57 protein-coding genes (2 of these 57 cut by a window edge) are annotated in these 57,671 nt (G+C 44.3%); 48 read left to right on the top strand and 9 right to left on the bottom strand.

What is annotated here, in order from left to right; genetic code table 11:
* From ACHUFI_RS18575 to ACHUFI_RS18390, 38 genes are all read left to right on the top strand, one after another.
* Positions 1–935 carry the 3' portion of a sigma-54-dependent transcriptional regulator gene (locus tag ACHUFI_RS18575; RefSeq protein ID WP_394251832.1) on the top strand. It extends 475 nt beyond the left edge of the window, so only the last 935 of its 1,410 coding nucleotides appear in the window; its start codon lies off the left edge, out of view; the stop codon is at positions 933–935.
* Between the two features lie 134 nt (positions 936–1,069).
* Positions 1,070–1,381, top strand: coding sequence for a flagellar hook-basal body complex protein FliE (fliE, locus tag ACHUFI_RS18570; RefSeq protein WP_394251857.1), 312 nt, complete (start codon positions 1,070–1,072; stop codon positions 1,379–1,381).
* 15 nt (positions 1,382–1,396) lie between these two features.
* Positions 1,397–3,139 carry a flagellar basal-body MS-ring/collar protein FliF gene (gene fliF / locus ACHUFI_RS18565; RefSeq protein ID WP_394251830.1) on the top strand — a complete coding sequence of 581 codons (1,743 nt, stop codon included), beginning with the start codon at positions 1,397–1,399 and terminating at the stop codon, positions 3,137–3,139.
* On the top strand, positions 3,132–4,190 hold the full coding sequence (gene fliG / locus ACHUFI_RS18560) for a flagellar motor switch protein FliG (RefSeq protein ID WP_394251828.1): 1,059 nt from the start codon (positions 3,132–3,134) through the stop codon (positions 4,188–4,190). Before fliF ends, fliG begins: the two co-directional genes overlap by 8 nt.
* An 84-nt stretch (positions 4,191–4,274) precedes the next feature.
* Positions 4,275–5,075 carry a flagellar assembly protein FliH gene (fliH, locus tag ACHUFI_RS18555; RefSeq protein ID WP_394251826.1) on the top strand — a complete coding sequence of 267 codons (801 nt, stop codon included), beginning with the start codon at positions 4,275–4,277 and terminating at the stop codon, positions 5,073–5,075.
* Positions 5,075–6,394 carry a flagellar protein export ATPase FliI gene (gene fliI, locus ACHUFI_RS18550; RefSeq protein WP_394251824.1) on the top strand — a complete coding sequence of 440 codons (1,320 nt, stop codon included), beginning with the start codon at positions 5,075–5,077 and terminating at the stop codon, positions 6,392–6,394. Before fliH ends, fliI begins: the two co-directional genes overlap by 1 nt.
* Before the next feature lie 7 nt (positions 6,395–6,401).
* Entirely contained in the window at positions 6,402–6,839 is a 438-nt protein-coding gene (gene fliJ / locus ACHUFI_RS18545; RefSeq protein ID WP_394251822.1) for a flagellar export protein FliJ, read from the top strand.
* Between the two features lie 195 nt (positions 6,840–7,034).
* Entirely contained in the window at positions 7,035–9,254 is a 2,220-nt protein-coding gene (locus ACHUFI_RS18540; RefSeq protein ID WP_394251820.1) for a flagellar hook-length control protein FliK, read from the top strand.
* A gap of 47 nt (positions 9,255–9,301) precedes the next feature.
* Entirely contained in the window at positions 9,302–9,799 is a 498-nt protein-coding gene (fliL, locus tag ACHUFI_RS18535; protein WP_394251818.1) for a flagellar basal body-associated protein FliL, read from the top strand.
* A gap of 7 nt (positions 9,800–9,806) precedes the next feature.
* On the top strand, positions 9,807–10,853 hold the full coding sequence (fliM, locus tag ACHUFI_RS18530; RefSeq protein WP_394251817.1) for a flagellar motor switch protein FliM: 1,047 nt from the start codon (positions 9,807–9,809) through the stop codon (positions 10,851–10,853).
* Between the two features lie 24 nt (positions 10,854–10,877).
* On the top strand, positions 10,878–11,288 hold the full coding sequence (gene fliN / locus ACHUFI_RS18525; protein WP_137357614.1) for a flagellar motor switch protein FliN: 411 nt from the start codon (positions 10,878–10,880) through the stop codon (positions 11,286–11,288).
* Positions 11,288–11,689, top strand: coding sequence for a flagellar biosynthetic protein FliO (gene fliO, locus ACHUFI_RS18520; protein WP_394251815.1), 402 nt, complete (start codon positions 11,288–11,290; stop codon positions 11,687–11,689). The genes fliN and fliO overlap by 1 nt, the downstream gene beginning before the upstream one ends.
* Before the next feature lie 43 nt (positions 11,690–11,732).
* Positions 11,733–12,554, top strand: a complete 822-nt coding sequence (gene fliP / locus ACHUFI_RS18515) for a flagellar type III secretion system pore protein FliP (RefSeq protein WP_394251855.1) — start codon at positions 11,733–11,735, stop codon at positions 12,552–12,554.
* A gap of 11 nt (positions 12,555–12,565) precedes the next feature.
* Positions 12,566–12,835 carry a flagellar biosynthesis protein FliQ gene (gene fliQ / locus ACHUFI_RS18510; RefSeq protein WP_137357616.1) on the top strand — a complete coding sequence of 90 codons (270 nt, stop codon included), beginning with the start codon at positions 12,566–12,568 and terminating at the stop codon, positions 12,833–12,835.
* 6 nt (positions 12,836–12,841) lie between these two features.
* Positions 12,842–13,624 carry a flagellar biosynthetic protein FliR gene (gene fliR, locus ACHUFI_RS18505; RefSeq protein ID WP_394251812.1) on the top strand — a complete coding sequence of 261 codons (783 nt, stop codon included), beginning with the start codon at positions 12,842–12,844 and terminating at the stop codon, positions 13,622–13,624.
* A gap of 9 nt (positions 13,625–13,633) precedes the next feature.
* Positions 13,634–14,764 carry a flagellar biosynthesis protein FlhB gene (gene flhB, locus ACHUFI_RS18500; protein ID WP_394251810.1) on the top strand — a complete coding sequence of 377 codons (1,131 nt, stop codon included), beginning with the start codon at positions 13,634–13,636 and terminating at the stop codon, positions 14,762–14,764.
* A gap of 115 nt (positions 14,765–14,879) precedes the next feature.
* A complete protein-coding gene (flhA, locus tag ACHUFI_RS18495; protein ID WP_394251808.1) occupies positions 14,880–16,979 on the top strand; it encodes a flagellar biosynthesis protein FlhA in 2,100 nt (699 codons plus the stop codon).
* Between the two features lie 26 nt (positions 16,980–17,005).
* The gene (flhF, locus tag ACHUFI_RS18490; protein ID WP_394251806.1) at positions 17,006–18,493 is read left to right on the top strand and encodes a flagellar biosynthesis protein FlhF; all 1,488 of its coding nucleotides are present in this window, start codon (positions 17,006–17,008) and stop codon (positions 18,491–18,493) included.
* Between the two features lie 12 nt (positions 18,494–18,505).
* Positions 18,506–19,393, top strand: coding sequence for a MinD/ParA family protein (locus tag ACHUFI_RS18485; RefSeq protein WP_394251805.1), 888 nt, complete (start codon positions 18,506–18,508; stop codon positions 19,391–19,393).
* A complete protein-coding gene (locus tag ACHUFI_RS18480; protein ID WP_394251803.1) occupies positions 19,386–20,120 on the top strand; it encodes an RNA polymerase sigma factor FliA in 735 nt (244 codons plus the stop codon). The genes ACHUFI_RS18485 and ACHUFI_RS18480 overlap by 8 nt, the downstream gene beginning before the upstream one ends.
* Before the next feature lie 43 nt (positions 20,121–20,163).
* On the top strand, positions 20,164–20,532 hold the full coding sequence (cheY, locus tag ACHUFI_RS18475) for a chemotaxis response regulator CheY (protein ID WP_137357623.1): 369 nt from the start codon (positions 20,164–20,166) through the stop codon (positions 20,530–20,532).
* A 134-nt stretch (positions 20,533–20,666) separates the two neighbouring features.
* A complete protein-coding gene (locus ACHUFI_RS18470; protein WP_394251801.1) occupies positions 20,667–21,386 on the top strand; it encodes a protein phosphatase CheZ in 720 nt (239 codons plus the stop codon).
* Positions 21,387–21,395: 9 nt separating this feature from the next.
* The gene (locus tag ACHUFI_RS18465; RefSeq protein ID WP_394251799.1) at positions 21,396–23,606 is read left to right on the top strand and encodes a chemotaxis protein CheA; all 2,211 of its coding nucleotides are present in this window, start codon (positions 21,396–21,398) and stop codon (positions 23,604–23,606) included.
* 12 nt (positions 23,607–23,618) lie between these two features.
* The gene (locus tag ACHUFI_RS18460) at positions 23,619–24,728 is read left to right on the top strand and encodes a protein-glutamate methylesterase/protein-glutamine glutaminase (RefSeq protein ID WP_394251797.1); all 1,110 of its coding nucleotides are present in this window, start codon (positions 23,619–23,621) and stop codon (positions 24,726–24,728) included.
* Between the two features lie 9 nt (positions 24,729–24,737).
* Positions 24,738–25,520, top strand: coding sequence for a ParA family protein (locus ACHUFI_RS18455; protein WP_394251795.1), 783 nt, complete (start codon positions 24,738–24,740; stop codon positions 25,518–25,520).
* Complete coding sequence (locus ACHUFI_RS18450; protein WP_394251793.1) at positions 25,507–26,553, top strand: chemotaxis protein CheW; 1,047 nt, start codon at positions 25,507–25,509, stop codon at positions 26,551–26,553. The genes ACHUFI_RS18455 and ACHUFI_RS18450 overlap by 14 nt, the downstream gene beginning before the upstream one ends.
* A gap of 37 nt (positions 26,554–26,590) precedes the next feature.
* Positions 26,591–27,085 (top strand): chemotaxis protein CheW, encoded by a 495-nt coding sequence (locus ACHUFI_RS18445; protein ID WP_137357629.1) that lies wholly within the window; start codon positions 26,591–26,593, stop codon positions 27,083–27,085.
* Complete coding sequence (locus tag ACHUFI_RS18440; RefSeq protein ID WP_394251791.1) at positions 27,085–27,594, top strand: DUF2802 domain-containing protein; 510 nt, start codon at positions 27,085–27,087, stop codon at positions 27,592–27,594. The genes ACHUFI_RS18445 and ACHUFI_RS18440 overlap by 1 nt, the downstream gene beginning before the upstream one ends.
* Positions 27,595–27,857: 263 nt before the next feature.
* A complete protein-coding gene (ccmA, locus tag ACHUFI_RS18435) occupies positions 27,858–28,475 on the top strand; it encodes a cytochrome c biogenesis heme-transporting ATPase CcmA (RefSeq protein ID WP_394251789.1) in 618 nt (205 codons plus the stop codon).
* A 1-nt stretch (position 28,476) separates the two neighbouring features.
* Positions 28,477–29,145: a heme exporter protein CcmB gene (gene ccmB, locus ACHUFI_RS18430; protein WP_394251787.1), complete on the top strand. Its 669-nt coding sequence runs from the start codon at positions 28,477–28,479 to the stop codon at positions 29,143–29,145.
* A gap of 96 nt (positions 29,146–29,241) precedes the next feature.
* Complete coding sequence (locus ACHUFI_RS18425) at positions 29,242–29,985, top strand: heme ABC transporter permease (RefSeq protein WP_394251785.1); 744 nt, start codon at positions 29,242–29,244, stop codon at positions 29,983–29,985.
* A gap of 11 nt (positions 29,986–29,996) precedes the next feature.
* Positions 29,997–30,203, top strand: a complete 207-nt coding sequence (gene ccmD / locus ACHUFI_RS18420) for a heme exporter protein CcmD (protein ID WP_394251783.1) — start codon at positions 29,997–29,999, stop codon at positions 30,201–30,203.
* Positions 30,200–30,685, top strand: a complete 486-nt coding sequence (gene ccmE, locus ACHUFI_RS18415) for a cytochrome c maturation protein CcmE (RefSeq protein WP_394251781.1) — start codon at positions 30,200–30,202, stop codon at positions 30,683–30,685. Before ccmD ends, ccmE begins: the two co-directional genes overlap by 4 nt.
* Positions 30,682–32,658 carry a heme lyase CcmF/NrfE family subunit gene (locus ACHUFI_RS18410; RefSeq protein ID WP_394251779.1) on the top strand — a complete coding sequence of 659 codons (1,977 nt, stop codon included), beginning with the start codon at positions 30,682–30,684 and terminating at the stop codon, positions 32,656–32,658. The genes ccmE and ACHUFI_RS18410 overlap by 4 nt, the downstream gene beginning before the upstream one ends.
* Positions 32,659–33,210: a DsbE family thiol:disulfide interchange protein gene (locus ACHUFI_RS18405; RefSeq protein WP_394251777.1), complete on the top strand. Its 552-nt coding sequence runs from the start codon at positions 32,659–32,661 to the stop codon at positions 33,208–33,210. It abuts the gene before it with no gap.
* Positions 33,210–33,692 carry a cytochrome c-type biogenesis protein gene (locus ACHUFI_RS18400; protein ID WP_394251775.1) on the top strand — a complete coding sequence of 161 codons (483 nt, stop codon included), beginning with the start codon at positions 33,210–33,212 and terminating at the stop codon, positions 33,690–33,692. The genes ACHUFI_RS18405 and ACHUFI_RS18400 overlap by 1 nt, the downstream gene beginning before the upstream one ends.
* Complete coding sequence (ccmI, locus tag ACHUFI_RS18395) at positions 33,692–34,906, top strand: c-type cytochrome biogenesis protein CcmI (protein WP_394251773.1); 1,215 nt, start codon at positions 33,692–33,694, stop codon at positions 34,904–34,906. Before ACHUFI_RS18400 ends, ccmI begins: the two co-directional genes overlap by 1 nt.
* Positions 34,907–35,009: 103 nt before the next feature.
* The gene (locus ACHUFI_RS18390; protein ID WP_394251771.1) at positions 35,010–35,801 is read left to right on the top strand and encodes an MlaA family lipoprotein; all 792 of its coding nucleotides are present in this window, start codon (positions 35,010–35,012) and stop codon (positions 35,799–35,801) included.
* 71 nt (positions 35,802–35,872) lie between these two features.
* On the opposite strand, the gene ACHUFI_RS18385 is transcribed toward ACHUFI_RS18390, so the two are convergent.
* The 4 genes from ACHUFI_RS18385 to ACHUFI_RS18370 all read right to left on the bottom strand — a co-directional run bounded on the left by ACHUFI_RS18385 (position 35,873) and on the right by ACHUFI_RS18370 (position 40,383).
* Complete coding sequence (locus ACHUFI_RS18385; protein WP_394251769.1) at positions 35,873–37,162, bottom strand: outer membrane protein transport protein; 1,290 nt, start codon at positions 37,160–37,162, stop codon at positions 35,873–35,875.
* A gap of 303 nt (positions 37,163–37,465) precedes the next feature.
* The gene (locus tag ACHUFI_RS18380) at positions 37,466–38,812 is read right to left on the bottom strand and encodes an outer membrane protein transport protein (protein WP_394251767.1); all 1,347 of its coding nucleotides are present in this window, start codon (positions 38,810–38,812) and stop codon (positions 37,466–37,468) included.
* Positions 38,813–39,086: 274 nt separating this feature from the next.
* Positions 39,087–39,815, bottom strand: coding sequence for a DUF3379 domain-containing protein (locus ACHUFI_RS18375; RefSeq protein ID WP_394251853.1), 729 nt, complete (start codon positions 39,813–39,815; stop codon positions 39,087–39,089).
* Positions 39,808–40,383: a sigma-70 family RNA polymerase sigma factor gene (locus ACHUFI_RS18370; RefSeq protein WP_394251765.1), complete on the bottom strand. Its 576-nt coding sequence runs from the start codon at positions 40,381–40,383 to the stop codon at positions 39,808–39,810. The genes ACHUFI_RS18375 and ACHUFI_RS18370 overlap by 8 nt, the downstream gene beginning before the upstream one ends.
* A gap of 426 nt (positions 40,384–40,809) precedes the next feature.
* On the opposite strand from ACHUFI_RS18370, the gene fadI reads away from it, so the two are divergent.
* Together fadI and fadJ are read left to right on the top strand one after the other, a co-directional pair.
* The gene (gene fadI / locus ACHUFI_RS18365; RefSeq protein WP_394251763.1) at positions 40,810–42,117 is read left to right on the top strand and encodes an acetyl-CoA C-acyltransferase FadI; all 1,308 of its coding nucleotides are present in this window, start codon (positions 40,810–40,812) and stop codon (positions 42,115–42,117) included.
* Positions 42,117–44,270: a fatty acid oxidation complex subunit alpha FadJ gene (fadJ, locus tag ACHUFI_RS18360; protein WP_394251761.1), complete on the top strand. Its 2,154-nt coding sequence runs from the start codon at positions 42,117–42,119 to the stop codon at positions 44,268–44,270. The genes fadI and fadJ overlap by 1 nt, the downstream gene beginning before the upstream one ends.
* Positions 44,271–44,361: 91 nt before the next feature.
* Here fadJ and ACHUFI_RS18355 read toward each other — a convergent pair whose 3' ends face one another.
* Positions 44,362–47,139 carry an insulinase family protein gene (locus ACHUFI_RS18355; RefSeq protein ID WP_394251759.1) on the bottom strand — a complete coding sequence of 926 codons (2,778 nt, stop codon included), beginning with the start codon at positions 47,137–47,139 and terminating at the stop codon, positions 44,362–44,364.
* A 264-nt stretch (positions 47,140–47,403) separates the two neighbouring features.
* Between ACHUFI_RS18355 and sixA the strand changes: the two genes are divergently transcribed.
* Positions 47,404–47,868 (top strand): phosphohistidine phosphatase SixA, encoded by a 465-nt coding sequence (gene sixA / locus ACHUFI_RS18350; RefSeq protein WP_394251758.1) that lies wholly within the window; start codon positions 47,404–47,406, stop codon positions 47,866–47,868.
* 131 nt (positions 47,869–47,999) lie between these two features.
* Here the strand turns inward: sixA and smrB are convergent, their stop codons facing one another.
* Positions 48,000–48,530: an endonuclease SmrB gene (smrB, locus tag ACHUFI_RS18345; protein ID WP_394251756.1), complete on the bottom strand. Its 531-nt coding sequence runs from the start codon at positions 48,528–48,530 to the stop codon at positions 48,000–48,002.
* A gap of 62 nt (positions 48,531–48,592) precedes the next feature.
* Here smrB and prmB point away from each other — a divergent pair, with 62 nt between their 5' ends.
* Both prmB and aroC read left to right on the top strand, forming a co-directional pair.
* A complete protein-coding gene (prmB, locus tag ACHUFI_RS18340) occupies positions 48,593–49,525 on the top strand; it encodes a 50S ribosomal protein L3 N(5)-glutamine methyltransferase (RefSeq protein ID WP_394251754.1) in 933 nt (310 codons plus the stop codon).
* 201 nt (positions 49,526–49,726) lie between these two features.
* The gene (aroC, locus tag ACHUFI_RS18335; protein WP_394251752.1) at positions 49,727–50,812 is read left to right on the top strand and encodes a chorismate synthase; all 1,086 of its coding nucleotides are present in this window, start codon (positions 49,727–49,729) and stop codon (positions 50,810–50,812) included.
* Positions 50,813–50,836: 24 nt separating this feature from the next.
* On the opposite strand, the gene ACHUFI_RS18330 is transcribed toward aroC, so the two are convergent.
* Positions 50,837–51,781 carry a LysR family transcriptional regulator gene (locus tag ACHUFI_RS18330; RefSeq protein ID WP_394251750.1) on the bottom strand — a complete coding sequence of 315 codons (945 nt, stop codon included), beginning with the start codon at positions 51,779–51,781 and terminating at the stop codon, positions 50,837–50,839.
* A gap of 89 nt (positions 51,782–51,870) precedes the next feature.
* Between ACHUFI_RS18330 and ACHUFI_RS18325 the strand changes: the two genes are divergently transcribed.
* On the top strand, positions 51,871–52,605 hold the full coding sequence (locus tag ACHUFI_RS18325) for an SDR family NAD(P)-dependent oxidoreductase (RefSeq protein WP_394251748.1): 735 nt from the start codon (positions 51,871–51,873) through the stop codon (positions 52,603–52,605).
* Positions 52,606–52,663: 58 nt separating this feature from the next.
* Here the strand turns inward: ACHUFI_RS18325 and ACHUFI_RS18320 are convergent, their stop codons facing one another.
* Positions 52,664–53,287 (bottom strand): trimeric intracellular cation channel family protein, encoded by a 624-nt coding sequence (locus ACHUFI_RS18320; RefSeq protein ID WP_394251746.1) that lies wholly within the window; start codon positions 53,285–53,287, stop codon positions 52,664–52,666.
* Between the two features lie 227 nt (positions 53,288–53,514).
* Between ACHUFI_RS18320 and ACHUFI_RS18315 the strand changes: the two genes are divergently transcribed.
* From ACHUFI_RS18315 to ACHUFI_RS18305, 3 genes are all read left to right on the top strand, one after another.
* On the top strand, positions 53,515–54,045 hold the full coding sequence (locus ACHUFI_RS18315; RefSeq protein WP_394251744.1) for an elongation factor P hydroxylase: 531 nt from the start codon (positions 53,515–53,517) through the stop codon (positions 54,043–54,045).
* A 9-nt stretch (positions 54,046–54,054) separates the two neighbouring features.
* Positions 54,055–54,318, top strand: coding sequence for a YfcL family protein (locus tag ACHUFI_RS18310; RefSeq protein WP_394251742.1), 264 nt, complete (start codon positions 54,055–54,057; stop codon positions 54,316–54,318).
* Between the two features lie 128 nt (positions 54,319–54,446).
* Complete coding sequence (locus tag ACHUFI_RS18305; protein WP_394251740.1) at positions 54,447–54,968, top strand: NADPH-dependent FMN reductase; 522 nt, start codon at positions 54,447–54,449, stop codon at positions 54,966–54,968.
* Positions 54,969–55,038: 70 nt separating this feature from the next.
* Here the strand turns inward: ACHUFI_RS18305 and mnmC are convergent, their stop codons facing one another.
* Positions 55,039–57,099, bottom strand: a complete 2,061-nt coding sequence (gene mnmC, locus ACHUFI_RS18300) for a bifunctional tRNA (5-methylaminomethyl-2-thiouridine)(34)-methyltransferase MnmC2/FAD-dependent 5-carboxymethylaminomethyl-2-thiouridine(34) oxidoreductase MnmC1 (RefSeq protein ID WP_394251738.1) — start codon at positions 57,097–57,099, stop codon at positions 55,039–55,041.
* A gap of 128 nt (positions 57,100–57,227) precedes the next feature.
* On the opposite strand from mnmC, the gene fabB reads away from it, so the two are divergent.
* Positions 57,228–57,671, top strand: partial view of a beta-ketoacyl-ACP synthase I gene (gene fabB, locus ACHUFI_RS18295; protein ID WP_394251736.1) — the beginning only. It continues 768 nt past the right edge of the window; only the first 444 of its 1,212 coding nucleotides appear in the window; its start codon is at positions 57,228–57,230; the stop codon falls past the right edge of the window.

Raw genomic sequence — 57,671 nt, 5'->3', positions numbered from 1 at the left:
GTGGCTCTGGTAAAGAAGTGATGTCTCGTTACATTCATAACGCTTCTAACCGCAAGGATGGGCCTTTCGTTGCGATAAACTGTGCGGCCATTCCCGACAACATGCTTGAAGCGACGCTATTCGGGTATGAGAAGGGGGCGTTCACTGGAGCAATTCAAGCTTGCCCTGGTAAATTTGAACAAGCTCAAGGTGGCACTATCTTATTGGATGAAATCAGTGAGATGGACTTAAACCTCCAGGCTAAGTTACTTCGAGTGCTTCAAGAGCGAGAAGTGGAAAGGTTGGGGAGTCGTAAAAGTATAAAGTTGGATGTGCGTGTACTCGCAACCAGTAACCGCGATCTTAAAGTTTATGTGTCGGAAGGAAACTTTCGAGAGGACTTGTATTACCGCCTAAACGTGTTCCCAATTGTATGGCCGGCATTAAGTGAGAGGCAAGGGGACATCGCACCTCTGGCTAAGCACCTAATCGAGCGCAACTGTACTAAACTTGGTATGCCAGTCCCTTCTATTTCAGATGAGGCATTAGCTAAGTTGATTAGCTACCCTTGGCCGGGGAACGTGAGGGAATTAGATAACGTTGTTCAACGAGCGCTAATTCTTAGCGAACAATCTAACATCACAGGTGATCATATATTACTTGAAGGTGTGGACTGGCAAGATGCTAGTAGCTTGCAGCATGTGGTAGAAAGCGGTGAAGTGGCCGCTCCTACGGTCAAACCTGTTGCGGAAGCCGACGCCATGCCTAAATCTATCTCTGGCAGCGAAGGTCTAGGTAATGAACTGCGTGATCAGGAGTACGCCATCATTTTAGAAACCTTGATTGCGTGTAATGGCAGAAGGAAAGAAATGGCTGAAAAACTTGGAATTAGCCCAAGAACATTACGCTATAAACTAGCGAAAATGCGCGATGCTGGAATCGATATTCCAAATTAGTTTTGAAAAGTTTCATGTATAGTGCTCAAATCTGACGTAATACGATAAAGTTGTCAGTAGTGAATGGCACGCTAATTGCTCCGTCAATAAATAAGCACAAGCAATGGTCATATTTTTGACCTTTGAGGTAGATGATGAGAATAGAAGGTTTACAGGGCGAAATGCAGGCGATGATGGTTGAAGCATCGAATTCTCGCCCTCCTGCAACAGGGCAAGCGGTCGGTGCCGACTTTGGCAATATGCTGACGAAAGCTATCAACAACGTGAACTCTTTGCAGAAAGCTTCTGGTGATCTTCAAACCCGCTTTGACCGCGGAGATGAAAACGTGTCGTTATCAGATGTAATGATTGCGCGAAATAAATCTAGTGTCGCTTTTGAGGCTACCATCCAGATTAGAAATAAATTGGTGGAATCCTACAAAGAGCTGATGAATATGCCAGTTTAAGTTGGGTAGTAATTAGTGGCTGATGATAATCAATCAACGGATTTAGCAGTAGCAGATAGCGACCATTCGATGGTGGCTACCTCTGACCTTGATTCTGAAGGTCAGAATCCGGATCTAGAAGAACGTAGTTCCTCCAAATTTGACATGGCGGTAGGAGATTTAGATCTTCTGCGCCAAGTTGTTCTTGTTCTATCCATTTCAATTTGTGTGGCGTTAATTGTGATGCTGTTTTTCTGGGTTAAAGAGCCAGAAATGCGTCCACTTGGTGCTTATGAAACAGAAGAGTTGATTCCGGTATTAGATTATCTTGACCAACAGAAGATCGAATACAAACTAGATGGTAATACGATTTCGGTACCTTCAAGTGAATATAACAACTTGAAGTTAGATATGGTTCGTGCCGGTGTCAATCAGCAGAAAAATGCTGGTGACGACATCTTAATGCAAGACATGGGTTTTGGTGTCTCGCAAAGGCTCGAGCAAGAACGTCTAAAGTTAAGCCGTGAACGACAATTAGCTAAGGCTATCGAGCAGATGAAGCAAGTGCGTAAAGCTCAGGTTTTATTAGCTTTACCTAAACGCAGTGTGTTTGTTCGACATAACCAAGAAGCATCCGCATCGGTATTCTTAACGCTAAAAACCGGCGCTAACCTCAAGCAACAAGAAATTGATTCCGTTGTTGATATGGTCGCAAGTGCTGTACCGAATATGAAAACTTCGCGAATCACTGTTACTGATCAGCATGGCCGCTTGCTAAGTTCGGGTTCACAGGACCCTATGTCTGCAGCTCGCCGTAAAGAGCACGAGCTGGAGCGCAACCAAGAACAAGCGTTACGTGAGAAAATTGACTCTGTTCTGATCCCTATTCTAGGTTTCGGTAATTATACCGCTCAAGTCGACATTCAGTTAGATTTCAGTGCAGTGGAGCAAACTCGTAAGCGTTTTGACCCAAGCACTGCGGCAACCCGCAGCGAATATACTCTGGAAGACTATAATAACGGTAATGTTGTAGCTGGTGTTCCTGGAGCCTTGAGTAATCAACCCCCAGCCGATGCTTCTATTCCTCAAGATGTGGCTCAAATGAAAGATGGCTCTGTTATGGGGCAAGGCTCCGTTCATAAAGAAGCGACACGTAACTTTGAGCTAGACACGACAATTAGCCACGAGAGAAAGCAGAGCGGTATTGTGAACCGTCAAACGGTGTCTGTTGCCATTAAAGATAGACAGGCGGTTAACCCTGATACTGGTGAAGTGACTCATACTCCATTAAGTGAAAGTGAGATCAGCGCTATCCGCCAAGTTCTGATTGGCACGATTGGTTTTAGTGAGCAGCGCGGTGATTTGCTGAATGTACTGAGTGTCCAATTTGCTCCTCAGGTGACAGACGTAGTCCCTGATGTTCCAATTTGGGAACACCCGAACTTTAACGATTGGGTTCGTTGGTTTGCAAGTGCCCTCGTTATCATTGTTGTCGTTCTTGTTCTTGTAAGACCGGCGATGAAGAAACTACTTAACCCAGCGTCTGATGAAGATGATGACCAGATGTACGGACCGGACGGCTTACCTATTGGTGCTGATGGTGAGACAAGTCTAATTGGTGGTGATATCGAAGGCGGAGAACTCTTTGAATTTGGTTCAAGCATCGATTTACCTAACCTTCATAAAGATGAAGATGTATTGAAGGCGGTGAGAGCATTGGTTGCGAATGAACCAGAGCTCGCAGCGCAAGTTGTGAAGAATTGGATGGCAGATGGCTAACGAAATAGTAGAGCAAGCCGGTGGTGGTGAAGTCGCCGAAGTAAACGATGTTGATATTTCGACGATTTCTGGTGATGAGCGAGCGGCCATTTTATTGCTGAGCTTAAATGAAGAAGACGCCGCTGGTATCATTCGTCATTTAGAGCCAAAGCAAGTTCAAAGAGTGGGTAGCGCTATGGCTCGCGCCAGTGACTTGTCCCAAGAAAAAGTTGGGGCGGTTCATCGCGCCTTTTTGGATGATATTCAAAAATACACCAACATTGGCATGGGCAGTGAAGACTTCATGCGTAATGCGCTTGTTGCCGCTTTGGGCGAAGACAAAGCCAACAATTTGGTTGATCAAATTCTACTGGGAACTGGATCGAAAGGTTTGGATTCCTTGAAGTGGATGGATCCAAGGCAAGTGGCGAGCATCATCATTAATGAGCACCCTCAGATTCAAACCATCGTACTCTCTTATTTAGAAGCGGATCAGTCTGCGGAAATCTTATCTCAATTCCCTGAACGCGTCCGTTTAGATTTGATGATGCGTATTGCTAACCTTGAAGAAGTTCAGCCATCAGCTCTTGCTGAGTTGAACGAAATCATGGAGAAACAGTTTGCGGGTCAAGCTGGTGCTCAAGCGGCGAAAATTGGTGGCCTGAAAGCTGCTGCTGAAATCATGAACTACATGGATAACAATGTTGAAGGCTTGCTAATGGATCAAATCCGCGATCAAGACGAAGACATGGCGACTCAAATCCAAGATCTTATGTTCGTGTTTGAGAACCTTATTGAAGTCGACGACCAAGGCGTTCAGAAACTTCTTCGTGATGTTCCTCAAGATGTTCTGCAGAAAGCTCTTAAAGGTGCTGACGACGGATTGCGTGAGAAGATCTTCAAGAACATGTCTAAACGTGCTGCCGATATGATGCGTGATGATATTGAGGCAATGCCACCAGTCAAGGTTTCTGACGTAGAGGCGGCTCAGAAAGAAATCTTGGGTATCGCGAGGAAAATGGCAGACAGTGGCGAAATTATGCTGTCTGGCGGTGCCGACGAATTCCTATAACTTTGAACTCGTTAAGCCCCAGAAATTGGGGCTTTTTGCATTTTAATACTCTTATTTGTTATCCACACTTTGGTAGGAATTATTATGTCCAGTGAGAGAAAACGCGGTTTCTTAAGACCCGATGAAGATCAAACCGTCGCTGAGCCTCAAAAGTGGGGGCTGCCTGATTACAGCTCGGAAGTAAACAAAAGTGCGAAAGAGACTGCTTTCAATTATGACCCAAGTTGGATGCCCACAGTCGAAGAAGCGATTGAGGACGAAGAGTTAGTTTTAACCGAAGAGCAAATTGAACAAATAAAACAAGGCGCTTACCAGGAAGGTTTACATCAAGGCCAAGAAGCCGGTTTTAAGCAGGGCTTTGAAAAAGGCAAAGAAGAAGGTTATATAGCAGGGCACGCTGAAGGGACTGAAGCCGGTAAGCTTGAAGGCGTGACAGCTGGTCAAGAGTATATCCAACAACAAGTGGCCGTTTTTATGGGTTTAGCTAATCAGTTTGCTCAACCATTAGAATTAATGAATGCTCAAGTTGAAAAGCAACTTGTTGACATGGTTTTGATGTTAGTGAAAGAAGTGGTTCACATCGAAGTGCAAACTAATCCGCAAATTATCCTAGATACCGTTAAAGAATCGGTAGAGTCTCTGCCAATCTCAGGGCATGCAATTACGCTGAAATTACACCCGGAAGATGTTGAAATTATTCGCTCTGCTTATGGTGAAAATGAACTGGACTGCCGCAATTGGACGTTGGTTTCAGAACCTGCGTTAAATCGTGGTGATGTGCAGATCGAGGCTGGTGAGTCGAGTGTAAATTATCGAATGGAAGAACGTGTACGTAGTGTTATTCAAAGCTTTTGTGGCGCAAACCGTCATCAAGGACATGAGTAATGTTAGAGCTAGCTGAACGCTTAGGACAATACAAAACTCAAGGCCTAAAGTCCCGACCAATCGCTTCTGGCCGTTTGGTAAGAGTGGTCGGATTAACACTTGAAGCGACAGGCTGTAAAGCGCCAATAGGTAGCTTATGTCTTGTTGAAACCATGTCAGGTGAAATGGAAGCGGAAGTGGTAGGTTTTTCTGGCGACAACTTGTTTTTGATGCCTAGTGAGCAAATTACCGGTATTTTGCCCGGCGCGAAAGTGACTCCCATGACTGGTGAAAGCGGTATTCCAGTTGGTATGGAACTGCTTGGCCGAGTCATTGACGGTGTAGGCAATCCCATTGATGGTTTAGGTTCATTGTACACTGAGCATCGTGCTTCTTTTAATGCTGAACCAATCAACCCTTTGGCAAGAAAGCCAATTTCTGAACCTCTAGACGTAGGACTTAAAGCGATTAATGGCTTACTTACAGTAGGCAAAGGCCAACGTATCGGGTTGTTTGCCGGTTCTGGTGTGGGTAAGTCCGTAACGCTAGGGATGATGACCCGAGGTACAACCGCGCAAGTTGTTGTTGTGGGGTTAATTGGTGAGCGTGGTCGAGAAGTTAAAGAGTTCATCGAAGAAATCCTTGGTGAAGATGGTCGTAAGCGTTCTGTTGTTGTCGCGGCACCTGCAGACGCCTCACCATTAATGAGATTGAAAGGTTGCCAAACCGCATTAACTGTCGCGGAGTACTTTCGAGATCAAGGGTTGGATGTTCTGCTGTTAATGGATTCTCTGACACGTTTTGCTCAAGCTCAACGTGAAATTGCGTTGTCTGTTGGTGAGCCGCCGGCGACTAAAGGTTATCCGCCTTCAGTGTTTGCCAAGCTTCCAGCGTTGGTTGAACGTGCGGGTAACGGTAGTGATGAGCAAGGTTCAATTACCGCTTTCTTTACCGTACTAACGGAAGGTGACGATCTACAAGACCCGATTGCAGATGCGTCACGTGCGATCCTCGATGGTCACGTGGTGTTATCACGTGAAATGGCCGATGCTGGCCATTACCCAGCCATTGATGTTGAAAAGTCTGTTAGCCGTGTGATGCCACAAATTACCACTGAAGAGCATGTGTTGATGTCGAAAGCGGTGAGACAAGTCCTGTCTATTTGCCGTAAAAACCAAGATCTTGTTTCGATTGGTGCATATAAACCGGGAACCGATCCGGCGATAGACAGTGCGTTTACACTCAAACCTAAGCTTGACGAGTATCTCCAGCAGAAAATGAAAGAGTCGGTGCCTTACGAGATGTGCGTGAATATGCTTAAACACGTACTAGGTGGGTAATTGATTCATGGATAATGCATTAGAGTTTTTGTTAGAGCAGGCAAAAGAAAAAGAAAGCCAAGCGGTATTGGCTTTGAATAAGGCGAATGCAGAACTGCAAGACTACTATCAGCAAGTGTCTCAGATTGAGCAGTATCGTTTGGATTATTGCCAACAGCTTGTTGATAGAGGGAAACAGGGGCTTACAGCCAGTCAATATGGCCATCTAAATCGATTTTTGACACAGTTAGATGAAACGTTGTCGAAACAAAGAGAAGCAGAGCAACACTTTAAAAGCCAAGTTGATAACTGCCAAGACTACTGGATGGAACTGCGTAAGCAGAGAAAATCTTATGAATGGCTTATCGAGAAAAAGCAGACTGAGCAGCAAAAGCTTCAAGACAAACGAGAGCAAAAGCAAATGGATGAGTTCTCTACGCTGCTCTATAGTCGACGACGTAACTAGCGACCTACATCGTTAGTGAGTACTTAGTTCCAATTCTCCAATCTTCGTATATGTCGCCAATCCATCTCCACTCATTGGCTCACTTCTTGCTTGTATACAATCAATAATCGCTTTTATGTCGTAATGCCAAGAAGCGATATAACCAGTTTGCTTTCTTCATGCTTATCGTAAGCAATCAATATAGAGTTCGTTGATATGAATATTAGCCTTCCAACAACATCGTCGACTTCAAAAACCGCCCTAGCATCAGAAGCCGGTGGTTCTGATTTTAAGCTAGGAGAAAGCGGGGAATCTAAAGGCTTTTTGGAAACGTTAACGGATGTGTTTTCTTCAAAGGAAGGTAATCCCGTTGAAGGAAAGGGTGAGACGGAAGTTATTAAGACAGAAAAAGCATCATCAACAGAAGGGAAGTCTTCAAAAGAGTCAACTGAGGTCGAAGAAGGGCAAGTTTCTGAAGCTAAAGCGAAAGTATCGGGTGATGATGTTGAAATTGCGACGGACGATGCGAGTACAGAAGCCGTATTGAAAGCGAAAACTGGAGCGGAGCTTGATGTAGAAAGTGGTTCTAAAACGCAGCTTGAACAAACGGAAGCTAAGAAAGATGTAGGTGCCGTATCGCAAGAACAAGTTCAATCTAATGCCAAAGTGAATTTGGACCATAGCTCTGCTACAGCTGTTGAGAGTAAAGATATTGAGTCTGCTTCTAAAGCGACGGTTGCAATGAATGAAGGAAATAAGCTTCTTGGCCAATTGGACGAAGCCAATAAAACACTGCAACCACAAAATTACAAGCAGATTGAATCAACAGACGGCAAAGCCTTGCCTCAAGCTCAACAAATAGATATGACCGAGGCTGCCACTGTCACTGCCACTGTCACTACCACTGTAACCGGTGACAATAGTGGAGAGATCACTAAGAATAATGGCCAAGCCTCGAGTCAAGTATCTGAAGATGTTCCGGAATCCTTGCAACGATTTATTGAGCCGGAACAAGGTGAGAAACAGGCGCTTGAAGGGGAAGTCGCTATAAATGCCGCAGCTGTTAGTGGAGCAACAGCACAAGCAGTCAGTACTAACCAACTGAAATCAGTAAATAGTAACGAGATTGTGAACACTAAGCTTGTTTCACCTCAAGCTGCGACAGTTGCTTCTGAAGTCAATCGGCCTATGACTGCAGAACAAATCCAACACTTAGTGGCTGAAAGCTCGACGACAGCATCTCCTGAAATAGTGACAGCAGTTGGTGTTGCGGCTGGTGTCGCGACGCAGTCGAATTCGAACGAGCCTTCCATTAGCCAAGTAAGCCCAGAGCAATTAGCAATAGCCGTTCAACAGGTGCAAGCTCAGATCGTTGAAGTAGAGCAAGTTGCCAGTGAAATTCTCATTAAAGAAGCGAGCGGCCAGCCGTTAACTCAGAAAGAGCAACAAACGTTAGCGACAGCAAATACTGAGCTGGTGAAATTGAATGACCAGTTGGAGTTTTTGGTGACGGCCCCTGAATTGAGCAATACAGAATTACCACCGGAAGCCGCAATTGCATGGGGCGCTCAGCCTGTGTCTGATGTGAAGGTGGCGGCGACAGATAACCAACTGGCGACCAAAGCAGCCCAGACTGGTGTTGCTGCTTCAGTACACCAGGTATTAAATCAGCAAGCTCAAGCTGCAACTGCTTCCGATAAAAGCGTTATGCAGAGCGCAACACAAACTTCAGCGAGCCCTTCGGCCGCTACTTTAGACCCAACTTCATTGGCAACAAATCCTTCTATTGCCCCCGTGAGTGTGGGTAAATCTGCTAGCTCTGAAGCTATGCTCAAGGCGGGTGCCGCTGGTGTAGCGGCTGCAAGTTTGTCTCGCGGTCAGTCCAAAGATGACTCAAAAGAAAGCACATTAGCCCAGCAAATATCAGCCGCGTCTGGGCAGCAAGGCGTTTCCACTAGCACACCGACTCGAGCAGAGATCCAGGCAATGCAGCAAGCGCCTTTACAGCTGACCAAAGAGCTTGCTAATGAACAAGTCGCGGAAAAAGTACAAATGATGATGTCTAAAAATTTAAAAAATTTAGACATACGTTTAGACCCGCCTGAACTTGGTCGTATGCAGATTCGCATGACGATGAATAACGATGTTGCCAATGTCCACTTTACCGTTTCTAACCCTCAAGCACGTGAAATAATTGAACAAACCATTCCCCGCTTGAGAGAGATGTTAGCGCAGCAAGGCATGCAGCTTTCAGACTCTTCTGTTCAGCAGCAAGCATCAGGTCAGCAGCGTGATGGTTACAATAGCGCCGGAAATGGTGGCCAAGAAGGAAACAACAGCACAAATGGTGTGCAAGGGGATGAAAACCTTGATTCTGACATCAATCTTGAATTGAATGTCGCATCAAAGCGTGATGGAATTAGTTATTATGCCTAGAATTAAAAGCGCGTAAGTAATTAAAACTAAAATACTTAGAGAAAGTTATGGCAGAAGAACAGCAACCCGAAGAAGCCCCAAAAGGCAAAAGTAAGTTATTGATCATTATTATCGCTGTCGTTGTGTTACTCGCGGCTGGTGGTGGAGCGGCATTTTTCCTGATGGGCTCAGATGATTCGGCGTCAGAAGAAACGGCGGCCGCTGAAGTTGAAATGGCAGTCGCGGAGCCGGTGGCTTATGTGAATATTCCTCAACCTTTCCTGTTTAATGTATCTGGCGACAGTAAAGACCGCCTAGTGCAAATCAAAGCTCAGTTAATGGTTCGTGGTACTCAAAATGAAGACTTAGCGCGATACCATTCACCTTTAGTTGAAAGTACCTTGCTGGCGACATTTGCTTCGGCAACGGTTGATCAACTTCGCTCACCAACAGGGCGAATTGAATTGCGTGAAAAAGCGACGGAAGATATTAAAGCAAGTCTGACTCAAGCGGTTGGTCAGCCTGTGATCGAAAAAGTATTGTTTACTGACTTTGTAATCCAATAGGTAACTTGTGACCGATTTATTAAGCCAAGACGAAATCGATGCGTTGCTTCATGGTGTCGACGACGTAGAAGAGGTAGATGAGGTTGTTGAAGTTGAATCCGAAAATGCGGTTAACTTTGACTTCTCTTCTCAAGACCGAATCGTTCGTGGTCGAATGCCAACGCTCGAGCTTATTAACGAACGTTTCGCGCGTCATATGCGTATCAGTTTGTTTAATATGTTGCGTAAAACAGCAGAGGTTTCGATAAACGGCGTACAAATGATGAAATTTGGTGAATACCAAAATACATTGTATGTACCTACTAGCTTGAATATGGTGCGTTTCAGACCATTAAAAGGCACAGCGTTAATCACAATGGAAGCCCGTTTAGTTTTCATTTTGGTGGAAAACTTTTTCGGCGGTGACGGCCGTTTCCACGCCAAGATCGAAGGTCGTGAATTCACACCGACAGAAAGGCGTATTATTCAGTTATTACTGAAAATCGTATTTGAAGATTACAAAGAAGCTTGGTCTCCGGTAATGGGGGTTGAGTTTGAGTATTTGGATTCAGAAGTGAACCCAAGTATGGCGAATATTGTTAGCCCGACAGAAGTGATTGTGGTGAGCTCGTTCCATATTGAAGTGGATGGTGGCGGTGGTGACTTCCACGTCGTTATGCCTTATTCCATGGTTGAGCCCATACGTGAATTGCTCGATGCTGGTGTGCAATCTGACAAAATGGAAACCGACGTACGTTGGAGCTCAGCGTTACGCGATGAAATTATGGATGTACCAGTTAACTTCCGAGTGAATCTTTTAGAGCGAGATATCTCACTAAGAGACCTAATGGAGTTACGCCCAGGTGACGTTATCCCGATCGAGATGCCGGAAAACGCGACGATGTTTGTAGAAGAACTGCCGACGTACCGCGTGAAAATGGGGCGTTCAGGTGACAAGTTAGCTGTACAAGTCTCAGAAAAAATTGAAAGACCACATGTGGTTAAAACCGATCTAGCTTTCTTAGGCAAAGACATTATGTCTGACTTAGATGGCGATGAAGACACAGAAGAATAATAGAAACAAACTATAGGATTGAGTATGGAACCGAGTGAAGACCAAAAGCTAGCTGACGAATGGGCCGCTGCACTTGGCGAAGATCCCGATGCACCAGCGGTTGATGTCGATGATGTACTTGCGGCACCACTAGATGAGTTAACCGATTCTTCAACGCCAATTTCTGAGGATGAGCGTCGTAAGCTGGATACCATTATGGATATTCCGGTCACGATTTCGATGGAAGTTGGTCGTTCTCAGATTAGCATTCGAAACTTACTTCAGTTGAACCAAGGTTCTGTTGTGGAGCTAGACCGTATCGCGGGAGAATCGCTTGATGTAATGGTTAACGGTACTCTCATCGCTCATGGTGAAGTGGTTGTAGTAAACGACAAGTTTGGTATTCGTCTCACTGATGTAATCAGCCAAACTGAACGTATCAAGAAACTTCGTTAATGAAGCTTCCTGTCATTCTAGTAGGCGTACTATTCACTACATTAGTATTGACGCCTACTGCTTTTGCAGCCGATGCTGCCACACTAGATTTAGCGACTACATTTGGGTCGCTTCTTTTGGTTATCGCTTTTATTTTATTTATAGCATGGCTGCTCAAGCGAATGCAGGTTCCATCTATGGTAAATCAGCAGGGTTTGTCTGTGGTTAGGCAAATTCCTGTCGGTACCAAAGAGCGAATTGCCATTGTTCAAGCTGGTGAAGAACAATTTCTTGTTGGGATCACGCCTCAGTCTATTCAGCTACTTTCTAAATTGGATAAACCTTTAAGCCAAGAGGCGCTTGAAAAAACGTCATTTTCATCTCAGTTAACTCAATTACTCAAAAATGATGCTAAAAAATAATCGCATATTGGTTTTACTCGCTCAAATTGCCCTCATCGCCTCGATGTTGATTTCTGGTGTTTCGTTTGCTCAAGAAGAGATTTCGACGCCTATTCCTGCAACGGCCGTAGGTGCTGAAGGCATCACAGTATCTGCGATGGAAAAAGAGCAGGGAGCGGCACAAACTGTCTCTTCGAGCAGTGTGTCTGGTGGGGGAATTCCTGCTTTCACAATGACTACCAACCCAGATGGTAGCGAAGACTACTCGATTAACCTGCAAATACTGGCTTTGATGACCATGCTAGGCTTCTTGCCTGCAATGGTTATTCTGATGACATCTTTCACCCGAATCGTTGTCGTCATGTCGATCCTGCGTCAGGCGATGGGCTTGCAACAAACACCATCTAACCAAGTCATTATTGGTATCGCGATTTTCCTCACCTTTTTTATTATGTCGCCAGTGATTAACGAGGTGAATGAACAAGCGGTTCAGCCTTATATCAATGAGCAAATTTCGGCGAGACAAGCGTTTGATGTAGCTCAGGAGCCGATACGAGCTTTCATGCTTAAACAAACACGAATTAAGGATTTAGAAACATTTGTTGAAATATCAGGTTCAAATGTGGCAAACCCTGAAGATGTTTCAATGGCGGTGCTGATTCCAGCGTTTATTACATCAGAGTTAAAAACCGCTTTCCAGATAGGTTTCATGCTCTTTTTGCCATTCCTAATCATCGACTTGGTTGTTGCATCAGTCTTGATGGCAATGGGTATGATGATGCTTTCTCCTATGATTGTATCACTGCCATTTAAATTAATGTTGTTCGTACTAGTTGACGGGTGGAACTTGATTCTCTCCACACTCGCCGGCAGTTTTGCCTTGTAGCTGGAGGAATAATGAATCCAGAGATATTCGTCGAACTGTTTAGAGATGCACTTTGGATGGTATTGATCATGGTGTGTGCCATTATCATACCAAGTTTGTTGATAGGCTTAGTGGTCGCCATTTTCCAAGCCGCCACCTCTATTAACGAACAAACGTTGAGTTTCTTACCGCGTTTAATCGTGACGCTACTGGCTTTGATGCTATTTGCTCACTGGATGACTCAAATGATGATGGAGTTTTTCTTCGACATTATTGAGCGACTCCCTCAAGTGCTGTATTAGTCCGCTATGGAGTATCCAACGACAATTGTTCTCGAGTGGTTAGCCAACTATTTTTGGCCTTACACTCGTATATCTGCAATGTTGATGGTAATGACAGTCACGGGAGCTCGATTTGTTTCTCCACGTATTCGATTGTATTTGGGGCTAGCAATTACCTTTGCTGTTATGCCCGCAATTCCAGCCGTTCCTAGCGATATCCAATTGCTGTCACCGCAAGGCTTCTTGATTCTTCTAGAGCAAATCATTATTGGTGTGGCGATGGGGTTTGTAACCCAATTGATGATCCAAACTTTTGTTATGTTGGGGCAGATCTTGGGTATGCAATCAAGTTTAGGTTTTGCGTCGATGGTCGACCCGGCGAATGGTCAAAATACGCCGGTTCTAGGTCAACTTTTTATGTTTTTGGCGACCATGTTCTTCTTGGTGACAGATGGTCATTTGAAGATGCTGCAGTTGGTCGTATTCAGCTTTAAAACTTTGCCTATTGGCAGTGGTTCATTGACGACAGTAGACTTTCGAGAAATCGCATTGTGGCTCGGCATTATGTTTAAAACGGCGTTAGCTATGTCTTTATCCGGGATCATTGCTCTACTCACGATTAACCTATCATTCGGTGTAATGACGCGTGCTGCTCCTCAGCTGAACATATTCTCGCTTGGTTTTGCTTTTGCACTGTTAGTCGGCTTACTGCTTTGTTGGTACATATTAGGCGGTTTATACAGTCACTATGAGCTATTCTGGATGCAAGGAGAGCAACAAATATGTCGCTTAATCCGACTGGATTGTTAGGAGGCTGATTTGGCAGAGTCAGACGGTCAAGAACGCACAGAAGACGCCACGCCCAGACGCTTGCAACAGGCCAAAGAAAAAGGGCAGGTTGCAAGGTCTAAAGAGCTGGCATCGGCATCGGTGCTCATCGTGGGTGCGATAGCATTGATGTGGTTTGGTGAAAGCATGTCTAAAGCCATGTTTGAAACCATGGGGCGTTTATTCTCACTAAGTCGAGAAGAAATATTTGATACCTCCAAGCTGTTTGAGATAGCGGGTGGCGCATTAGCGAATCTATTGTTTCCGCTATTCTTAATTCTACTGACTTTGTTTATTGCCGCGATGATTGGCGCTGCAGGGGTTGGTGGGATTAGTTTTTCAGCTCAAGCTGCTATGCCCAAAGCATCGAAGATGAACCCATTAAGTGGTATAAAGCGCATGTTCGGCTTACAAAGCTGGGTTGAGCTGATTAAGTCGATACTGAAAGTGGCGCTGGTTTCTGGTGTTGCCATCTATTTGATTCAAGCTTCACAAGCAGATCTGATGCAACTCAGTATGGATGTCTACCCTCAAAATATTTTTCATGCGTTAGATATACTTTTAAATTTCATTCTACTGATCAGCTGCTCATTGTTGGTCGTGGTTGCCATTGATATACCATTTCAAATTTGGCAACACGCCGACCAATTGAAGATGACCAAGCAAGAAGTCAAAGACGAATTCAAAGACACTGAAGGTAAACCGGAAGTAAAAGGTCGTATTCGTATGTTGCAACGTGAGGCAGCACAGCGTCGAATGATGGCGGATGTACCTCAAGCCGATGTGATTGTAACGAACCCGGAGCATTTTTCGGTGGCGTTACGATATAAGCAAGATACTGATAAAGCACCTGTAGTGGTGGCGAAGGGCGTTGATCACATGGCGATGAAGATCAGAGAAATCGCTAGGGAGCATGATATTTATATTGTGCCAGCGCCTCCTTTAGCTCGAGCGTTGTACCATACTGCGGAATTAGAGCAAGAAATACCCGATGGGCTATTTACCGCTGTCGCGCAAGTACTTGCGTATGTTTTCCAGTTAAAACAGTATCGAAAACGTGGTGGTCAGAGGCCTAAGCTTCAAGATGAAAACATGACGATACCACCAGAACTGCGTCACTAATAAAATTAATAAAAATCATACATTTAAAGTGACATTAAATTGACGTTAAGAATGGTATAGAGATTGCTTCAACCTCCTTCCATCGCCAAATAATATGAAGATGTAATTAGACACTATGAAATTTTCTCTCCCGTTTGCGGATAAATTACCAGCGATACCAAATAGAGCGATGCCTGCGATCGGTGCTCCTGTTATGGTTCTTTCCACATTGGCGATGGTGGTGCTACCTATTCCAGCATTTTTGTTGGATATGTTTTTTACCTTCAATATTGCTCTGGCGATGGTTGTGCTGTTGGTTACCGTCTATACACGTCGCCCACTGGATTTTGCTGCCTTTCCAACCGTACTTCTTATTGCCACGTTATTGCGTCTTGCACTAAACGTAGCCTCTACCCGTGTGGTTCTTTTGAATGGTCACGAGGGGGGCGATGCTGCTGGTAACGTAATTGAAGCCTTTGGTAATGTCGTTATTGGTGGTAACTACGCCGTTGGTCTAGTGGTGTTTTTGATCTTGATGATCATTAACTTTATGGTTGTGACAAAAGGTGCTGGCCGTATTTCGGAAGTAAGCGCTCGATTTACATTGGATGCCTTACCTGGTAAACAAATGGCGATTGATGCCGACTTAAATGCAGGCCTTATTGATCAAGACCAAGCCCGAACTCGACGTTTTGAAGTGACCAAAGAAGCGGATTTCTATGGTTCGATGGATGGTGCTTCAAAATTCGTTAAAGGTGATGCCATCGCCGGTATTTTGATTCTATTTATCAATATTATTGGTGGATTGAGTATCGGTATGGTCCAGTACGATTTGGACTTTGGGACTGCTATCGAGATCTATACGCTCCTAACGATTGGTGATGGCCTTGTTGCTCAAATCCCATCACTACTGCTATCGATAGCCGCTGCAATGATGGTAACGCGTCAAAACACAGATGAAGACATGGGGCAGCAGCTTGTCTTCCAGATGTTCGACAACCCTAAAGCCTTGATGATTACTGCCGGTATTCTTGGGGTGATGGGTATTGTGCCAGGTATGCCTCATTTCTCATTTCTTTCCCTTGCGGTTATTGCTGGAGCTGGTGCTTACTTCATTGCCAAGAAACAAAAAGAAGCCGAAAAAGAAGCCAGTGTACCCGCCACACAAGAGCAGGCCGGTGAAGCTAGTGCTCAAAAGGAACTATCTTGGGACGATGTTCAACCAGTTGACATTATTGGCTTAGAAGTGGGTTACCGCCTTATTCCCCTAGTGGACAGAGACCAAGGTGGAGAGCTACTTGAACGAGTTAAAGGTGTGCGTAAAAAGCTCTCTCAGGATTTTGGCTTTCTAATCCCAGCGGTGCATATCCGTGACAACCTAGAACTTACGCCCAATAGTTACAGAATTACCTTGATGGGTGTTGCCGTTGGTGAAGCGGAGATTCGTCCAGATCAAGAATTAGCGATTAACCCAGGCCAAGTTTACGGGATGATTGAAGGTGAACCGACAATTGATCCTGCTTTTGGATTAGAAGCGGTATGGATTAAAGAAGACCAAAGAGAGCATGCGCAAGCACTGGGCTATACTGTAGTAGATTCCTCAACGGTTTTAGCGACACATTTGAGCCAACTACTGACTAATAACGCTTCACAGTTAATTGGACATGAAGAAGTTCAAAACCTATTGGAAATGTTGAGTCGCTCAACGCCGAAATTGGTAGAAGGGTTTGTCCCTGATCAGTTGTCTTTGGGCGTTGTGGTGAAAGTTCTGCAGAACTTGTTGAATGAAGCGATACCGATTAGAGATATCCGAACAATAGTTCAAACCTTGTCAGAGTACTCAAGTAAAAGTCAAGAACCTGACATTCTTACAGCCGCGGTTCGGATTTCGTTGAAACGACTAATTGTTCAGGAAATCAATGGGATAGAGCCTGAGTTGCCAGTGATTACTTTAATTCCTGAGCTGGAACAAATCTTGCATCAAACTATGCAGGCGTCTGGTGGTGAGTCGGCAGGTATAGAGCCTGGTTTGGCAGAGCGTTTACAAACCTCGCTTAGCCAAGCAACGCAAGAGCAAGAATTGAAAGGTGAGCCGGCTGTACTGTTAACGTCTGGTGTACTTCGTTCAACATTGGCGAAGTTTGTGAAAAATACAATACCAAGTTTACGAGTGCTGTCTTACCAAGAAATACCAGACGAAAAGCAAATTCGAATAGTGCAAGCTGTTGGTAATTGATCCCCTAGAAAATACGGATTATTGAATTGAAGATTAAACGATTTTTTGCCAAAGACATGAGAACGGCGCTGCTTCAAGTGAAAGAAGAGCTTGGCTCTGAAGCTGTGATTATGTCTAACAAGAAAGTCGCTGGTGGGGTTGAAATTGTTGCAGCTATTGATGGTGAGACAGCAAATTCACCGGCTACGACTCGAGCTCCAAAGCAACAACCGGCTCCGAGCCAATATTCTCAAATGGCAGCGCCGTCAAAAAATGCTTCTCGCCGTCAGCTTGATGAAGACAGAGTGAGCTTGAAAGCGAGTTCTGAAGCCGGGCGTTCAATGACTAAGCGCTTTGCCAATATGCTTAAGCAGTATAGTGCCGGCGCTGAAAATGAATCTGATCATAAAGCTGAGAACGAAGACTCTTTGTCGGCTTTGTTGAATCGCCAAGCCAAGAGTAGTTCACGTTATAACGATGATGATAATCGTCAGTCAACACAATCGGGTTTAGCGAAACTGATCGCGGAAGACAGACGAGTGGAACGGCCTACTCCTCGCCTTGACCCAACACGTTATGATCGCGGGCGTGAAATGGCTCCACAATCAGGCTCTGATAGTGAAATGGAAACGATGCGTGAAGAGATGACGTCTATACGACGCCTTCTTGAGCATCAAGTATCTGGCCTAATGTGGCAGGAAGTTGAGCGAAGAGAACCGCTTAGAGCTATGCTGATAAAAAGGCTTGAACGTATGGGAGTATCCCAAGAGCTCGCGGATCAGATGGCTTGTTATATTCCAGAAGACACAAAGCCGGCTCGAGCTTGGAAAGCGTTACTCGCATTGGTTGCTGACCAAATTACGGTCACCAAGCAAGATATTTTAAAACGTGGTGGAATTGTTGCGTTACTCGGCCCTACGGGCGTGGGTAAAACGACAACAGTCGCGAAACTGGCCGCAAGAGCGGCAATGGAATACGGTTCTGATAATGTCGCACTGGTCACGACAGATACCTATCGTATCGGTGCGCATGAGCAACTGTCCATTTATGGAAGAATTATGGGTTGTCCTGTAAGAGTTGCTAAAGATTCCAGTGAGTTAGCCGATGTAATATATCAGCTAAGGAATCGTCGTCTAATTTTGGTTGATACTGCAGGTATGGGCCAACGCGATGTACGCCTCTCAGAACAACTTGATACGTTGATGCAGGAAAGTGGTTCGGTAATTCACAGTTACTTAGTTTTACCTGCGACGGCTCAAAGAAAAGTATTACAAGAAACGATCGAACACTTTAGACGCATCCCGCTTTCTGGATGCATCATGACTAAACTTGATGAATCGTTGAGTTTAGGTGAATTCATCAGTGTAGTAATTCAAAACGCGTTGCCAGTGGCTTACATTGCAAACGGTCAACGAGTTCCTGAAGATATTGTTATAGCGCAGCCTAAGTATATGATTGCTAAGGCTAATGAGTTGCTAGAAAAGTCGACAGAGAATGAACCTCATTACTGGAACAGTGATTCCGAAGGACTCTAGGCGGCGATAAATATGACTGAAAATATGATACAAGATCAAGCTAGCGGCCTTCGTCGCTTAACGAAGCCTTCACTGACCAAAGTTATCGCAGTAACGGGTGGTAAAGGTGGGGTTGGTAAATCAAACGTCACGCTTGGCTTAGCGATATGCATGGCACGTCAGGGCAAAAAAGTCATGGTACTTGATGCTGACTTAGGCTTAGCAAATGTCGACGTTATGCTTGGAATTCGTTCCAAACGTAACTTAGGCCATGTTCTTGCGGGTGAATGTGAATTAAAAGATGCGATAGTGGAAGGTCCACACGGCATTAAAATCATCCCTGCGACCTCGGGCACGCAAAGTATGACTGAGCTATCTCATGCTCAACATATTGGATTGATTCGAGCATTTGGTTCACTAGAAGATGAAATGGATATCTTGCTAATCGATACGGCAGCAGGTATATCTGATATGGTTGTGAGCTTTTCGCGTGCCGCACAGGATGTCGTTGTGGTGGTTTGTGATGAACCGACCTCTATCACGGATGCATATGCCTTAATCAAGTTATTGAGTAGGGAGCATCAAGTACAACGCTTTAAAGTTGTTGCAAATATGGTCAGAAGCTACCGCGAAGGCCGAGAATTATTTGCAAAGTTGACCTTGGTCACAGAGCGCTTCTTGAATGTGAGCCTTGAACTCGTAGCATGTATTCCGTTAGATGATAAAGTGCGTCAATCAGTTAAAAAGCAAAAGATTGTTGTAGATGCTTTTCCACGCTCTCCAGCAGCCCTTGCAATTAGCTCATTAGCAAATAAAGCGTTAACTTGGCCGATCCCAAAAACGCCAAGTGGACATTTAGAGTTTTTTGTTGAGAGACTTCTTAACCGAAGTGAATTCTTAGAGGAACCGTTTGGTGAATAAAGCGCTTACTTATGACCAACATGCAAATCTCAATAGCCAACAGGCGTTTTTTGAGAAGTATTCGGTGCTGGTTAAACGTATCGCTCATCACTTATTGGGGCGATTACCGCCTAATGTTTTAGTTGATGACTTGATTCAAGCCGGCATGATTGGTTTGATTGAAGCACAGCAAAATTATGATGGTTCAAAAGGCGCAAGTTTCGAAACTTACGCAGGAATTAGAATACGCGGTGCAATGCTTGATGACATTCGCCGTGGAGATTGGGTTCCGAGATCAGTACATAAAAATAATCGAGAGATTAGTAACGCGATTTCAGAACTCGAAGGTTTGTTAAACCGCGACCCGAGCGATGCAGAGGTGGCGAAACACATGGGATTATCATTAGAACAATACCATAGTGCTTTAACAGACATTAATTGCTCAAGGCTAGTCGGTATTGAAGATTTGGGCGTATCGGATGATGCGATTTCACCAAACGAAGATTCGAAAGACAACGCGCCTTTTCAAGGGGTTGCAGATGAATCTTTCCGAGAAGCATTGATCGAATCAATAAAACAGCTTCCAGAGCGTGAAGGACTAGTACTTTCGCTCTATTATGATGAAGAACTAAACTTAAAGGAAATTGGAGAAGTATTGGGTGTCAGCGAATCTCGTGTCAGCCAAATATTGAGCCAATCGATGCAGCGTTTACGCACTAAGCTTAGTGCATGGACACAGAACGACTAATAACACTGATTCTTACTCAGTGGAGGCAATTTTGAACAAAAATATGAAAATTCTCATTGTTGATGACTTCTCAACAATGCGACGTATTGTTAAGAACTTATTACGTGACTTGGGCTTCAACAACACTCAAGAAGCTGATGATGGTTTGACAGCACTACCGATGCTTAAAAAAGGTGAATTCGACTTCGTTGTAACTGACTGGAATATGCCAGGTATGCAAGGTATCGATTTGCTTAAAAACATCCGTGCTGATGCAGAACTAAAACATTTGCCAGTTCTGATGATCACAGCTGAAGCAAAGCGTGAACAGATTATTGAAGCCGCACAGGCTGGCGTAAATGGTTACATTGTTAAACCATTCACTGCCGCAACATTAAAAGAAAAACTAGACAAAATTTTTGAGCGTTTATAAGCACTAAAAACTTTGTCTTCAGGACGCTGCCCTAATTAGTGAGAACTAATGTTTTAAGTAATGGCTTTCTATTTCAGTCAGCCATTCCTTTTCTAAAGTAGCGTTGCGTATATGCGGAGAAAGGCCTAATCAGGATGATTTCATTAGAACAAGCGAAACAATTGGTCCAATTGCTTGAAGCTGAAGAACAACAAGAAGCGGATAATCTTGTACGTAGCATTTATGAGGGTGCGACTAACCCTATGCTGCAAGAGATTGGAACTCTGACACGCGACCTCCATAATTCTTTGACTCAATTCAATCTTGATGATCGTATGAGTGAAATCGCAAATGACGAAATCCCCGATGCAAGGGATCGCCTTCAATATGTCATCGATAAAACTGAGGTAGCGGCAAACAAAACGATGGACGCTGTCGATCGTTGCTTGCCAATAGCGGACAACTTACACGAATGCTTATTGCAGGTAAGGCCGCAATGGAATGAACTGATGCATGGTCGAATCGAGCTAGCTCAATTTAAAGCTCTATGTCACCGCATTGATGGGTTACTTGTCCAAGTAGAAGGGGATAGCACCGAACTACGTGGACAGTTAACAGAAATCTTAATGGCACAAGACTTCCAAGATCTTACTGGTCAGATAATCAGCAAAGTCATCACTTTAGTGAATGAAGTGGAAGGACGCTTGGTTGAAATTCTTACAGCATTTGGTGCTAGTCAGACAGAACAAACCGCCGACAAAGATAAGAAAGCATCCATCGAACCTGAAGGGCCAATCTTGAACCCTGAAGAAAGAACGGATGCAGTGGCATCTCAAGATGAAGTTGACGATTTGTTGTCGAGTCTCGGATTTTAAAGGTAACGTATGAGCTACGAATTAGATGAAGATATTCTTCAGGACTTTTTGGTTGAAGCCGGAGAAATATTAGAGCTTCTATCTGAGCAATTGGTAGAACTAGAAAATAACCCTGACGATAAAGATCTGTTAAACGCGATCTTCCGTGGGTTCCACACTGTTAAAGGTGGTGCAGGATTCTTGGCACTTACTGAGCTAGTGGATACTTGTCACGGTGCAGAAAACGTGTTTGATATTCTTAGAAATGGTCAGCGTAGCGTATCTGCGAGCTTAATGGACACGATGCTCCAAGCGTTAGATACCGTTAACCACCAATTCCAAGCTGTTCAAGATAGAGAGCCTTTAGTTCCTGCAGAGCAAGCGTTGCTTGATGAATTGCATCGCTTGTGTCGACCAGAGTCTGAAGAAGAAGCCGCTCCTGCTGCGCAAGAAGTCGCGCCAGTTATTGAAGAACCGGTTGTTGAAGCACCTGCGCCCTCACCGGAAGTAGAATCCGTAAGCGCTGCATCTGTTGATGAAATCTCGCAAGACGAATTCGAAAAGCTGTTGGATGAACTACACGGTAAAGGCTCTGCGCCATCAGCTGCTGCCGCGCCACAAGCTGCTCCCGTTGCTCCAGCCCCTGCCGCTCCTGCAAGCGGCGACATTACCGATGATGAATTTGAAAAACTACTAGATGAATTACATGGCGCTGGAAACAGCCCGACATCTGATGGTGCAGCAACTCCTCCACCTCCACCCGTTACGCCTCCTCCAACTCCAGTGTCAGCTGTTCCTGGTGGCGATGACTTGATGACGGATGAAGAATTTGAAAAGCTTTTGGATCAACTGCATGGCTCTGGAAACGGACCGTCACCAGAAGAGCTTGAAGCCGCGACTAAACCAGCAGTAGCAAACCCAGCTCCTGAGAAAGCTCCGGAACCAGCAACACCGCCACCTGCACCTAAAGCGGCTCCTGCTGCGCCTAAGGCCCAACCTGCGGCTAAAGCGCCGGCTCCCGCTAAAGCTGAAGCTAAACCACCTGCTGCGAAGAAGCAGCAAGCAGAAGCAACAGTTCGTGTTGATACTTCTACTCTTGATACCATCATGAACATGGTTGGCGAACTAGTATTGGTGCGTAACCGTTTGGTGAGCCTTGGTTTAAATAGTAACGATGAAGAAATGGCTAAGGCAGTGTCTAACTTAGATGTTGTAACTGCTGACTTGCAAGGCGCGGTAATGAAAACGCGAATGCAGCCAATTAAGAAAGTATTTGGTCGTTTCCCTCGAGTGGTACGCGACTTGGCTCGTAGCTTGAAAAAAGACATTGTTTTAGAGATGCGTGGTGAAGAAACGGATCTTGATAAAAACTTAGTTGAAGCGCTTGCCGATCCATTGATTCACTTAGTGAGAAACTCCGTTGACCATGGTATCGAGATGCCAGAAGATCGTGTTCAAGCGGGTAAATCACGTACCGGTAAAGTGATTCTATCTGCATCGCAAGAGGGTGATCATATTGAACTGGCTATCGTAGATGATGGCGGCGGTATGGACCCAGATAAACTTCGTGGTATCGCAGTGAAACGCGGGATCATGGACGAAGATGCTGCGTCACGCTTATCTGACAAAGAATGTTTCAATTTGATCTTTGCACCAGGATTCTCGAGTAAAGAACAGATTTCTGATATTTCTGGCCGTGGTGTGGGCATGGACGTGGTGAAAACCGCGATCAACACTCTAAATGGTTCAATCGATATCGACTCTGAAATGGGTAAAGGTACTAAGATCACAATCAAGGTGCCATTAACGTTAGCGATTCTACCAACATTGATGGTTGGCGTAGCTGGACACCCATTTGCACTGCCACTGGCATCTGTAAATGAGATCTTCCACTTAGATTTAAGTCGCACCAATGTCGTCGATGGACAGTTGACCATTATTGTTCGTGAAAAATCTATCCCGTTGTTCTACTTGCAGAACTGGTTAGCACCACAAGCTGGTCTGGTTGAATTACGTAAAGGCCACGGCCATGTTGTTATTGTGCAACTTGGCAGTCAGCGAGTTGGCTTTGTGGTGGACGCACTAATTGGGCAAGAAGAAGTGGTTATCAAGCCATTAGATAACTTGCTGCAAGGCACCCCTGGTATGGCTGGTGCGACGATTACGAGCGATGGTCACATTGCATTGATTCTAGATGTGCCAGATTTATTGAAGCAGTACGCAGCTGCTTCGAGAATATAATTAAGGATAGATATGGCGATTAAAGTATTAGTTGTTGATGATTCGAGTTTCTTTCGCCGCCGTGTGAGTGAAATCATCAACTCAGAAGCTCGCCTAGAGGTGATGGATGTTGCAGTCAACGGTCGAGAGGCCGTTGAAAAAGCTAAGCAACTAAAACCTGATGTAATTACTATGGACATCGAGATGCCAGTTATGGACGGTATTACCGCTGTCCGTGAAATCATGGCCGCATGTCCAACGCCAATTTTGATGTTTTCATCACTGACTCACGATGGTGCCAAAGCGACCCTTGACGCATTAGATGCAGGCGCATTGGATTTCTTACCTAAGAAATTTGAAGACATTGCACGTAACCGTGATGATGCAGTTTCTTTGCTGCAACAGCGCGTCATTCAGATTGCCTCTAAAAGAGGAATGATGAGACGTGCTCCTGTTGCTCGCCCTGCATCAAGTCCAGTTCAACCAAGAACAGCTTCACCTGCAACCCGCAGTGCGGCAACGCCAAGCGCACCTGCGGCATCAGCTCGTTTCAAAGCGACAGGTAAGAAATACCAGTTAACAGCAATTGGAACATCGACTGGTGGACCTGTTGCTCTACAGAAAATATTGACGCGTTTGCCTGCAAACTATCCTCACCCGATCGTGCTTATTCAGCATATGCCAGCAACCTTTACTGCTGCATTTGCAAGTCGCTTGAACACTTTATGTAAGATTCAAGTTAAGGAAGCGGAAGATGGTGACGTACTCAAGCCAGGAGTTGCTTACTTGGCGCCTGGTGGTAAGCAAATGATGATTGATGGTCGTCCTGGTTCTGCACGCCTACGCATTATTGATGGTGGTGAGCGCATGAACTACAAACCTTGTGTTGACGTGACTTTTGGCTCAGCGGCTAAAATTTACAACGATAAAGTCTTGTCGATGGTATTGACGGGAATGGGTGCTGACGGCCGTGAAGGTGCGCGAATGCTTAAATCTGCAGGAGCGACTATTTGGGCTCAAGATGAAGAAAGCTGCGTTGTTTACGGCATGCCACAAGCGGTCGCTAAAGCGGGGCTTTCAACAGAAGACCTACCGCTTGAGCGCATTGCCGAGCGAATGCTTGTTGAAGTTGGTCAGGCATAGGGACGACTCATGATAGTTTGGAGTGTTGCAAACCAGAAAGGTGGTGTTGGTAAAACGACTTCGACGGTGACGTTAGCTGGTTTATTGAGCCAGAAAGGACACCGCGTTTTGCTCGTAGATACTGACCCTCACGCATCACTAACTACTTATTTAGGGTTTGATTCTGACTCAGTGCAAGCGAGTTTGTTTGACTTGTTTCAACTTAAAGAATATACCCCGCAAAGTGTTAAGCCTCTGTTGTTAAAAACAGGTGTCGAAGGCATTGATATTATCCCTGCTCATATGTCTCTAGCGACATTAGACCGAGTGATGGGAAATAGAAGTGGCATGGGGCTTATTTTAAAGCGTGCTTTACAAGCGCTTAAAAATGATTATGACTACGTACTGATTGATTGCCCTCCAATTCTGGGGGTTATGATGGTCAATGCGTTAGCGGCAAGTGATCGTATATTGATCCCTGTTCAAACTGAATTCCTCGCTATGAAAGGTTTAGAGCGAATGGTGCGAACACTAACGATCATGCAGAAATCACGCAAAGACCCATTTAAAGTGACAATCGTACCGACGATGTATGACAAGCGAACCAAAGCGTCGTTACAAACTTTGACACAGTTGAAGCAAGATTATCCTGACCAAGTATGGTCATCTGCTGTTCCTATCGATACAAAATTTAGAGATGCGAGCTTGAAAAGGTTGCCAGCTTCTCACTTTGCATCTGGTAGCCGTGGTGTTTTTGCTTATAAGCAGCTGCTTATTTACCTTGAGAGGTTATCAATTGATGAGCAGCTATAACGGGCTTTCAAGCGAACAAGCATTGGATGATTACTTTACTGCGTTACTTGATGAAACAGTAGAAGTTGAAGAAGAACCGCTTGAAGATAATATCGTTGACATAAACTCTGCAGAGCCAGAGCCAGAGCCAGAGCCAGAGCCAGAGCCAGAGCCAGAGCCAGAGCCAGAGCCAGAGCCAGAGCCAGAGCCACAACCTCAGCCTCAAGGCTTCAGCACTTACGCCGACCTCAAGGCTGAAGAGTTTGAAGCTCCTAACTTAGAGGACGTTCAAAAGCTACTTAGCCAGTTGGAATCAACGAATGTAGTAGCAGAACTCAATCTAGAAGAGGTGATGGAGCAAAACACTCAGCAGATTGCGCAGGTTGCTGAAGTTGAGCCTCAAGTTACTGTTGAACAAGTTGAAGAGACAGTTCTTGAAGAAACTGAAATTCAAAGTTGGGATACTGGAGAAGTTGTAAGTGAGCCAGACACTGACGTAGCTGTAGAGGTTACTGAGGTTGAAGAGAACGAAATTGAGAATGAGCCAGCTTTACAGACAGAGTCTGGTGATGGCCAAAATATTGTATCTTGGGAAAGCACCGTTCGGGATGAAGACTTCCAAGTTTTGTACTTTGACGTGAATGGCGTAACGTTCGCTGTTCCACTGGACGAACTTGGTGGGATACATCGTCTTGTCGAGTTAAGTCACCTAATTGGGCGTCCGGGTTGGTATCTGGGTTTACAAACTAATCGAGATAACCAGCTAGATGTGGTTGATACCGCAAAATGGGTGATGCCAGAGAAGTTAATTGATGACTCTCATAAAGAGAATTATCAATATATTGTTATGCTAGGTGAAAGCCTATGGGGTTTGGCAAGTACCGAGCTAAAAGGTACAGAGCTGCTTAACACCGAAAAAGTGCGCTGGCGAGAACAAGCAGGCAAACGCCCTTGGCTAGCCGGTATGGTTAAAGAAAAAATGTGTGCTTTGATTCATGTTGAAGCGTTAATAGCTATGCTTAATGCAGGGCTAGATGTAAAAGCATTAGATTAATAAAAATGAGTCGGGAACGACATTAAGAGGATTAAATATGTCTCAAACGAACGAAGTAGAAGTAAGAAAAGATCAGGGTAATGATGAAGTACTTCAGTGGGTGACATTCCAACTAGAAGAAGAAACTTACGGCATTAACGTAATGCAGGTTCGTGAGGTTCTTCGTTACAGTGAAATCGCTCCCGTACCTGGTGCTCCTGACTACGTACTTGGTATTATCAATCTGCGTGGTAATGTAGTTACTGTTATCGATACTCGTTCACGTTTTGGCCTGATGCAAGGTGAAATTACTGATAACACGCGCATCATTGTTATTGAATCAGAGCGTCAAGTAATTGGTATTCTGGTAGATAGCGTGGCTGAAGTGGTTTACCTACGTTCTTCTGAAATCGATACTACGCCAAGCGTTGGTACTGATGAAAGCGCTAAGTTCATCCAGGGTGTAAGCAACCGTGATGGCAAGCTTCTTATCCTTGTTGATTTGAATAAGCTACTTAGCGATGAAGAATGGGATGAAATGGCTCACCTATAATGGATGAAGCGATGCTTTCCAACCCTATACTGCTATTCGGCAGTATAGGTTTTGTTGCAGTAATTTTTGTCGTCTTGCTGTTTAGAGTTAAATCGATACTTCAACAACAGCTCAAGCAGTACCGCTTACAGGTCAGAGCACTTGAAAAAGAGCTGGATAAATCGAGTAAGCAATTACTGGAAGTTCGTTCTGTTGTGGTCGGTTTAGGTCAACGAGTCACCGAGCAGCAAGATATCATTAAGCACCTGAACGAGCGAGTTGTTGAGCTTGAACATGCCGATACTGACGGCAGGCTTTATACTCGAGCAACCAAGATGGTTCAGCTTGGGGCGGGTATTAATGAGCTGATTGAGGAATGTGAACTTCCGAAAGCTGAAGCTGAGCTGATGATGTCTTTGCAGAATAAGTTAGCAGGTAAAGAAAAGATCCCATCTCTTCGTAGTAACCCTAGTGCAGACCAAGACAGACGAGCACCGTCGCAGCCAACGCGCAGGAAAAATATTCGATAGTTTTCGAATTCTTATTTTCCAAGATTATGTATATTAAACAAAGAAGCTCCGGCTTCTTTTTTTGTGCACGCTGTTATTTATCGAACGCTATATCTAAGTCCTTGTTAAAGAGGGAAAATAACTCAGGTTCGAGTAAATGTGTAAATTGTGATGACGCAGTAACAGTTTCTTACGGAGTTTGTACATTCGTAAAGCGCTAGTCCTATTTTGTCCCCTAATTGCTGTGCTACTATAGCAATCTCATTTTCATACCAATTATGCTCATGTTAGAAGTCTCAAACTTAACTGCAATTCGTGACGAAAGAGTCTTGTTCGAATCTTTATCATTCCAACTTCAGTCCGGTGATCTTGTTCAGGTAGAAGGGCGAAATGGTACAGGTAAAACGACGTTGCTAAGGATCATCGCAGGTTTGGGTGACAGAGATGAAGGTTCTATTTCTTGGAATGGCGAATCTATAGAGTCAAATCGTGATGCATACCATCAAGACCTTTTGTTCTTAGGGCATCAGACTGGCGTTAAGCGAGAGCTGAGCGCGTATGAAAATCTGCACTTCTATCAGTCAATCCATAATTCAACGACAACAAAAGAAGATATCTACTATGCCTTAACGCAGGTAGGGTTAGCCGGACGTGAAGATGTCCCTGCAGGGCAATTATCGGCAGGTCAGCACCGACGCGTCGCATTAGCGCGCTTGTGGCTAAGCAAGCAGCCGATATGGATTTTAGATGAGCCTTTGACTGCCATAGACAAGCAAGGGGTAAAAGTCCTTGAATCTTTATTTATGAAGCATGCAGAAAACGGTGGCATTGTATTGCTTACTACCCATCAAGATATGTTTGCTGACAGCCCGAAACTAAAAAAAATAAAACTGGGTCAATAACATGATTTCATCAATGACAACTATTATCCGTCGTGAGCTGTTGATCGCCTTTCGCCGCCAAGCTGATATCTTTAACCCACTTTGGTTCTTCATCATCGTCATTACCTTGTTCCCACTTAGTATTGGGCCAGAGCCGAACCTCTTAGCGCGTATTGCTGCCGGAATTGTATGGGTTGCAGCGTTGCTATCCGCTTTGTTGTCGCTAGAGCGTTTATTTCGTGATGATTTTCAGGATGGCTCACTAGAGCAAATGATGCTGATGCCCATCCCGTTGCAGTTGGTAGTATTGTCCAAGGTCATAGCGCATTGGCTATTGACTGGATTACCATTAATTTTAATTAGCCCTTTGCTAGCAGTGTTGTTGTCATTGAATTTTGATACTTGGCTGTCTGTGGTTCTCACTTTATTAGTTGGAACTCCAACATTAAGTTTTATTGGCGCGATAGGTGTTGCATTAACGGTTGGGTTACAAAAAGGAGGAGTTCTACTGAGCTTGTTGATTCTTCCTCTTTATATTCCAATCCTTATATTTGCTACCTCAGCTATCGATGCGGCGGCGTTGGGAGTTGCTTATAACGGACAACTCGCCATTTTAGGGGCGATGTTTGTCGGGGCGATGACGATGACGCCTTTTGCTATCAGCGCTGCACTACGAGTCAGTGTGAACTAATTAGAAAAATATGACTCATAGAGTCATCTCAAAAAATTATAATAATTTCAGCGATAAATTTGCTGTAAGCAATATGAAGTAAGAGTGAGAAAAAATATGTGGAAATGGCTACATCCCTACGCCAAACCAGAAACTTCCTATCAATTGGCAGGAAAGCTCCTACCTTGGTTTTCAATCCTAGCATTACTGTGCTTATCGGTAGGTACAGTATGGGGCTTAGCATTTGCGCCTTCGGATTATCAGCAAGGTGACAGCTTTAGAATTATTTACATTCATGTACCTTCAGCTATTTGGTCGATGGGTGTATACATGTCAATGGCCATTGCCGCATTCATTGGGCTAGTTTGGCAAGTTAGGTTGTCTGATATGGCTGCTTTAGCCATGGCTCCGATTGGTGCTGTTTACACGTTTATCGCTTTGCTGACTGGTGCAGTATGGGGTAAGCCGATGTGGGGTGCTTGGTGGGTATGGGACGCTCGCTTAACTTCTGAATTGATTCTTCTTTTCTTATACCTTGGCGTTATCGCGCTATACCATGCATTTGATGATCAAAAAACAGCGGCAAAAGCAGCGGGTATTTTGGCTATCGTAGGCGTGATTAACTTGCCTATTATTCACTTCTCTGTGGAATGGTGGAATACGCTACACCAAGGTGCAACGATTACTAAATTCGCTAAGCCGTCTATCTCTAGTGATATGTTATGGCCACTTCTGTTAAATATTTTTGGTTTTGCGTTCTTCTTTGGTGCGGTGACGATGGTTCGATTTAGAAATGAAATCATCAGTAAAGAAGGCCACCGCCCTTGGGTTCGTAAACTTGCAGCTGAAAAAACTCAGTGAGGTAATTAAGTATGTATTTTGAATCTCTGAGTGATTTCTTTGCTATGGGAGGCTATGCCTCTTATGTGTGGAGCGCATTTGGAATCACCTTTCTATCGATGATTATTTTACTCATCGTGAGCATTCGTCGCGGCAAAAGTTTGCTAAATGAAGTACAGGCTAAAGTCGATCGTCAAGCACGAATCGATGCAGCAAAAAATATGGAGAACACTCTATGAATCCAAGACGTAAAAAGAGGCTAGGGATAATATTAGCCATCTTTTTTGGAATTAGTGCTACGGTTGGCCTAATCGTATACGCATTGAATCAAAATATGGACTTGTTCTATACGCCGACTGAAATAGTAAATGGCAAGCCTGATGGTACTAAGCCTGAAGTTGGGCAGCGCCTTCGTATTGGTGGAATGGTAGTTGTGGGATCCGTTAAGCGTGACCAAGATTCGCTGCGTGTGAGTTTTGACCTAGCTGACGTAGGCCCTAAAGTAACAATTTATTATGACGGAATTCTTCCGGACTTGTTCCGTGAAGGCCAAGGAATTGTGGCTCAAGGTGTACTGAAAAATGCGACGACTATTGAAGCATTTGAAGTACTAGCAAAACACGATGAAGAATACATGCCTGCAGAAATAGCAGAAGCAATGAAGAAGACTCATGAACCATTGCAGTATTCAGCAGAACAAAAAGAAGGAAGTGCTAAATGATAGCTGAGATTGGCCATTTCGCCATGATCCTTTCGCTAGGCCTCGCAGTGTTGTTGAGTGTGTTACCGCTTTATGGTGCATCACGCAACAACACTATGCTAATGAACAGCGCAAGACCTTTGTCTTGGGGTATGTTCCTGTTCCTAGCCGTTTCGTTTGTTATTTTATGTTATGCATTTTATACCAATGATTTCACATTACAGTACGTAGCAAGTAACTCGAATACTCAGTTGCCGTGGTACTACCGTATTACAGCTGTTTGGGGCGCTCACGAAGGCTCGTTATTACTTTGGGTATTAATCCAAGCGGGTTGGACGGTCGCGGTCGCGACGTTTAGTCGTGGTATGCCTCAAGAGTCCGTGGCTCGAGTTCTAGCGGTGATGGGTTTAATTACAGTAGGATTCTTACTGTTTATTATCGTTACATCGAACCCGTTTATTCGTACTTTGCCATTTTTCCCTGTAGATGGACGCGATCTTAATCCATTGTTGCAAGATCCAGGTCTAATCATTCACCCACCTATGCTGTACATGGGTTATGTTGGCTTCTCGGTTGCGTTTTCGTTCGCGATTGCTTCATTGATGAGTGGTCGTCTTGATACGGCATGGGCACGTTGGTCTCGCCCTTGGACGATTGCTGCTTGGTTATTCCTGACGTTAGGTATTGCTCTAGGTTCTTGGTGGGCGTATTACGAGCTTGGATGGGGCGGCTGGTGGTTCTGGGATCCAGTAGAAAACGCATCATTCATGCCTTGGCTTGCTGGTACGGCATTAATGCACTCGTTAGCGGTAACTGAAAAACGCGGCACATTCAAAGCATGGACGGTATTACTAGCACTATCAGCTTTTTCACTAAGTCTACTTGGTACGTTCTTAGTGCGTTCAGGCATTCTTGTGTCGGTTCACGCCTTTGCCTCTGATCCAGCCCGTGGCATGTTTATCTTGGGCTTCTTAGTCTTTGTTATTGGCGGTTCATTATTATTATTTGCTGTGAAAGGCGCTGCCGTTCGCGTTCGCGGTAACTTTGATTTGGTATCGCGCGAGAATGCGCTTTTAGGTAACAACATCATACTCATTGCAGCATTAGTTGTAGTGTTAGTGGGTACATTACTACCGTTAGTACATAAGCAAATCGGTTTGGGCTCTGTGTCTATCGGTGCGCCATTCTTTGATATGTTGTTCTTCTGGTTGATGATCCCATTCTCATTCTTATTGGGTATCGGTCCTCTAATTCGTTGGAAGCGCGACAATCTATCCAAACTTGTAAAACCAATGGCGATTTCTGGCGTTATCTCTGTCGGCTTAGCTTGGTTGTTCGTGACTATTTTGGCTGAACACTTTAGCGGTACAGCTTTTGTCGGTTGGATGATGGCAATTTGGATTATTTCAATGCATGGCTTTGAGCTGTATGAGCGTGCAACGCACCGCCACAGTTTCAAAACTGGTATTACCAAGCTTCAACGTAGCCACTGGGCAATGATGTTAGGTCACATTGGCTTAGCGGTAACGGTGATTGGTATTGCAATGGTTCAAAACTACAGTATTGAAAGAGATGTACGTTTAGCTCCGGGTGAGAATTTCCAACTGAACGAGTACAACTTCTACTTCGAAGGTGTTCGCGATAAAGATGGACCAAACTATGATGGTTATATTGCTGACTTTGAAATTACAAAAGAAGGCAACTACATCAATACTCTACATGCAGAGAAGCGTTTCTACACGACAGCTAAGTCTATGATGACAGAGGCAGCGATCGATCGCGGCGTGACTCGTGATTTATATATCGCGATGGGTGAACGTTTAGATGACAACAAATCTTGGGCGGTACGTATTTACTACAAACCATTTGTTCGTTGGATCTGGGCTGGTTCTCTAATTATGTCTATCGGTGGTGCATTGGCGATTAGTGACCGTCGTTACCGTTTCCGTAAGACTGCTAAAAATGACAAAAAGCTTCAGGAGCAGGAGGCATAAATGAATAAGAAGATTTTATTTATACCACTCATTGCTTTCATGGTTTTAGCCATGGTATTTGCTACTCAGTTGGTTCGTAACCAAGGTGGCGACGATCCAACGAAGCTTGAGTCTGTTCTTATTGGTAAAACAGTACCTGAGTTCCGCTTGGAAGATTTAGCGGAACCCGGAAAATTGTATGACCAAGCGATTTTTAAAGGTGAGCCTTTACTGCTAAACGTGTGGGCAACATGGTGTCCGACTTGTTATGCGGAGCACTCGTACTTAAATAAGCTTGCAGCTGACGGCGTTAAGATCATCGGACTGAACTACAAAGATGATCGTAATAAAGCGGTTCAATGGCTAAACGAGTTAGGTAACCCTTATCTGATTAGCCTTTTAGACAGCAATGGTATGCTTGGCTTAGATTTGGGAGTTTACGGTGCGCCGGAAACTTTCCTGATTGATGCCGAAGGTATCGTTCGTTACCGTCATGTGGGTGATGTGAACGACAGAAACTGGAATGAAACGCTTAAGCCTATGTATCAAGCGTTGTTAGAGGAGGCTAAATAATGAAACGTGTACTACTTGCACTGTTTGCTACTTTAGCTTTTTCTCTTACGGCCTCTGCGACAATCGAAGTCTACGAATTTGAAACCTTAGACCAAGAGCAGCAGTTTAAAGATTTAAGCAATACGTTGCGTTGTCCTAAATGTCAAAACAACACGATTGGTGATTCGAATGCAGAGCTCGCTCAAGACCTTCGTCAGAAAGTGTATGAGATGACAAAAGAAGGGCAGTCTGAACAAGAAATCATCGATTACATGATTGCGCGTTACGGAAACTTTGTTACTTATAACCCACCATTGACGCTCGCGACGGCCATCCTATGGGTTGGCCCGTTTTCGGTCATTATTATTGGTTTTGGTTTGATTGCCTTGCGCAGTCGAAAAACCAAATCAAAGGTAGCCGAATCAAAGCCAGAGTGGGATGAAGAGAAAGAAGCTCGTCTCAAAGCATTATTAGAAGAAGATAAAGACGGAGATAAACAATAATGACGTTATTTTGGGTATCTACGGTTGTTCTTACCTTAATGAGTTGTGTTTTGGTGGCTTTACCGTTACTGAAACGCAAGGCAAATAATGATGATGCGCTTCGTGATGAATTAAACAAAGCATTCTACAAAGACCGTTTAACAGAGTTAGAAGAAGAAGCTGCAGAAGGTTTAGTTCAAGATCAGCAAGAGCTTATTGCCGACTTGAAACAGTCTTTGCTTGACGACATTCCGACTCAAGAAAAAGTCCAGCAAACTAACATGTCAGCGATGGCTGTGCTGATCCCATCAGTGATTCTAGTTGTGGTGATAAGCTACGGTATGTACTTCAAGTTCGGTGCTGCCGATAAAGTCCGGCATTGGCAAGAAGTGACCAGCAATTTACCTGAGCTGTCTAAAAAGCTAATGTCGCCGGATGGCAGCGTGTTAACGGACGATGAAATGTCGGACTTAACTCTCGCACTGCGTACTCGTTTACACTATCAGCCGAAAGACTCAACAGGTTGGTTACTGCTTGGTAGAATCGCGTTGGCAAACCGTGATGCAGAAACGGCGATCGATGCAATGAACCGAGCATATCGATTGGAACCTAAGAACGAAGACGTTCAATTAGGTTATGCTCAAGCGCTGATGCTATCTCAAGATGAAGCCGATCAAAATGAAGCTCGCCTGCTGCTTAGCCGTTTGATTCAAAACGACTATGTGGATTTACGAGTGTTTTCTTTGCTTGCTTTTGATGCCTTTGAACGCCAAGACTACCCTGGTGCGGTGAAGTACTGGAGTATCATGCAGCAGATGATTGGCCCTGAAGATAGCCGCTATGAAATGCTTTCTCGAAGCATTGAAAGTGCGACTAAGAAGATGGGTGGCAATATGTCGGCAGGTAAGAGTGTCGCAGTTACTATCGATCTAGCCGGTTCGGTAGAGGCTGATCCTAATTCAGTACTGATTGTATCGGTGCATAAAGCAGATGGCTCTCCAATGCCGGTTGCAGCAGCACGTTACCCATTGGGCTCTTTCCCTCGCACTGTGGTACTGGATGATGGAAATAGCATGATGCAAGGCAATAACTTATCAAGCTTAGAAAACTTGATGGTTCGCGCTCGTATTGATAGTGACGGTAACGTCGCCACTCGCGATGGTGATTGGTATGGTGAAAGCCAAGTGGTCAAACTTGGTGAACCAGTATCAATCAATATTGAGAAACAATACTAGTGCCATTCCGATTTTAAACAAATCGGTATAAACTTGTTACAACGATTGAGGCCAGCGATTGCTGGCCTTTCTATTTATTAATACTTCTTATGGAAGAGGTCACATGTCGACACGTGTATTTAGAACGACCTCGCTGATGTTGCTAGCAAGTTTAACCATCGGTTGTTCTAGTGTTCCTGAAAATGAATCAGAAGAATTAAACGCAAACACTTCAGATACTTACGTTGAAGAATCACACCCTAACGATCCTTTTGAAGGCTTCAACCGAGCAATGTGGGCGATTAACTACGATTACTTAGATCCATATATTGTTCGACCTGTTTCTTTGGCTTACGTTGACTATACGCCAGTTCCGATTCGTACGGGTATTTCCAACTTTTTGGCGAACTTAGATGAGCCGGCGAGCATGGTGAACAATTTACTAATGGGCAATGGTGAAAAAGCTTTAGATCATTTCAATCGATTCTGGATGAACTCTACGTTTGGTTTACTTGGTTTGATCGATATCGCAAGCGCGGCGGGCATTACCAAATATGATGATAAATCTTTTTCAGACGCGCTTGGTCATTATGGAGTCGGGAACGGCCCGTATTTCATGGTTCCAGGATATGGCCCTGTGACGACTCGTGAAGTGACGGAAACTGTTGATGGAATGTATGTCCCATTGTCCTTTCTTAATTTTTGGGCTGGTTTAGGGAAATGGGCGTTCGAAGGAATGGAGTCGCGCGCTATGTTAGCGTCGCAGGAAAGTATCTTGCATGATTCTCCAGATCCATACGCATTAACGCGTGAGGTCTATATTCAGCGTCGCGACTTTAAAGCAGAGATCAGCCAAGATGAAGTCGATGAAGAAGAAGAAGATTATTTAGATGACTATCTAGATGAAGATTTCTAATTTACGCTATCTCCCAATAAAAAAGCTTGGTCAAATGACCAAGCTTTTTTGTTTCTAGTACCGCTAACGATTTAGAAACGGTAGTTTGCTTGAACACCGATGAGCCAAATACTGCCTGTTACTTCGCCTTCAAAATCGCCACCGAAAGGTGCTGAACTAGTATCGTTTTCTAGCATTGTTGCGTCCTTAGCGATGATGTACGTAAAGCCCGCGTCGAGTGTCAGTTGCTCTGACCATTGGTAGCCAGCGCCAACACTTAACCATGTGCGGTCAGTTTCCGGAATAGTTGCTGTACGGTGCTCATCACTTACTGCTGAGGTATCGTATGCAATGCCAGAGCGTAACGCTAGCTTTGGAGTCATTTGGTAAGTTGTACCAATTGCAAAGCGGTAGTTATCTTCCCAATTTTCTTCCTTAATGTCTTGAGTTCGAGCAGAACCAAACTCAGGAATATCAGCAACTAGCTCTTTGAAGCTACTCCAATTTGTCCAGTTTACGCTGGCGTGAACTGCGACTTGATCGGTCAACTGATGAAAACTTGCTAGCTCGGCTGTAGCTGGAAGAGCCAAGTCCATAGAACCATTATATTTAGATTTAACTTGGCCTCCGATTGCATTTGCAACAGAGTCAAACGCTAAGCCTTCAGCGTGGCCTTCTAGTGTTAGATCAACTTCTGACTTATAGGTGAAGCCTAAGCGGTGATTATCATTAATTTGCCAAGCTGTGCCAACTTGCCATCCCCAGGCTGTGTCATCACCTTCCATGTATTTTAGGGTGTCACCTTTGTCGACAACTGTAGGGATCGTTCTTGCTGATACCGCTCCGAAACTTCCTTCCGCCATAACGTAGCGGATACCACCACCAACAGACACATTGTCAAGGATTTGGTAAGCCGCATTTAAATTCAACTCCATGCTGATAACACTGGCTTCGTTACCGTGGTTAGCACCACCGAAGTCAGTACCCAGATCGGTTTCCATTCCATAATTAGTACCTGCGGCAAAGCCTAACGCAAATTTGTCATTGTACTTATGTGAGATATAAAAATTTGGAATCACAGCATCGTGAGCAAAATCTTCAGATTTAGTTGCACCAGTGCCCGATGTGCCTTCAATATCAATGTTTGGGTCAACATAGATTGCACCGATAGAAACCTGAGTACCTTCTAGGTAAGTCAGCATTGCAGGGTTGCGCCATTGTGATCCAGCGTTGTCTGCCATTGCGGCTTCGCCTGCGTATGCGCGGCCAAGGCCTGTCGCTGAATACTCTGCTAGTTGGAAACCAGCAGCGTTAGCAACTGTTGAAGTCGAAAGTAAACCGAAAGCCACTGCGGCTGATATAAGAGTCTTATTTGTTTTCATTATAGTGTTCGCTGAACTATTAAAATTAAGTAGCGTGATTCTACGTTTAGAGTCTTTACTTTAAAAATGAAATTCGAATAAAACAGTGTTTTAGCAATTAAATTGTTAATTGGGATGATTTTTTGGATTAATAAACTGAATGTTTCATGCTTGTTGCAAAATTTCAGCGAACACTCGTATGCGAATAAGTGGCTTATAGGCTACATGTGTACGCTAGATAGACGTGAGATCTACGTAATTGATAGATTTTAGATAAAGAAAAGGGCCGCATAAGCGACCCTCAATTACTTAACAAATCCTAGATTAGAATCTGTGAGTGTATTGTGCACCAAACAGCATTGCTGTTGCTTTGGTTGTCGTGTTCAGTGTTAAACCACCGTTTGCAGCACCACCGTTGATTGTATCTTCAACTTTTACGTCTTCACCGACTAGGTAAGTGAAGCCAAGATCAAGAGTTTGATCTTTGTTGAAGTGGTAACTTGCACCAGCAGAGAACCATTGGCGATCTGAATCAGGAACAGAAACTGAAGTTAAAGAGTCTTGAACACCTTCATCGAACATGTAGCCGACGCGAGCTTCCCAGTTATCGTTGATGTAGTAAGTACCACCGATTGAGTAGTGGTAAGTATCTTGCCACTTGTAATCTTTGATGTTTGTGCCGTCAGTCGTTACTAGTGCATCGAAGTCGCTCCAGCTAATGTATTGGATGCTGTAGTGAACGGCAAATTTAGTATCTTCAATGCGGTGGTAACCAGAGAACTCTGCCATTGAAGGAAGAGGCATTTTCAGGTCGCCGATGTTGTCGTTACCTTGGTAAGAAACAGTACCGCTTGCTTCGATTTCTGGGCTGTAATGGTAGCTAAGGCCAAAACGGTTGTTTTCGTCTAGCTCATAAACAGCACCTAGGTTAAAACCAACGCCCCAACCCGATGCGTCTACATCCATAAGGTTTTGGGTTGATGTTTGACCTGTCGGTGTAGAAGAACCCGGAACTCCGACTTCAACGTTCATTGTTGAGTCACGTTTTAGTTCTCCTTCACCATAGATCACATCGATACCGGCACCGATGCTCCATTGCTCATTGATACGGTAAGAACCAGCAAACAGTAGATTCATTGAGCTAACGTTAGTTGTACCACCAAAGGCATCAGCACCAGGAACAACAGCAAGTGGATTACCACTACCATCAATATATAGAGTACCGCTTTCGGCACCCCAGCCATTATCAAATTCGTTTGTTGTACCGAAGTTTGAGTAAGCACCGAAACCAACAGCAAATTTTTCATTGATCGGAATAGCAAGGTATAGGTTTGGAACAACTGAGCTTGCGTCATTCTGAGTATCGTCAATAGATTGAGAACCCAAAGGGTTTGTATATGTTGTACCCTTAACATCAACTTCAGAGTTAATGACATTTACGCCAAGAGAAAGCTCTGTTTGGTCAAATAATGCAAGAGCTGCTGGGTTACGAGACATTGCAGAAGCATTGTCAGCAATTACAGCATCACCAGCGAATGCACGGCCAAGGCCTGTCGCTGATTGAGAGTTCAGTTGGAAGCCTGCTGCCAAAGCTTGTGACGAGGCCATTGTCATAGTTGTAATAGTTACTGCTAAAAGAGACTTTTTAAACAGACGCGTTTTGTTAGTCATTTATATTATTCCTTTTTATTCCGCCTCTAATAGGGCGATTTTATTTGAGCAAATACTCAATGGTGGCTGATCCTATTCGCTAGTATACGATATAGAAATCCGACCACATCCTAATTTGAGGGGAAAATTATGAAAATGACGCGTATCTGGCAGGAAAATGATAGGAAATGCTGTTTTTTAGAGTTTTAGCTCTAGCGTTATTGGTTTGGTGAATGTGAACTTTATCAATTGATAAATGTCTGAGGCTCAATAAGAATATTGAGCCTCAGTATGATTAACTGGCTGGTTTTATCATAGAACTCAGCTTTTCAGCGATTTTAGCGACATCTTCGCCATCATCGCCGACAAGAATCATGCTGCTCTCGTCAATTGGGGTGACCATCCCAGACATGCCATCCTTATCAAAGTCGATCGCTTTATCACTCGCAATGCCCGTCAGGAACAGAGTGACTTTACCTTTCTCACCTTGAAAAACCATGTGCATGGCATTGGATTTACCAAAGCCGCAGTGATTTAAGTAATAAACATGATAAGGGAACGCTTCATCGAATTGATACGCGAATGGCTGCATCTTGGTATTGATTTGCTGCGAACTGACTTGTTCGTCCAATACGCCCGCAAAAGGCTTTTCGTCAACAACATGCTTCATTGCTATATCCGCAAGGCTCGCTTGAGCTGGAGTGACTAGCACATTACCCCAATTAACTTGACCCACTAACAACCCGCACGCAAAAGCGACTGAAGCTGCCATTGCCATCGCGCGCTTAGCGAAGTTTGGACGAACCACATCGGCCTCGTGGTTAGATGTTTGGTTAAACAGAATTCTGTCAGCAAGGTCATCTGGCACGTCAACATCCATCGCGGCTTCTATTTGTTTATCCAAAGATAAAACGTCATCGAGAAACTTACTGTTGGCTTCACTTTCAGCAGCAGCCGTGACCATATCTTCACTGCGCAGCTTAGGATCCGACAAAACGCGACGACGAAATTCTAAATCATCCATCATGTTGCCCCTTTACTGTTTGTTCAGAATCCAGCATCTCTTTAAGCTGGTTCCTCGCTCGGAAAAGTCGTGTCATTACCGTGTTTTTGTTGAGATCGAGCATTTCTCCGATTTCTTCACCACTGAACCCACCAATCACTTGTAGGAACAAAGGTTCACGATATTCGACTTCTAATTTCATGATCTGTGCTTGTAACCATATTTGCTGGTGGTGCGGGTCATCAGTGACTTTCGCATCCTTCCCGTGGTCATCGATATCCACTAGATCAAACTGCTTGCGTTCGAAGCGCCTTGCGTTTTCTCGTCTCAATATTGTTATGAGCCAAGATTTTGCGGCTTTTTCATCTTGTAGGCTATCCAGTGATTTCCATGCTCGTAAGCAAGTTTCCTGCACGAGATCTTCTGCTATGGTCTTGTCTTTACATAACCAATAGGCATAACGAAATAAATCTCGATGATAGGCTCGAACAAGAGCTTCGTATTTTCTTTGTTTGTCCATATCAGAGTTGACCGGACGCTTGGCAGTTTTCTTTCCAAACATTTTTATTATCGACACATGAGCCTCCATATTGCTCTGCGGATAGTTTCTTTTTATACGTTATAACGCGCTGGAAATCGTAAAATCACATTAAAATTGATCTACTTCAAAATCTAAGACCCTGATCCAGTTATAGTACACCTTGTCGTCTAGTTAGTCATTTTTGATTAACATGTTGAGCAAGACGGCACTTCCTTTTGAAGGCTGACTTTACTTTCTCCTAATCAGGAAACTGATTATTTCAATTGGCGTTAAGTTAATTGCTTTATATACATTCCGACCACACAGTTCTGTGTGGTTTTTTTTTGCCTAAATTTCGTTAAGTATCAGTTTGTTTTAGCTGCCTTGAGTTTTTAGCTGTGTATCAGCATCACGTTTATTTAAACGCTCGTTTGATTTAATTAACAACTTCTTTACAATGCTTCAGGTCAGACCTCTTAACTTCAAGGAGAAACCATGGGCATACAGGAACTCAAAACTCGTTCTGGTGAGCGTGTTGCCGTTGTCTCAGGATTACGAACCCCATTCGCTCGTCAGAGTACTGAATTTAGCCAAGTGCCCGCGGTGGACCTAGGTAAAATGGTGGTGAGCGATATGCTTACTCGAGTTGATATCGACCCCGCTCTTATCGAACAAGTGGTTTTTGGACAGGTTGTTCAAATGCCAGAAGCACCAAACATTGCACGTGAGATCGTTCTTGGCACTGGTATGAATATTCATACCGATGCCTACAGCGTAACAAGAGCTTGTGCGACCAGTTTTCAAGCTGCTGTGAATGTAACGGAAAGCATTATGGCCGGCGCAATCGATATTGGTATTGCGGGCGGTGCGGACTCATCTTCTGTGCTTCCAATCGGCGTATCCAAAAAACTTGCTGCAAATCTATTGGCGTTAAGCAAAACTAAAACCGTTGGCCAAAAACTTAAGATCCTTAAGTCTCTTTCTTTAAAAGATTTAATGCCAGTACCGCCTGCAGTCGCTGAATATTCTACTGGGCTTTCTATGGGCCAAACGGCCGAACAGATGGCGAAGTCACACGGTATTACCCGCGAAGAGCAAGATGCTTTAGCACACCGTTCGCATACTTTGGCTTCTCAGGCTTGGAAAGACGGCAAGATTCAAGATGAGGTAATGACAGCATTCCCTCAGCCATACAAAAAGTGGATCTCACAAGATAACAATATCCGCCATGACTCGACTCTAGAAAGTTATGCGAAGCTTCGCCCGGCTTTTGACCGTCAATACGGTAGTGTCACTGCAGCAAATAGCACACCATTAACAGACGGCGGTGCAGCGGTTATGTTGATGCGTGAGGGTAGAGCAAAAGAATTAGGCTTGGATGTACTGGGTTATATCCGAGGTTATGCATTCTCGGCTATTGGCGTTGAAACCGACATGCTGATGGGCCCATCTTACGCAACGGCTAAAGTGCTTGCGAATACCGGCTTAGAGCTTTCAGACCTCGATTTAATCGATATGCATGAAGCCTTTGCAGCTCAAGCGTTATCGAACGTAAAAATGTTCGCAAGCGATAAATTTGCACAAGAGAACTTAGGTCGTGCGAAAGCGATTGGCGAAATCGATATGGATAAGTTTAACGTGCTTGGCGGCTCATTAGCTTACGGCCACCCATTTGCCGCGACAGGTGCACGTATGATGACACAGACTCTACGTGAACTTAAACGTAGAGGTGGTGGATTAGCATTGAACACGGCATGTGCGGCTGGTGGACTAGGCGCAGCAATGATTTTGGAGGCGGAATAATGTCAGTAGCAAACGAATCACCAATCGAGAAAGCATTCAGTTTAAACATCGATGATCAAAACCTAGCATGGTTAGCGATCGACGTTCCAAATGAAAAGATGAATACGCTTCAAGCCGCCTTCGCTGAAGAAATGAAAAGCATTTTTGAGCAGCTGAAAGAAAAGCAAAGCAGTATTAAAGGGTTGATTGTTCATTCCTTAAAGCCGGATAACTTTATCGCGGGTGCAGATGTCCGCATGCTAGACGCTTGTACAACAGCAGATGAAGCGGAATCTTTGGCTCGTCAAGGCCAAGAGATGTTCCAAACGTTATCGGAATTACCGTACCCAGTGGTTGCTGCTATCCATGGTCCTTGTCTAGGTGGCGGTTTAGAGCTTGCACTTGCGTGTGATTACCGTGTTTGTAGTGATGCGGACATCACGCGTCTTGGATTACCAGAAGTACAGTTAGGCTTGTTGCCTGGTTCTGGTGGTACTCAACGTCTTCCTCGTTTAATTGGCTTGCTTCCGTCATTGGATTTGATCCTAACGGGCAAGCAACTGCGTGCTAAAAAAGCGAAGAAGCTAGGCGTCGTGGATGCAAGTGTTCCAAATACAGTATTACTTGATGTGGCTAAAAGCTTTATCGAGAAGAATGCGGGTAAAAAACCGAGTAAGCGCCCTGCTGAAAAGGTGAAAACTTCGAATAAAGAGAAACTGATTTCTCGTAATAGTCTAGGCCGTAAGGTTATTTTTGAGCAGGCTGCTAAGAAGACCAACCAGAAAACTCGTGGTAATTACCCAGCTGCCGATGCCATTCTCGAAGTCATTCGTCACGGTCTCGAGAACGGATTTGAGAAAGGCTTACAGTTAGAAGCTAAGAAATTCTCTCAGCTGGTGATGACTTCAGAATCAAAAGCTTTGCGTTCGATTTTCTTCGCGACCACTGAAATGAAGAAAGAGAATGGCAGCGATGCTAAGCCTCAACCCGTTAAGCGCGTTGGCGTATTAGGCGGTGGTTTAATGGGCGCGGGCATTAGTCATGTCAGTGTCGCAAAAGCAAAAGTACCCGTTCGAATTAAAGACGTTTCTAATGACGGCGTTTTGAATGCGTTAAATTACAACTACAAGTTATTCGAAAAGCAGCGCAAACGTCGAATTATATCGAAAGCTGGGCTTCAAAGTAAAATGCTACAGCTTTCCGGTGGTGTTGATTTCACTAGCTTCAAACAAATTGATGTTGTGGTTGAAGCGGTATTTGAAGATCTAGATTTAAAACAGTCGATGGTTGCGGATATTGAGCAAAATGCGAAACCAGAAACCATTTTTGCAACGAATACCTCGTCTTTACCAATCCACAAGATTGCCGAAAAAGCGGAACGTCCAGAAAATGTTGTTGGCCTGCATTACTTCAGCCCAGTAGAAAAGATGCCACTTGTGGAGGTTATCCCACATGAAACGACATCTGACGAAACGATTTCAACGGTCGTAGCGTTAGCTAAGAAACAAGGCAAAACGCCAATCGTAGTAAAAGACTGTGCGGGCTTTTATGTGAACCGAATTTTGGCTCCATACATGAATGAATCCGCGCATTTACTTCTGGCTGGCGAACCAATTGAAAAGGTTGATAATACTTTGCTCGATTTTGGTTTCCCTGTTGGGCCGATTACCTTGTTGGATGAAGTGGGTGTCGATATTGGCGCTAAGATCATGCCAATTTTGGTTAACGAACTTGGAGAACGTTTCCACGGGCCAGATGTATTTGACGTTCTACTGAATGATGGCCGTAAAGGGCGTAAGAGTGGTAAAGGTTTCTACACTTACAAAGGTAAGAAAAAAGAAGTCGATAAGTCGGTTTATAAGTTATTAAAACTGAACCCAGAGTCAAAGCTAAGCGATAACGATATTGCGATGCGCTGTGTGCTTCCAATGCTGAATGAAGCCGTTCGTTGTTTGGATGAAGGTATTATCCGCAGCCCTCGTGATGGCGATATTGGTGCGATATTCGGTATTGGCTTCCCTCCATTTTTGGGTGGACCTTTCCGCTATATGGATCAGATCGGCGTTAAAGCGCTAGTTGAGATGATGAATGATTTTGCCAAGAAATATGGCGATCGTTTTGCTCCTTGTGATGGCCTCTTAACAAGAGCTGGCTTAGAAGAAAGCTTCTACTAATCTAGCCAGAATAATCATAGAAAAAGGCGCTACTTATTAGGTAGCGCCTTTTTATTTGTCTGAACTTGTTATTAGTCTGAACTTGGTAAAATTAACCTAATTCGGTGTCTTTAGGGCGCAGTTGGAACTCATCAATTGATCCGATTTCTACTCCAATCGACAGCGTTTCTTCTTCGTGGTGTGCATTTCCTTGGGTATGCATAATAAGTCTATTTGCAGTGCGAGGTTTTAGCTCGTTTACAACAAATCGAATCATATCGGAGCGAGATAGCGTCTTTAACTCTGCTAAAACGGTTTCTCTTTGGTTGAATTCAAGATCCTTATTTCCGATGGCTACCCACAATCGTTGCGCTCTTCCTCTTAGGGTGGTGTCTGGCGTGGATATTTGATTCCATAGCCCACGCTTACTGCTATGCCATTGGTATTCATTGAGCTCCAACAACACCATATAAAAAGCATTGAGGAACTCGTCGATTGAGCTAATGAGGTCAATCGGGGCGGCATTAGGGGATTGAACATAACACACAATACCTGGGTGTCGATTGAGCGGCATGTTGCCTGTGCCCACCATGTACCCCAGTTGTTGTTTTGTTCTGATCTCATGGAAGAAAGCAGACGACATCAAATGGTTAGCAAGGGAATACAACGCGATACTCTTAGCGGATATATCTGGGCATTGGTAATAGACGACGATGGCGGAATCTTCTTGGTTGCATTCCACTTCGCGTTGGAAACTGCCGTTTTCGCCTAACATAACCAGCGGTCTTAGTGACTCTTCGTATTCTTGTCCTTGAACTCGCAGCGCATCTTTTAAAGTGGTTGCCATGTCATGTGCGGCTTGACGTTGCCAATCTCCAAAGACGAACATCTCTACATGAAGCTCAGCCAAAATTGCTTGGACAAAGGAAGCTAACTCATCGACTTCAATGGTTTCCAACGCTTCCATCAAAACGGAATAGGGTGGATTGTTAGGTTGTAAAATCCCTGTCATAGCATTAAAAATCTGTGATATAGGGCGATCTTGCGCCGAATTGCGCCAATTTCTCAATAGTTGCTGTTTAATGGTCTCAAAGCGAACCGGGCTGAAGTCACGCGATGAAAAGCGCTTTAAGATCATTTCCAGCAATTGAGGCTGTTTTTGACTAAAGCCAGACAGCGTTAAAGTAACACCACCTTGGTGGGAGTACATGTTGTATCCCATCCCGGCAATCTCAGCTTGATAGGTCTCTTTGGCTAGAGAATCTAAGAACATTTCTACACATAAGCGTGTTTTGACGATGTTACGTGGGCTCGCGACTGAGTGCGGGCTATCTATCGCGATATACAGCACCCCTTTAGGTACTTTGAATTGGGTATCTTGTAGGTGCCATAGTTTAAAGCCATCAAGATCTTCGATGAGCTCTGGGTATTGTTTCTCTTCTTCTAAGTCTGCAGGGTCTAGCTCGTAGCAAATAAAGGGGTTTTTGTTCGGCAAAATAAACTGCCAGCTAGGATCGATTCGATAGAAGTCTTTTTTCTGTTGTTCGGAAAATGGTGAGACTGAATATGGAGTGAAATACCACTTAGCTTCTTTATCGTGTTCAAAACCATGAGCCACCAATGTTGAACGAAGATTATCGACGGTAAAGTACTGGAAAAGAGAGGTCAGCAAATCATGGTCATAGTGGGACATTTTGTAATCGCCATACACCACATCTTCTTCCGAATAATGCTGCATGTTAATCACTAAATGGCTCACAATATCGAGCGGGCGTGCCGGTTCTTGGAAGCGAAAAGCCGATTCAAGAACGGCTTGCTTTTCAAGGTAGCGCCATTCTTCCATCCCTTGCTGTTGGATAAGCTTCAAGTACTGGAAAGTGGCTTGCGTGATTTCATCAGTTTTGTTGAGCCCTTCAGGAGTCAAATTACAGCTAACAGAAAAGTCACGATAATTGCTGCCATTTGAGCCACCGCCTGCGGATAAAGAAGTGATCCACCCTTTATCTTTAAGCTGCATCATTAAACTGCCTTCACCCTCGTAACCAAGTAGGTGAGCAAAGAAAGATAAGGGCTTAGTGCCGTAATGCTCATCCATACCCGGCATCGGGAATGTAAGGATCAGTTTGCGGATTTCTTTTACCGGTTCGACAAAGACTTGAATAGAAGTACTGCTTCCTGAATTGATCGGCTCTGATATAGATTTATTAGCTAACTGATGATTTTCGATGCTAGAAAAGCGGCTCTCGACCCAACCTTGCATCTCATCAAGAGGCTGATTGCCGCTTAAAGTGAGTGTCATGAGATCGGCAGAGTATTGCTGCTGGTGGAACTCTAAGATTTCTTGGCGAATAGTCTGCCCGTTTCTATCCCCTAGTGTTTCTAAGTTACCTACTGAAAACTTGGAAAACGGGTGTTTGGGATTGACGATTTCTTTATGTACTTGATAAAGGCGACGCGAGTCATCATTCAATTTCATCTTGTATTCTGACTCAACAGCCTGTCGTTCTTTGTCTAACGCCTCTTCATTAAAAAGCGGCGCGCTAAAAAACTGACTAAAGCGGTCGAGGGAAGGTTCAAATGCGTTAGGATCAATATCAAAAAAGAAACAGGTATGCTCTGTTCCCGTCCACGCATTATTGCTTCCGCCATGCTGGCCAATATAGCTTTGAAATTCGCCAACTTTAGGGTATTTTTCTGTCCCCAAAAAGAGCATGTGCTCTAGGTAGTGAGCTAAACCTTCCCTGTCTTGTGGATCATCAAAGTGCCCCACGTTGACGGCGAGCGCTGCAGCTGCTTTTTGTGCATTTTCATCACGAATTAGCAGAACTCTCAGACCGTTGCTTAATGTTAAGTAGCGGTATTGATGTTCATCATTTGGGCTTAAATGCACAGGGCGTCTCCAGATAAGGGTATTTTAAAATTATGTACCGGATATAAATTGGTGCAAATCTTGCTCTTATATTTTGGGATATAAAATACGTTTATTACTTTTGTAAGGCAGTATTAAATCTTTTATCAGATTGTTAATAAAGTCGAACTCTTTATCAAGCTACTTGATATAATTATTTATATTGAAACAAGATTTCGCCCAAATAGAAAATAAACCCTACGACAACTTTCAAAGTATTGAATGGTGTCGTCGATAGGAATAAGTATGAAAATATTCATTATGCGTCATGGTGAAGCTGAACACTTCGCCGCATCAGATGCAGAAAGAGCGCTTACAGAACGCGGAAGAAAAGCGTCGGTAGCGGTAGCTCAATCGGCAAGTGAGCAAGGGTTTAACCAATTTGATAAAGTGTTGGTGAGCCCGTACTTAAGAGCGCAACAAACGTGGCAAGAAATTTCCTCTGTGTTTGGTGCTGACAAGGTAGAAACGTGCGACGACATTACGCCTTATGGTGAATCGGGTCAGGTATTTGATTTTACTTTGGCATTAGCTGAAGTAGAGAAGCTTGATAGCGTGCTATTTGTGTCGCACTTGCCGCTTGTTGGTTATTTAACGGCTGAATTTGTTAAAGACATGATGCCACCAATGTTTCCGACGTCTGGGTTGGTGTGTATTGAGTATGATCTCGAGCGTCAGTCTGGTGAATTACTCTGGAACATTAACGCCTAGAGATCTCACCGCTTTTGCTGTGGTTTTGATTGAAGCCTAATGATGATTGCTTTCATGACGCAAGGCGTTCAACGTATTGAACGCCTTGTTTGCATAAGACTGGGAGTAAACAGAAAAGCGCGCGATATGCGTTACTTTTCAGGAATCGATAACAATACAAGCAACGCGCCATTTCCGCCAAATTCTAATGGCGCTTGATGGAAGGCGAGAACATCTGGGTGCTGAGCTAACCACAAAGGCACTTTCTGTTTTAAAATGTGCTTACCAATACCGTGTTGAACGCATGCACATGAGACACTTTCTTTTACGCAGTGAGCGATCATTGCGCCGAGCTCACGCTTCGCTTCTTGCTGAGTCATGCCATGCATATCAAGATACACATCCGGCACATAGACTCCACGTCTTAGCCGTTTTACTTCGTATTTAGAAACATCATCACGAGCATAACGTGTCGGGCCATCTTCATTCAGGTGAGGAATGAACTCGTCAGAGAAGTAAAACTCACTATCACTGGCTTGTCGTGCAGTGCGAGTAATTTCTTTTTGTTTGGTATTTCTTTTTGGTTGCTGGATTATGGTATCCTGTTGCAACTTTTTAACGCCCTTTACTGCTTCGTTGAACAGGGCGAAATCGTCATCGAAATCGGTGTCTTTTTTGCTCATCAGTTTATGAATTCTAATTTGAAACGTAATTAGCAGTATTGTAGCGCTTTTCGGAGACAATTTTGGATAAGATTTTTGTAGAAGAAGCGGTATCAGAACTACACACGCTTCAAGATGTGATTCGTTGGACTGTTAGTCGCTTTAACGCTGCTGGCCTATTTTATGGTCACGGAACGGATAATGCGTGGGATGAGGCGGTACAACTTATTTTGCCTACTCTTTATCTACCAATTGATGTTCCTTCACACGTTTTAAATTCTCGCCTAACAAGCAGTGAGCGTCTACGTATCGTTGAGCGTGTAATTAAGCGTATCAATGAGCGCACTCCAACGGCATACCTGACAAACAAAGCTTGGTTCTGTGGACTTGAGTTCTTTGTTGATGAGCGTGTACTTGTACCTCGTTCTCCTATCGGTGAGCTAATTGAAGCTCAGTTCCAACCTTGGTTGACTGAAGAGCCGACTCGCATCATGGATCTTTGTACTGGCAGTGGTTGTATTGCTATCGCTTGTGCACACGCATTCCCTGAAGCAGAAGTTGATGCAATTGACATCTCTACCGATGCATTACAAGTAGCAGAGCAGAATGTTCAAGATCACGGTATGGAGCAACAAGTGTTCCCAATCCGTTCAGATCTTTTCCGTGATCTGCCAAAAGAGAAATACAACCTGATCGTATCTAACCCGCCATACGTGGACGAAGAAGATATGAACAGCCTGCCAGATGAGTTTACTCATGAGCCAGAACTTGGCCTAGCAGCGGGTACTGATGGCCTTAAGCTCGTACGTCGCATCCTAGCGAACGCACCAGACTACTTAACGGATGACGGTATTCTTATCTGTGAAGTGGGTAACTCTATGGTTCATATGATGGAACAATACCCAGAGCTCCCATTCACTTGGGTTGAGTTCTCTAATGGTGGACATGGTGTATTCATGATCACTCGCGAGCAAATGCTTGCTTGTGCCGAAGAGTTCTCTATCTACAAAGATTAATCATTGCTCTTACGTATCAATGAATATTAAACGTCAGCTATATGCTGGCGTTTTTTTATGCGTCAATTTTGGTGTGAGCAGCAAACCGCAAAATAGCTTCGGATTAGGGGTTTACATCAAACCGTAATAAAGACACTATGAAATAATGAAAAATTAAAGTGTAAAGCCCAATTTACAGGGCTGTAATAGGTTGAGGAAGCAATGGCAGGAAACAGTATCGGACAACACTTCCGTGTGACGACATTCGGAGAAAGTCACGGTATCGCACTAGGATGTATCGTTGACGGGTGCCCACCAGGACTAGAAATTACAGAAGCTGACTTACAGAGAGATTTGGACCGTCGCCGTCCGGGTACTTCTCGTTATACGACCGCACGTCGTGAAGCTGATGAAGTGAAGATCTTGTCTGGTGTCTTTGAAGGGCAAACGACTGGCACTTCAATTGGTCTATTAATTGAAAACACTGACCAACGCTCAAAAGATTACTCTGAGATTAAAGACAAATTCCGTCCAGGCCATGCTGATTACACTTATCACCAGAAATACGGTGTACGTGATTACCGTGGTGGTGGCCGTTCTTCAGCTCGTGAAACCGCAATGCGTGTTGCTGCGGGTGCCATTGCTAAGAAATACCTAAAGCAAGAGTTTGGTGTAGAAATCCAAGCTTACTTGTCGCAAATGGGTGATGTTTCAATAGATAAAGTGGATTGGAACGAAATAGAAAATAATGCATTTTTCTGTCCAGACGCAGACAAAGTACCTGAATTTGACCAGATGATCCGTGATCTTCTGAAAGAAGGTAACTCGATTGGCGCTAAAATTCAGGTTGTAGCAACTAAAGTTCCAGTTGGACTTGGTGAGCCAATTTTTGACCGTTTAGATGCTGACATTGCACACGCTCTGATGAGCATTAACGCGGTGAAAGGTGTTGAAATTGGTGATGGCTTTGATGTCGTGAACCAAAAAGGCAGCGAACACCGTGATCCTCTAACTCCTGAGGGTTTCACAAGTAACCACGCTGGTGGCATTCTTGGTGGTATTTCAACAGGTCAAGATATCGTAGCAAGCATTGCGCTTAAGCCAACTTCGAGTATTACTGTCCCGGGTGACACTATTACTAAAGATGGTGAACCGACTCAACTTATCACTAAAGGTCGTCACGACCCATGTGTAGGTATTCGTGCTGTGCCAATTGCTGAAGCGATGCTTGCAATTGTATTGCTTGATCACCTGCTACGTCACCGAGGCCAAAATTTTGGTGTGACGACTGAAACTCCAAAGATTTAAGTTATCTTTATATGAAAATAGCGCCTAAGTGGCGCTATTTTTTTGCATGAAATGTGGTGGAAGTAATTCTGCTAACTCCTGCCAAATGACCTTGCTAGCTTTTGTCCTAGCGCTTCTCCCTAAGCACACCAATTGGATTGGTGCAGTATCTTCAATCCGATATTCGGGAAGTACTTCGACTAATTCGCCATGCTTGATCTCTTGCTCAACAAAGTTTGGGTCAATCATAGCAATACCTAACCCATCTTTTAGCAATTCGACTAGCGCTCTTGCGTCATCGCTGGTTAACACGCCTTGAACTTGAATAGATTCAATCGTGTTGTTTTCAGATTTGAATTGCCAGCAATCATGTACATATGTTTTGTTTTTAAACACTAAACATTGATGCTGAATGAGATCAAAGGGGTGGCTTAGCGAAGAAGCTGAACGCAGATACTCAGGGCTTGCCACCAAACACCATGACTTGTAGCCGATGATTCTTGCGACCATTGGAGAATCAGGTAGATGACCAATACGAATAGCGATATCAATCTTATCATCCAGTAAGTCGACATTGTTGTCGTCAAAGCTTAAGTCCAACTGGATATCAGGGAAACGAGTGATGAGACTTTTGATGTGCGGGAGTAAATATCGCTGGCCAATAAGAGTGGAACAGCTAATCCTGACAATGCCACTTGGTTCAACCTGCTGCTGAGAGATAAATTCGTCAACGTTGCTCATTAAACTGGGTAAAGCGTCGGTGATCTTTAAAAGGCAGTTGCCGCTTTCAGTGAGTGCCAACTTACGAGTTGTCCTTTGAATCAACCTTTGACCCATGATGCTTTCTAGTTGCGCGATTTTCTTACTGACAGATGGCCGAGGTAATTGCAGTTGATTGGCAGCGGCTTGAAAACTGCCCAATTGAGCGACGAGTCGAAATACGACTAAATAGGGCAGTACTTTATGAGTATCTAAGTTATTGGTATCCATTTGGCACTAAACTGTTACCTAATTGGTGTCTTATTGAATATTTCACTTTCCATTATTCTTGTGTGAAATTCAACCAAGGAGATGGAGTTATGGGACTCAACACATATTTGATTACAGGTGGTACGGCGGGAATCGGGCTTGCAACGGCGAAGCAGCTAGTCCAACAGGGACACCACGTGGTGATTACGGGAAGGAATGCTGAGAAATTAGAAAAAGTGGCCGCGGGATTAAGTGGCGATGTCACTGCAATTTTATGCGACAGCGAAAGACATGAAGATACGCTCGCGCTAGGAAAGCGGTTACAGGAAAAAGGCATTCAACTAGATGGTGTGGTGTTGAATGCCGGTGTGTATTTTCCTAACCCGTTTGATTCAACCACGTTAGACGAGTTTGAGCATACGATGAATATTAACTTCAAAGCCCCGTTTTTCACACTGCAATCGCTGCTGCCTGTGTTAAAGCTTTCGAGTAGTGTTGTGATGGTATCTAGCCTTGTGGTTAATAAAGCGTTCGCCGACTCATCTATCTATACCGCAAGTAAAGCGGCACTCGAAGGGCTGGTGGCGACGTTGAATCTAGATTTAGCCGATAGAGGTATCCGAATAAATAGCGTGAGACCTGGGGTAACGGCAACCGAAATTCAGAAAAAGGCGGGTATGTCAGCAGAAGGCTTCGGTGAACTTCAAGAAGCGATGACTTCAACGCCACTTGGCCGGATACTAGAAGTGTCTGACATTGTCCCTTCAATAGAATTTCTTCTTTCAAAAGGGTCGCTTGGCATGCGCAATGCGGTGCTCGATATTGACGCCGGGCTAGGTTTGTAAGTGATAGAAAGTACTCAGGTGCAAGCAGTTTGCACCTGAATAGAAATGTAGCTAAGGGTTAGTGAATCGACCCCTCATTTTCCAAGTGGAACGAAGGTAAACGCCATTTAAAGCGGACAGCGGCCATTCTTAGTGTGTAGCCAACCACCAGTGTCACAATGGTGCTGGTGACGTCGTTGATGCCAAACTCTAATAATGCGAGGTATAAACCCGAAGCGATGAGTGCAATTGATGCATACAGTTCTTCGTGTAATACCAGCGGTGTTTGGCGGCAAATCAGGTCTCTTAACAGGCCGCCGAATACACCTGTGACTAACGCAGACACCATACAGATCCCCGGGTGTAGCCCCATGTTCAATGCGACTTTTGTACCTATGATGCTGAAAACGATAAGACCCAATGCATCTAAACGGATGAAAAGTCCTTTTAGCTTAATCACCCATTTTGCTAATCCGGTTGTGATAACGCCAGCTACACAAGTGATGGCAAGAAACTCGGGGTTCTCAACCCAACCAAGCGGATAGTGCCCAAGCAAAATATCTCGGACAGTGCCTCCACCAATAGCCGTTGCACTTGCAACGAGCATAACTCCAAACCAATCCATTTTTTGTTTACCAGCACTTAATGCGCCAGTCATGGCTTCAGCCGTGATGCCAATGATATACAAAACACTTAACAGCATTGCGTTATCTCGAAAGAAAGATCTATAAAACCTAAAGGTAATATTTGTAGGATATAAAAATGAAGCGAGAGTGTAGTGGGAAAACCAGTGTCTGACGAATGAAAATTAGTACAATGAAAGCAAGTTTCAGATTAGCAAAAGTAATACTTGGTCAATAAGTAGGGCTTTACCTTAAGAATAAAAAAAAGCAGAATGCCTGCGTTATCCGTCACCCTTGTTTAAGTGCTATGACTCATCAATACCAAGACATCATCAAAATCTTTAACGACACCTTTTTTGCATCATTTAATACAAAGCTGGAATTAGGTGGCGATGAACCTATTTACTTGCCTGCGGATGCAGACACTCCTCATCATCGAATCATTTTTGCTCGGGGTTTTTATGCCTCTGCACTGCATGAAATAGCCCATTGGTGTGTCGCTGGTCCGAAGCGCAGATTATTAGAAGATTTTGGCTATTGGTATGAGCCAGATGGACGCACTGAAGCCGTTCAAGCTGAGTTCGAGAAGGTAGAGATTCGCCCTCAAGCTTACGAATGGATCATAGCGAAAAGTGCAGGCTTTCCTTTTACGGTTAGCTGTGACAATCTACACGGCGATTTTGAACCCGACCGCTTAGCGTTTATGAATAAAGTACATAGTGAAGTCATGACGATTTTAGAGCAGGGGATCCCTGAGCGTGTAAAAATGCTGTCAGACGCGCTTCGTGGTTATTATCAAGTTGAGCCATTGTGTGCTAGCCAATTTATCGTGAAATAAGAGAAGAACATGATTATAGAATTCGAAGAAAAACTACTAGAACTTATCGATGCACGTATTGAAACCGCTTCTGACGATGAGTTGTTTGCTGGTGGCTATCTACGTGGACATATTTCTCTTTCCGTTGCTTCATGTGAAGAAGAAGGCATTGAAGATTTAGCTGAAGTGAAATCCCGAATTGAACAAAGTTTGGAAGAAGCTCGCTCTGAGCTGACACCTGCTGACCGCACTATCGTGAATGACTTGTGGGTTGAGCTACAAAACCTAGCTTAACGAAAAACGAAGTGCGATCGCATTCGTTCAAATTTTTTGAATAAGTTAGTAAGATTTTTCTCGTTGTTCAGAAGTGTGGCTAAGTTATTCTAAACACACTTAAAGAAAACGACGACGAGGGATACACCATGAAAGTTATCGCATTTGGAGCAAGCACAAGCTCAACATCAATCAACAAAGCACTAGCAACTTATACAGCAAACTTGATTGAAGGTGCTAACGTGAAGGTCTTAAACATTGCCGATTACAATGTGCCAATGTTTAGTGAAGATACTGAGAAAGAAATCGGCCAAGCAGAAGGTGCGCAGGCATTTTTGCGTGATTTATCTGAAGCCGATGCATTTGTTATCTCTTTTGCTGAACATAATGGTCACTACCCTGCGGCTTACAAAAATTTGTTCGATTGGGCGACCCGCATTGAGCGTTCAGTATTCGGTGAGAAGCCTGCTATTTACCTGGCCACTTCTCCGGGGCCTGGCGGCGCTCAAACGGTGCTAGGTGCGGCAGTAGGTTCTGCTCCTTACTTTGGCGGTAACGTTAAGGCTTCAGTTTCAGTCCCTAGTTTCTACGATAACTTCAGCTTTGAAACAGGCAGTATCACGAACGAAGAGATTGTTACACAGTTAAAAGAAGCGGTAGCTTCTATCTAATAGCCATCTCTAGTCCGAATGAAAAAAGCCCGAAGAGAATGTTCTCATCGGGCTTTTTGTTATTTGGAAGCTAGTCCTTTTGCGATTGTTTATCTGCTACCCAACCTGCTGTTAAGGCTTTACCTTTGCGAAGACGCCTTACCCACATTCGACTCGGGTGAAGCGCCTCTAAAACATCAGCGGGAAGCGGTAGTGGATCGCCACAGATTTGTGATGCCAGAACTTCTGCAAGTAAAGGGGCAGAACTTAGGCCACGAGAGCCAAGGCCAATAAAGCTGTATAAATTTGGGTAGCTTGAGATCGGTTTTACATCTGATTCTTTCGCATTGTGTAAATTTGAGTATTCTTCAATAATCGATTCGAAGTGACCTACGTTACCGACAAATGGAAGATGGTCACGGCTAACACTGCGAATTCCTTGTCTTGATAGATTGTCACTCGTATCGACATCATTAGCCCACGCTTGTTGAGGTAAACACGCAGCAAGCCTTTCACCATTGTGCTTTTGAACTTGAGCATCAAACTCTTGGTTTATATTGCTTTTGTCGTAGTTAGCGCCAATACAGTGGTGGCCATTGTTTGGGTTGTGAGGCGTTAAGTAACCATCAAAGCATAAAACCGTCTTAAGCTTACTAAGGTTTTCGGTGGTCGGTATGTGGCTGACTTGCCCTTTGACCGGTGTTAACGGAATACGTTTAGTCGGCTCTAATTCACTGAACTTATGGCCATTCGCAATGACAACTTGCGAGTGTGTGCGGGTTTGAATGCCTTCAGGAGTTGAGATGGATAGTTCCCAATGCTGTTTTACGTCGTTCCATTGAATGGAATCCACGTGGTGCTGATAATGAACACTAACGCTTGCCTCAGCTTCAAGTGTATCAAGTAAGCCTTGGGTCAGTTGTAGTGGGCTAACCCAACCGCCAAGTGGGAAGTGGACACTTTCCATATCGGTGTCTAACCCAACAGTCTGGTTAGTCTGTTCTTCATTTTGTCGACAAATGAGCTCTGGGTTGAAACTTCCGGATAACATCCGTTTTAGTTTTTTACGCGAGCTGTCGTTCCACATTAGGATATTGACGCCGCACCACTCATGGTCGAATGCGATTTTTTCTGCCGCCTGGTTAATGAACTGTCGTGCGAACAGTAACCCTGGGCCAAACACTCGAGACACGTTGGATGTAGCTTCGCTCAGAAGTGGGTAAATCGCACCTTGATTATTGCCCGATGCGTTACCAGCTGCTTGTTTATGTTCGCTGTATAGCGTAATTGTTTTTCCTCGGCGGCTTAGGGTTTTCGCTAGTGCAGCACTGGCAATACCACCTCCGATAATAGCGATGTCATCCGATTCGATTGGCTTAGATAGAGCATACCAAGGCTTGATATTGGTATAAGGGGCTTTATCCCCTAATCGACCCGCGATCATTTCTCGTTTCGTTCCGAAGCCTTTCACTTTTTTCATTTCAAAGCCAGCTTCGATTAACCCTCGGCGAACAAAACCAGCGGCCGTAAATGTCGCGCAGCTACAATCTTGCTTCGCGAGTTTTGCCATACCATTGAATAAATTTTGGTTCCACATCTCTGGGTTTTTGCTCGGAGCAAATCCGTCAAGAAACCAAGCATCAACCAGCCCCGTTTCTGGGGTGGGAACGTTAGGCATGCAATCTTTGATATCACCAAACCATAAATCAAGTGTGACCGCGCCATCGCCTAATACGATACGGTGACATTCAGGGAGGGCGATTGGGTAATGCTGTTGCAGTTGTTCGGCATACTGTGAAAGTTCTGGCCAAGCTTGATGCGCTTTGATTAGGTCTTCTTTGTTTAAAGGGTACTTTTCGAAACTAATGAAGTGCAGCTCTTTGACTTCAGAGTCAGGGTTTTCTTTTCTAAAAGCATCAAACCACTGCCATACCGCAAGGAAATTGAGCCCAGTGCCAAAGCCTGTTTCCGCAATAACAAAGCGTCGTTGTTCGTGATCTAACCAACGCTCCGGAAGGTGGTTTTGCTTTAAAAACACGTAGCGTGTCTCTTCCAAACCGTTCACGTTAGAGAAGTAAACGTCGTCGAATTGGTCGGAAACTGGGGTGCCAGCATCATTCCAGCCAAGCTCTGCGTTGGTAATTGAAGTCATAAAATCTATCATTTTGTGATTTGGGGCGATATGTTAGGGGGGATTGTACGAATTTCTGGGAAAGCTGACCACTTTTGTTATGCTTCTTAGTTATCATCTAGCTGAATTTTGAATTATAGGAATGTCACATGAAACGAGTCGTAATCACCGGTATGGGTATTGTTTCAAGTATCGGTAACAACGTCGAAGAAGTTTTATCGTCTTTAAAAGCAGGTAAATCAGGCATCACAGCTTCAGAGCAGTTCAAGGAAAATGGCCTTCGCTCTCAAGTTTGGGGTAACCTAAAAATGAACCCTGCTGAGCACATTGATCGCAAAAAAATGCGTTTTATGGGCGATGCGGCGGCGTTTGCTTACCTATCAATGGAACAAGCGATTGCGGACTCTGGCCTGACTGAAGAACAAGTTTCAAATGACCGTACTGGTATTGTGGCTGGTTCTGGTGGGGCATCTTCACTTAACCAAGTGAATGCGGTTGATATTCTACGTGAAAAAGGCGTTAAGCGTGTTGGTCCTTACATGGTTCCACGTACTATGGCGTCTACGGTTTCTGCTTGCTTGGCAACTCCTTTT

Origin of the sequence: Vibrio profundi, assembly GCF_043642225.1 — a bacterium.
Lineage (GTDB): Bacteria > Pseudomonadota > Gammaproteobacteria > Enterobacterales > Vibrionaceae > Vibrio > Vibrio profundi_A.
Note: the sequence above shows the minus strand (reverse complement) of the source record. Positions and strands in the feature narration are given on the sequence as shown.

What these genes read in the sequence shown, in the direction of transcription:
- fliE (WP_394251857.1), top strand. Translation starts at nt 1,070, where the DNA reads ATGAGAATAGAAGGTTTACAGGGCGAAATGCAGGCGATGATGGTTGAA.
- fliG (WP_394251828.1), top strand. Translation starts at nt 3,132, where the DNA reads ATGGCTAACGAAATAGTAGAGCAAGCCGGTGGTGGTGAAGTCGCCGAA.
- fliH (WP_394251826.1), top strand. Translation starts at nt 4,275, where the DNA reads ATGTCCAGTGAGAGAAAACGCGGTTTCTTAAGACCCGATGAAGATCAA.
- fliI (WP_394251824.1), top strand. Translation starts at nt 5,075, where the DNA reads ATGTTAGAGCTAGCTGAACGCTTAGGACAATACAAAACTCAAGGCCTA.
- fliJ (WP_394251822.1), top strand. Translation starts at nt 6,402, where the DNA reads ATGGATAATGCATTAGAGTTTTTGTTAGAGCAGGCAAAAGAAAAAGAA.
- ACHUFI_RS18540 (WP_394251820.1), top strand. Translation starts at nt 7,035, where the DNA reads ATGAATATTAGCCTTCCAACAACATCGTCGACTTCAAAAACCGCCCTA.
- fliL (WP_394251818.1), top strand. Translation starts at nt 9,302, where the DNA reads ATGGCAGAAGAACAGCAACCCGAAGAAGCCCCAAAAGGCAAAAGTAAG.
- fliN (WP_137357614.1), top strand. Translation starts at nt 10,878, where the DNA reads ATGGAACCGAGTGAAGACCAAAAGCTAGCTGACGAATGGGCCGCTGCA.
- fliO (WP_394251815.1), top strand. Translation starts at nt 11,288, where the DNA reads ATGAAGCTTCCTGTCATTCTAGTAGGCGTACTATTCACTACATTAGTA.
- fliP (WP_394251855.1), top strand. Translation starts at nt 11,733, where the DNA reads ATGTTGATTTCTGGTGTTTCGTTTGCTCAAGAAGAGATTTCGACGCCT.
- fliQ (WP_137357616.1), top strand. Translation starts at nt 12,566, where the DNA reads ATGAATCCAGAGATATTCGTCGAACTGTTTAGAGATGCACTTTGGATG.
- fliR (WP_394251812.1), top strand. Translation starts at nt 12,842, where the DNA reads ATGGAGTATCCAACGACAATTGTTCTCGAGTGGTTAGCCAACTATTTT.
- flhA (WP_394251808.1), top strand. Translation starts at nt 14,880, where the DNA reads ATGAAATTTTCTCTCCCGTTTGCGGATAAATTACCAGCGATACCAAAT.
- ACHUFI_RS18485 (WP_394251805.1), top strand. Translation starts at nt 18,506, where the DNA reads ATGACTGAAAATATGATACAAGATCAAGCTAGCGGCCTTCGTCGCTTA.
- cheY (WP_137357623.1), top strand. Translation starts at nt 20,164, where the DNA reads ATGAAAATTCTCATTGTTGATGACTTCTCAACAATGCGACGTATTGTT.
- ACHUFI_RS18470 (WP_394251801.1), top strand. Translation starts at nt 20,667, where the DNA reads ATGATTTCATTAGAACAAGCGAAACAATTGGTCCAATTGCTTGAAGCT.
- ACHUFI_RS18465 (WP_394251799.1), top strand. Translation starts at nt 21,396, where the DNA reads ATGAGCTACGAATTAGATGAAGATATTCTTCAGGACTTTTTGGTTGAA.
- ACHUFI_RS18460 (WP_394251797.1), top strand. Translation starts at nt 23,619, where the DNA reads ATGGCGATTAAAGTATTAGTTGTTGATGATTCGAGTTTCTTTCGCCGC.
- ACHUFI_RS18455 (WP_394251795.1), top strand. Translation starts at nt 24,738, where the DNA reads ATGATAGTTTGGAGTGTTGCAAACCAGAAAGGTGGTGTTGGTAAAACG.
- ACHUFI_RS18450 (WP_394251793.1), top strand. Translation starts at nt 25,507, where the DNA reads ATGAGCAGCTATAACGGGCTTTCAAGCGAACAAGCATTGGATGATTAC.
- ACHUFI_RS18445 (WP_137357629.1), top strand. Translation starts at nt 26,591, where the DNA reads ATGTCTCAAACGAACGAAGTAGAAGTAAGAAAAGATCAGGGTAATGAT.
- ACHUFI_RS18440 (WP_394251791.1), top strand. Translation starts at nt 27,085, where the DNA reads ATGGATGAAGCGATGCTTTCCAACCCTATACTGCTATTCGGCAGTATA.
- ccmA (WP_394251789.1), top strand. Translation starts at nt 27,858, where the DNA reads ATGTTAGAAGTCTCAAACTTAACTGCAATTCGTGACGAAAGAGTCTTG.
- ccmB (WP_394251787.1), top strand. Translation starts at nt 28,477, where the DNA reads ATGATTTCATCAATGACAACTATTATCCGTCGTGAGCTGTTGATCGCC.
- ACHUFI_RS18425 (WP_394251785.1), top strand. Translation starts at nt 29,242, where the DNA reads ATGTGGAAATGGCTACATCCCTACGCCAAACCAGAAACTTCCTATCAA.
- ccmD (WP_394251783.1), top strand. Translation starts at nt 29,997, where the DNA reads ATGTATTTTGAATCTCTGAGTGATTTCTTTGCTATGGGAGGCTATGCC.
- ccmE (WP_394251781.1), top strand. Translation starts at nt 30,200, where the DNA reads ATGAATCCAAGACGTAAAAAGAGGCTAGGGATAATATTAGCCATCTTT.
- ACHUFI_RS18410 (WP_394251779.1), top strand. Translation starts at nt 30,682, where the DNA reads ATGATAGCTGAGATTGGCCATTTCGCCATGATCCTTTCGCTAGGCCTC.
- ACHUFI_RS18405 (WP_394251777.1), top strand. Translation starts at nt 32,659, where the DNA reads ATGAATAAGAAGATTTTATTTATACCACTCATTGCTTTCATGGTTTTA.
- ACHUFI_RS18400 (WP_394251775.1), top strand. Translation starts at nt 33,210, where the DNA reads ATGAAACGTGTACTACTTGCACTGTTTGCTACTTTAGCTTTTTCTCTT.
- ccmI (WP_394251773.1), top strand. Translation starts at nt 33,692, where the DNA reads ATGACGTTATTTTGGGTATCTACGGTTGTTCTTACCTTAATGAGTTGT.
- ACHUFI_RS18390 (WP_394251771.1), top strand. Translation starts at nt 35,010, where the DNA reads ATGTCGACACGTGTATTTAGAACGACCTCGCTGATGTTGCTAGCAAGT.
- ACHUFI_RS18385 (WP_394251769.1), bottom strand. Translation starts at nt 37,162, where the DNA reads ATGAAAACAAATAAGACTCTTATATCAGCCGCAGTGGCTTTCGGTTTA.
- ACHUFI_RS18380 (WP_394251767.1), bottom strand. Translation starts at nt 38,812, where the DNA reads ATGACTAACAAAACGCGTCTGTTTAAAAAGTCTCTTTTAGCAGTAACT.
- ACHUFI_RS18375 (WP_394251853.1), bottom strand. Translation starts at nt 39,815, where the DNA reads ATGGATGATTTAGAATTTCGTCGTCGCGTTTTGTCGGATCCTAAGCTG.
- ACHUFI_RS18370 (WP_394251765.1), bottom strand. Translation starts at nt 40,383, where the DNA reads ATGGAGGCTCATGTGTCGATAATAAAAATGTTTGGAAAGAAAACTGCC.
- fadI (WP_394251763.1), top strand. Translation starts at nt 40,810, where the DNA reads ATGGGCATACAGGAACTCAAAACTCGTTCTGGTGAGCGTGTTGCCGTT.
- fadJ (WP_394251761.1), top strand. Translation starts at nt 42,117, where the DNA reads ATGTCAGTAGCAAACGAATCACCAATCGAGAAAGCATTCAGTTTAAAC.
- sixA (WP_394251758.1), top strand. Translation starts at nt 47,404, where the DNA reads ATGAAAATATTCATTATGCGTCATGGTGAAGCTGAACACTTCGCCGCA.
- smrB (WP_394251756.1), bottom strand. Translation starts at nt 48,530, where the DNA reads ATGAGCAAAAAAGACACCGATTTCGATGACGATTTCGCCCTGTTCAAC.
- aroC (WP_394251752.1), top strand. Translation starts at nt 49,727, where the DNA reads ATGGCAGGAAACAGTATCGGACAACACTTCCGTGTGACGACATTCGGA.
- ACHUFI_RS18330 (WP_394251750.1), bottom strand. Translation starts at nt 51,781, where the DNA reads ATGGATACCAATAACTTAGATACTCATAAAGTACTGCCCTATTTAGTC.
- ACHUFI_RS18325 (WP_394251748.1), top strand. Translation starts at nt 51,871, where the DNA reads ATGGGACTCAACACATATTTGATTACAGGTGGTACGGCGGGAATCGGG.
- ACHUFI_RS18320 (WP_394251746.1), bottom strand. Translation starts at nt 53,287, where the DNA reads ATGCTGTTAAGTGTTTTGTATATCATTGGCATCACGGCTGAAGCCATG.
- ACHUFI_RS18315 (WP_394251744.1), top strand. Translation starts at nt 53,515, where the DNA reads ATGACTCATCAATACCAAGACATCATCAAAATCTTTAACGACACCTTT.
- ACHUFI_RS18310 (WP_394251742.1), top strand. Translation starts at nt 54,055, where the DNA reads ATGATTATAGAATTCGAAGAAAAACTACTAGAACTTATCGATGCACGT.
- ACHUFI_RS18305 (WP_394251740.1), top strand. Translation starts at nt 54,447, where the DNA reads ATGAAAGTTATCGCATTTGGAGCAAGCACAAGCTCAACATCAATCAAC.
- mnmC (WP_394251738.1), bottom strand. Translation starts at nt 57,099, where the DNA reads ATGACTTCAATTACCAACGCAGAGCTTGGCTGGAATGATGCTGGCACC.